Below are 57,017 nucleotides of genomic sequence, written 5' to 3' on the forward strand. Positions count from 1 at the left end.
GATCGTCCACGGGGCCGGGCGGACCGGAGTACGCCTGACGGTCGTCGACCACGGCCCCGGGATCGCGGAACTCGACCGGGCGTTCACGGACGGCTACACCACCGGGCCCGGCCTCGGTCACGGCCTGGGAGGCGCCCGTCGCCTCATGGACGAGTTCGACGTGGACACGGCTCCCGGGCTGGGCACCACCATCGTCGCGGTCCGGTGGAGCACGCGGCTGTGACGCCCCCTCCGTGGCAGCCTGCCGTCTCCGTGCCGATCGACCACCACAGCGCGGTGCCCGTCGCCGCCGCACGCGCCCGCGAGGTGGCCCGGGCATGCGGCCTGCCCGGCTTCCTGCCCGACCGGGCGGCGGTACTGGCCAGCGAACTGGCGAGCAATGCCGACAAGCACGCGCGCGGAGGGACGGTCTACGTCCAGCCCGCCGCGGCCGGCCACGGGATGGACCTCCTCGGTGTGGACCGGGGTCCGGGCATCCCGGACCTCGATCTGAGCTTCACCGACGGGTACACCACGACCAACACCCTCGGCGCCGGGCTCGGCGCGATACGGCGTATCGCCACCAGTTTCACGATCCGTTCCCAGGCCGCGTACGGCACCCTCGCACACGCCTGGCTCGCCGCCCCGCGCGCCGCGGAGCGGCCGGCGCCCCCGGTCAGCGCCCTGTGCCTGCCGGCTGCCGGGCAGTTGCTGTGTGGGGACGCCTACGCCGTCGTCCCGCACGCGGACACGTGCACCGCCCTCGTGCTCGACGGGCTGGGGCACGGTCCCGACGCCGCCGCGGCCGTGCAGCGGGCCGTGCGGGCGTTCCGTCCGCTCGCCGGCCACGACCTTCCCGGCATTCTGAACGGCCTGCACCGGGCGCTGCGGCACACCCGCGGTGCCGCGGCGGCGGTCGTGCGCCGCCGGGGCGACCGGGCGCAGTACTGCGGCGTCGGCAACATCCGCGCACTGGCGCTGTCACCCGGCGGTGTCCACCAGCAGCTCATCGGCCGGCCCGGCATCGTCGGCTACAACATGCCCGTGCCGCAGACGCAGGTGCTGGACCTGAGCGCCCCGGGTTCCGTCGCCCTCGTGCACACCGACGGCGTCGAGCACCGGTGGACACGCGACGCCACACCCTTCCAACTGCACCTGCCCCCGGCACTGCTGGCCGCCTCCCTGATCCACAACCACCGCCGGGACCGGGACGACGCCACCGTCCTCGTCCTCGGCCCCACGCCAGGACCGACATGTCACGTGACACCATCCGGACCCTGACGGCCCTGCGACGCGCTGCCCGCACCATCGCCGTCTCCCACCACCTCACGGCGGAGCACCGGGGCAGACTCGTCGTGTCCCTGGCCCACGTGGCCGCGGGCGCGCTGGAGCGAGGGAGACTCGTCCGGCTCACCGCCCGCAGCGAGGCCGCCGCGTCCGGCGCCGACCGGCTGGTCGTGACCCTCCGCCTGCCGCGGTCCGCCGCCCTCCCGCGGGCCGTGGACCCCGGACGGCTGCCCCTGCCCGGGCAGCGCGCCCCCGACGGCACCGTCGTGTGGACCCTGCCGGTCCAGCGGCCCGCCGTCCGGAACGCCACCGGGGCCGAAAGTCCTGCGGGCGCCGGTCCCCCCGGTGCGCGCCCGCCCGCCGCCTGCCGTCCGACCGCCTCACCCGCGACGGCCCCGGAGGCAGACCGCGCGCTGGCCGACGAGGAGCTCCGGGCCGCCCTGGGCCGGGCCGACGCCCTCGCCGCGGAGCACCGGCGGCTGGAGCACGAACTCGCGCAGACCAACAGCGGGGTGCTGGCGCTCTACGTCCAGCTCGACGAGCGCGACCAGCAGCTCAGACGGGCACACGGGCAGGCGCTGCGCGCCCTGGAGGACGCGCTGCGTCCCCGGCCGCTCCACGTCGACGGGCTCGAACTCGCCGTGCACTACGCGCCCGCCTACGAGGAGGACCCCACCGGCGGTGACCTGTACGACTGGTTCACCCTGCCCGACGGGAGCGTGCACATCACCGTCGTCGACGCGCTCGGCCACGGCGTCGCCGGGACCCGGACGGCGCTCGCCGTGATCCACGCCGTGCGCACCCTGGCCCTGGAGGGCCACAGCCTGGAGTCGATCGTGGAACGCACCGACCGGGTCCTCGCCCCCGTCGACCACGACGTCATGGCGACCGTCCTCCTCGCCCGGGTCGACCCGGCGACGCGGGAGCTGAGGCTGGCCAACGGCAGCCACCCGCCCGCCCTCCTCGTCCGAGCCGACGGCACCGGTGGGTTCCTGGAGGTCCGCGGCCGCGGTATCGGCTACCCGAAACCCGGCAGCGAGGGCGTCCTCAGCACCACTCTGGCCCCCGGAGACCTGCTGGTCCTCTACACCGACGGCCTCACGGAAAGCCGCCGCAGCCCCATCGAGGGCGAGCGGATCCTCCTGCGGGCGGCCCGGCGCCACCGCGGCGAACCGACCGCCGGCATCCCCCGGAACATCGCCACGGACATCCTCACGGACGTCCTGCACCCCGACGACACGCTGGCACTGGCGGTCCGTCTCACGGGATGACACCCCGGGTCCACCGCCGCCGGCTCACCCCGCCCCCGGGTCCTGGACCGCGTACGGGACGAAGGTGCTGCGGTTCTCGTCGACGGCGAGGGGGCGGCCGAGGGACGGGACCGAGCGCTGGGGGCAGTCGAGGCGTTCGCAGACGCGGCAGCCCATGCCGATCGGGGTCGCGGCGGCGGCGTTGTCCAGGTCGAGTCCGTCGGAGTAGACGAGGCGGGAGGCGTGGCGGATCTCGCAGCCGAGGCCGATGGCGAAGGTCTTGCCCGGCTCCCCCCAGCCGCCCCGGTGGCGGGTGACCGTGCGCGCGGTCCACAGGTAGCGGCGGCCGTCCGGCATGGCGGCGATCTGGACATGGATGCGGCCGGGTGAGGCGAAGGCCTCGTACACGTTCCACAGCGGGCAGGTGCCGCCGGCGCGGGAGAAGTGGAACGCGGTCGCGGACTGGCGCTTGGACATGTTGCCCGCGCGGTCGACGCGGACGAAGGAGAACGGAACCCCGCGCAGCCGGGGCCGCTGGAGGGTGCTCAGGCGGTGGCACACCGTCTCGTAGCCGAGGCCGAAGCGGTCGGTGAGGAGCTCGATGTCGTATCGGACCTCCTCCGCCGCCGCGTGGAAGTCCCGGTACGGGAGGATCAGCGCGGCGGCGAAGTAGTTGGCGATGCCGATGCGGGCCAGGGACCAGGCCGTCGAGCCCTCGTCGTAGTCCTCGGAGGCGAGGGCGGAGATGCCGTCGGCGTGTTCCAGCAGGGCGAGCTGGGTCGCCATCCGGAACGCCTGCTGCCCCGGGCGCAGTTGGCCGCCCAGGTGCAGGATGCGGTCGCCGGCGTCGTACTGGTGCAGGGCGTCGCCCCCGGTGGCGATGCGGACGCCGTGGCGGTCGGCCAGCCGGGCGGAGAGCGCCCGCAGGACCTCGCCGCGGCGCAGGCCGATCGCCCGGGCCAGCTCCTCGGCGGCGAGGTCGGTCTCGTGCAGGTAGTTCTGGCGGCGGTAGAAGAACTCGCGGATCTCCTCGTGCGGGGAGCGCGGCGCGTCGGGCGACGGGGCCGCGCCCCGGCCCTCGGCGGCTTCGGCGAGGCGTTCCGCCAGGGCATGGCCGCGGCGGCCCAGGTCGAGGAGGACGGCCGCGACCGCCGGCATCCGGGAGGCCAGCTCGGCGAGGTCGGCGGCGGAGACGCGGCCGGCCTCCACCTCCCCCGCGAGGGCCTCGCGGAGGTCGGCGACCATGCGCGTGGTGTCCCGTTCCGAGAAGAAGCCGGGGTCGACGCCGAACACCTCGGTCAGGCGCAGCAGCACCGGCACGGTCAGCGGGCGGGCGTCGTGCTCCATCTGGTTCAGATAGCTCGGGGAGATCGCCAGCATCCGGGCCAGCTCTGCCTGGGAGAGGCGGCGCTCCTCGCGGAGCCGGCGCAGCCGCGGTCCGGCGTAGGTCTTGCTCACGTCCGCCTCGTCTCCCTCGTGCCGGTCCCGGTCCGGCTACGGCTACGGCTATCCACGTTCCGTCCGGTCCGTCCGGTCCGGCCGTGTCCCGTCCGGCCCGGTCCGGCTCACTCGCGCGCGGGCCGGTTCCGGAGCCCCCGGGGCCCGCCGCCGGGTCCGTGCCGCGCCGATCCGATCCGATCCGATCGGATCGTAGGCCGGATCCAGCCACCGCGACCATTGGCAAAGTTGGCAAAACGCCGCCCCCGCGTTCACAGAAGTTGGCAGAGGTCCATGGTTGATGGCACTCAGTGCCAGTGCCAGAGTCGTACTGCGGCCCGCCGGACCCGGTTGCCGAGCCGGTCGGGAAGACAGCGATTTCATGCCCTGACGTCGCCTTCTCGACCTCTCCCAACGGACACCGGCGCACATTGCTCACCTCTCCGCACCTCGGGACCGGGGCCGGGGAGCCTCCCGGCGGGTCGCACTGACGACACACACAGCGGCACTGCACGGCACTCAGTGACACCAAGTGACACCCATCCGCTCCGTTCACAAACCGAGCGGTTCACACGACCCGGGAGACGGTCATGGCACAGGCAGACACGACGACGGCGGCCCAGGAGCTGGCACGGCGGTGGGCCGAGGACCCGCGCTGGAAGGGCATCGAGCGCACCTACGGCGCCGAGGACGTGATCCGGCTGTCCGGCAGCGTCCGCGAGGAGCACACCCTCGCCCGCCGCGGCGCCGAGCGCCTGTGGCGACAGCTCCACTCCCAGGACTACATCCACGCCCTCGGCGCGCTCACCGGCGGCCAGGCCGTGCAGATGGTCAAGGCGGGCCTCCAGGCCATCTACCTCTCCGGCTGGCAGGTCGCCGCCGACGCCAACCAGGCCGGCCACACCTACCCGGACCAGAGCCTCTACCCGGTCAACTCGGTGCCGCAGGTCGTCCGCCGGATCAACAACGCGCTGCTGCGCGCCGACCAGATCGCCACGGCCGAGGGCGGCACGGACACCACCGACTGGCTGGCGCCGATCGTCGCCGACGCCGAGGCCGGGTTCGGCGGCCCGCTGACGCGTACGCCCGGCACCTGGTGCGTCACGCCGGCCACCCGGGCGGCGCGCGATGACCGGGGCGGGGGCCGTCGCCACCCCGGGGGCGGGGGCCGGGGGCTCGTCGGGCGCGGGGGCCGTCGCCGCCCCGGGGGCGGGGGCCGGAGGCGCGTCCGGCGCGGGGGCCGTCGCCGCCCCGGGGGCAGGGACCGGAGGCGCGTCCGGCTCCGCGCCCGGACACGGGGCGTCGGACATCCGGCGGGTCGGGGTGGTCGGCGGCGGGCAGATGGGCGCCGGCATAGCGGAGGTGTGCGCCCGGGCCGGGCTGGACACCCTCGTCCGCGAGGCCGACACGGTGGCCGCCCGCACCGCGCGGGAGCGGACCGCGATGTCCCTGGAGCGTGCGGTGCAGCGCCGCAAGCTGGACCGCCTCTCGGCCGAGGACGCCCTCGCCCGGACCGTGTTCACCGCCGACATGGACGCGCTGGCGGATCGTCAGCTCGTCGTGGAGGCGGTCGTCGAGAACGCGGCGGCCAAGACCGAGGTCTTCGCCGCCCTCGACAAGATCGTGGCCGATCCGGAGGCGGTCCTCACCACCAACACCTCGTCCATCCCCGTGATGCGCCTCGGCATGGCGACCGGCCGTGCGGACCGGGTGGTGGGGCTGCACTTCTTCAACCCCGTACCGGTGCTGCCGCTGGTCGAGGTGGTCACCTCGCTGCACACCGCACCCGCCACGGCCGCCGCGGTGGAGGACTTCGCCACGCACACGCTGGGCAAGACGGTGGTGCGCGCGCAGGACCGGGCCGGTTTCGTGGTCAACGCGCTGCTGGTGCCCTACCTGCTGTCGGCGATCCGGATGGCCGAGTCCGGCTTCGCGACCGCGGCCGACGTGGACGCCGGGATGGAGCTGGGCTGCGCCCATCCGATGGGCCCGCTGAAACTCGCGGACCTGATCGGGCTCGACACGGTGGCCTCGATCGCGCAGTCTCTGTACGACGAGTTCAAGGAACCCCTGTACGCCCCTCCCCCGCTGCTCCGGCGGATGGTGGAGGCCGGCCTGCTGGGCCGCAAGAACGGGCGGGGGTTCCACACCTACGACCGGGGGTGACCCCGGGGCCTGCGACCGGGGGCGACCCCGGGCAGAGACGGCCGGGGTTGAGGGACCCCGGTGCGAGGCAGCCGGGACCTGAGGGGGTCCGTACGCTGCCGCTGTGGAGGCGGGCGCGGGGCGGTACGAGTGAGCCGCCCCGCGCCCGCCGTGCGTCCGGCCGTGCGTCCCGCCGCCCCGGCTCACGCGGCTGACACGGGAGCGCAGTCCCTGGGCCCGGCGGCCTCCGGGGCGGAGGGCGGGGCGGCCCGCCGCGAGCGCGGCCCGACCGGGCCGCGTGTCTCATTTCAACGTCCGTCTGGTGGACTTCCTCCCCGTGACCAGGTCCCCCGGTCTACGCTGGCCCGTGCAGCTGGTTCGCCCCGTCAGCCAGGCGGGAGGCGTCGCAAGAGGGAACCCGGTGGGAATCCGGGACTGCCCCGCAGCGGTGAGCGGGAACGACCGCCGTCACATGCACTGGGCCCGTACAAGGGGCCCGGGAAGCGACGGCCAGTAGGTGGCCTGACGTCGTCAGGACGTGCCCGCGAGTCCGAAGACCTGCCACTGCCCGTGCGCGACAGTCGCGCGCGGAGACCTCGGTGACCTCGCGGGTGGGTCGGCGGCAGCGGTGGCACGGGTGTCCGTGCGCCCGCTCCTTCGTGTACCCGTGGCGTGGCCGGGGTTGTTCACACAACTCGCGAAGGAGAGTTCCGTGACACCGAAGTCCGCAGCCGCGGCAGCAGGCGCCACCCTCTACGGCTACCCCCGCCAGGGGCGGAACCGGGAACTGAAGAAGGCGATCGAGGGGTACTGGAAGGGCCGGGTCACGGCCGAGGCCCTGCACGAGACCGCCGCCGGTCTGCGCCGCACCCACTGGCAGCGGCTCGCCGCCGCCGGCGTCCACGAGGTCCCCACCGGTGACTTCTCCTTCTACGACCACGTCCTGGACACCTCCGTCATGGTCGGCGCGATCCCCGGGCGGCACCGCGACGCGGTCGCGGCGGACGCCCTGGACGGCTACTTCGCCATGGCCCGCGGCACCCAGCAGGTCGCCCCGCTGGAGATGACCAAGTGGTTCGACACCAACTACCACTACCTGGTGCCCGAGCTGGGCCCGGACACCGTCTTCACGGCCGACCCGGCCAAGCAGGTCGCCGAACTCAAGGAAGCCCTCGCCCTGGGCCTCACGCCACGCCCGGTGCTCGTCGGACCCGTCACCTACCTCCTGCTCGCCAAGCCCGCCCCCGGGGTCGCCGCCGACTTCGACCCGCTGACCCTCCTGGACCGGCTGCTTCCGGTGTACGCGGAGGTGCTGGCCGACCTGCGGGCCGCCGGCGCCGAGTGGGCGCAGCTCGACGAGCCCGCCCTGGTGCAGGACCGCACCCCCGCCGAACTGAACGCCGCCGCCCGGGCCTACCGCGAGCTCGGCGGGCTCGCGGACCGGCCGAAGCTGCTGGTCGCCTCCTACTTCGACCGGCTCGGCGACGCCCTCCCGGTCCTCGCCAAGGCCCCCGTCGACGGTCTCGCCCTGGACTTCACCGGGCCCGCCGCCGCCAACCTGGACGCCCTCGCGGCGGCCGGCGGACTGCCCGGCAAGCGGCTGGTCGCCGGTGTCGTGGACGGCCGCAACATCTGGATCAACGACCTGGAGAAGTCACTCACCACCCTGGGCACCCTGCTCGGGCTGGCCGGCCGGGTCGACGTCGCGGCCTCCTGCTCCCTGCTGCACGTCCCGTTCGACGCGGCCGCCGAGCGGGACATCGACCCGCAGGTGCTGCGCTGGCTGGCCTTCGCCGAGCAGAAGACCGCCGAGATCGTCACCCTGGCCACCGGGCTCAGCCGGGGCACCGGCGCGATCGCCGCCGAACTCGCCGCCAACCGGGCCGACCTGGCCTCCCGCGCCGGCTCCCCCCTCACCCGGGACCCGGCCGTGCGCGCCCGTACCGCCGCGATCACCGACACCGACGGCCGCCGCTCCCAGCCGTACGCCGACCGCACCGCCGCCCAGCGGGCGCACCTGGGTCTGCCGCTGCTGCCGACCACCACCATCGGCTCCTTCCCGCAGACCGCGGAACTGCGCACCGCCCGCGCCGACCTGCGCGCCGGGCGGATCGACACCGCCGGGTACGAGGAGCGCATCAGGACCGAGATCCAGGAGGTGCTCTCCTTCCAGGAGAAGGCCGGGCTGGACGTCCTGGTGCACGGCGAACCCGAGCGCAACGACATGGTCCAGTACTTCGCCGAGCAGCTCACCGGCTATCTGGCCACCCAGCACGGCTGGGTCCAGTCGTACGGCACCCGTTACGTCCGGCCCCCGATCCTGGCGGGGGACATCTCCCGTCCCGAGGCGATGACGGTCCGCTGGACGACGTACGCGCAGTCGCTCACCGGACGGCCCGTCAAGGGCATGCTCACCGGCCCGGTGACCATGCTCGCCTGGTCCTTCGTCCGCGACGACCAGCCGCTGGGCGAGACCGCCCGCCAGGTGGCGCTGGCCCTGCGCGACGAGGTGGACGACCTGGAGGCCGCGGGCACCTCGGTGATCCAGGTCGACGAGCCGGCGCTGCGCGAGACCCTGCCGCTGCGGGCGGCCGACCACGCCGCGTACCTGGCGTGGGCGACCGAGGCGTTCCGCCTGACCACCAGCGGGGTGCGGCCGGAGACGCAGATCCACACGCACATGTGCTACGCGGAGTTCGGGGACATCGTCCAGGCGATCGACGACCTCGACGCGGACGTGATCAGCCTGGAGGCGGCCCGCTCGCACATGCAGGTCGCGCACGAACTGGCCGCCCACGGCTACCCGCGCGAGGCCGGGCCGGGTGTCTACGACATCCACTCGCCCCGGGTGCCGGACGCGGCTGAGGCCGCCGCACTGCTGCGCACCGGGCTGAAGGCGATCCCGGCCGAGCGGCTGTGGGTGAACCCGGACTGCGGTCTGAAGACCCGGGGCTGGCCGGAGACCCGGGCCTCCCTGGAGAACCTGGTCGCCGCCGCGCGCACGGTCCGCGAGGAGCTGTCCCGCGACGGCGGCTGAGCCGCGCGGCCCCGGGCCCGGGAAGCCCCCGGGCCCGGCCGTGCGGTCCGCGCACGGCCGGCCGTGATGCGCGGATCGCGCCGGCCGTGGTGCGCGAACCGCCGGCCGTGGTGCGCGAACCGCCGGCCGTGGTGCGCGAACCGCCGGCCGTGGTGCGCGAACCGCCGAGCGTGGTGCGCGCACCGCCCGGGCGTGGTGCGCGCACCGCCCGGCGGCCGTCCCTGGGCCGGCTACATGTTGATCATGTGCCCGGCCAGTCCGTGGACGGCCTCCTTCACGGCCTCGCCCAGGGTCGGATGGGCGTGCACGTTCCGGCCGACCTCGTGGACGGTGAGGTCCCACTGCTGGGCCAGGGTCAGTTCGGGCAGCAGTTCGGTCACCTCGGGCCCGATCAGGTGCGCGCCGAGGATCTCCCCGTACCGCCGGTCGCTGATGATCTTGACGAAGCCGGTGGGGTGACCGAGGCCGTGCGCCTTGCCGTTGGCGGTGAACGGGAACTTCACCACCTGCACGTCGAAGCCCTGCTCCTTCGCCTGTGCCTCGGTCCAGCCGAAGGAGGCGATCTGCGGCTGGCAGTAGGTGGCGCGCGGGATCATGGTGAAGTCCAGCTCCATGGTCTCCGCGTCCGCGATGGTCTCCACCGCGACCATGGCCATCGCCTCGGCGGCGTGCGCGAGCATCAGCTTGGCGGTGACGTCACCGATCGCGAAGATGTGCGGGACGCTGGTCCGCCCGCGGGCGTCCACGTCGATCGCGCCCCGGTCGGTGAGCTTCACACCGGTGTTCTCCAGGCCGTAGCCCTCCGTGCGCGGGGCGAAGCCGATCGCCTGGAGGACCTTGTCGGCCTCCAGCACCTCCTGCTTGCCGTCGCGCTCGACGGTGACGCGGACCTTGGCCGAGGGGTCGCCGTCGTCGATGGACACCACCCGGGTGGACGTGAGCACCTGGATGCCCAGCTTCCGGTACTGCCGGGCCAGTTCGGCCGACACGTCCGCGTCCTCCATCGGCACCAGCCGGTCCAGGAACTCGACGATCGTCACCTTCACGCCGTAGCTGCTCAGCACGTACGCGAACTCGACGCCGATGGCCCCCGCGCCCGCGATGACGATGTCCTCGGGCAGCTCCTCGGCGAGGATCTGCTCCTCGTAGGTGACCACCCGGTCGCTCAGGGTGGTGCCGGGCAGCAGCCGGGTGGCGGCGCCGGCCGCGATCACGCAGTGGTCGAAGGTCACCGTCTGCGAACCGCCGTCGGAGAGGGCCACCTCCAGGGTGTTCGGACCGGTGAAGGTGCCGCGGCCGTCGTACTCGGTGATGCCGTTCTTCTTCATCAGGTAGTGGACGCCCTTGACCCGGCCGTCCGCGACCTGCCGGCTGCGCCGGTACGCCTGGCCGTAGTCGAGGCTGACACTGCCGTCGACCGTGATCCCGAAGGTCTTCGCCTCGCGCGTGAAGATGTTCGCCAGCTCGGCGTTGCGCAGCAGCGCCTTGGACGGGATGCAGCCGACGTTGAGGCAGACACCGCCCCAGTACTTCTCCTCCACCACCGCGGCGCTCAGGCCGAGTTGGGTGGCCCGCACCGCCGCCGTGTACCCACCCGGCCCGGCGCCCAGAACAACGACATCGAAGTGTGAGGTCATGTTTTCGATCCTGCCACGGATGCGGCGCGGGGGCCGGGCGGGCGCGGGACGGTGCGGGAGCTGCTGGAGCGGCTGGTGCCCGGGATCGACGGGGTGGCCCATCCGCGCGACCCGTCCGAGGAACGGAAGCCGGCCCGCGTGCTCGCCGTCCAACTGGCCGCCGCCGATGAGGTCCTGCCGCTGGGCGTGCCGAGCCGGGGACGTGACTACCGGGCCAGGGCCCGGCTCGTGCGCACCGTCGACGCGCTCGCCGCCGAGGGCCGCGCGGTGGTGGTCACCGTTCACGACGTGGCGTGGGCCGCGCGGTGGTGGTCACCGTTCACGACGTGGAGTTCGTGGCACGCGCGGCGGACCGGGTGGTCGTCATGGGGGCGGGATGGTCGGCGACGTCGTGAGGGAGCCGACGAACCGGGCGGACCGCCCGGGACCTGCTGACCTGCCGGCCGGGCGGGCCGCCGGTGCGCCCGCCCGGCCTCCTCACGGGCTCAGCGCTGGTTCAGGGGCAGGGCGATGTCGACGACCTGGCGCGCGGCCGGGAAGGAGCCGACCAGGACGGTCTCGCCGTCGAGGACGTTCACCCGGTAGAAGCGCTGCTTGCCGCCGGTGGACAGGGCGGCGAAGCCGCGGTTCGAGCCGTCGGAGGCCCGGTAGTAGATGTCGAACCCGGCCGACGGATCCGCGTTCACGCCGAGGCTGCCGGTGGGCGCGAGGGTGCCCGCGTTGGCCGGGGACTGGAGGGAGACGCGGTCGTTCACGGTGTCGATGTCGAACAGGGTGGTCGCGGTCGCCGTGTTGAGGTCGTTGTTGGTGTAGGCGGCACCGGTGACGCCGAGGGCGGTCGACGGCGGGGTGGTCGGGTTGGTGAGGGTGCCGTCGGTGATCGTGGTGCGCGGGGCGGCCGGGTCGTCGATGTTGTGGCGCAGGTTCTGGCCGGTGTCGCTGATGACGCGCAGCCGGTTCGCGGCCGGGTTGAAGTCGACGCCGAAGTGCTTGCCGGCGAGCGCGACGGTGAGCTGGGAGACCTTGGCGGCCTTCGCCTCGCTGCTGACGGTGTAGATCCCGCCCTTGTCGCCCACGCCGTAGAGCTTGCCGTTCTGGACGCGGAAGTCGATGCCGACGAGCTTCTTGTCGCCCCTCAGCCCGGCGATGCTGCCGAACGACCAGGTGTCGGCCGGGTTCGCGACCGGGAAGCCGACCAGTCGCTGGTCGGAGGTGAGTCCGACGCCGATCAGCCCGCCGGTGGCGGCGGCCCGCCCGCGCGGCGCGAACGGGTCGGAACCGGCGGGGTCGGCCGAGGCGAGGGCGGGGGCGACGAGGGACAGCACGGCGGCGCCTGCGGCGGCGGTCGCGAGAAGACGGGTACGCACGGATGCACTCCGAGGGTCGGTGGCCCGTGCTCTCGACGGCGCGGGTCCGCGCGTGCTTCGCCGCGGGGCGCCCAGGGGATTGGCCCGGCTGTTCACTTCCCCCCGGACGGCGCACAAAAGTCCTACCGCCCGCCCCTCGTACGGCGGCAGGGGGCGGTCGTACGAGGCGCGGGGGGACGAGGGCCTACGGGCCGGCGAGCAGCACCGGCAGGTGGCGTGGTCCACCACGAACCGCGCCCCGGGTCCGGGGCTGCCCGGCCCGTGCCGGGAGCCTCCCCCCGTCACCTCGCGGATCCGGTCCCACGCGTCCGACACATGATCGAAAATGGCCCATGAGCACGACGGCACAGACCGCCCGTCCGGCATCCGCCGGCCCGGGACGGGCCCGTCCGACACAAGGAGTCCCCATGCCCACCACCGGTTCCGGCCCGGCCGGCTCCGCACACCGCCGCTCGGCCGCCGGCGTCCCGAACGGGGAGGCTCGGGCATGATCCTGGTGACCCCGCGCCCCGCCCCCGAGGCCCCGCACCGCCTGGTCGTCCTCCCGCACGCCGGCGGCGGGCCGACGTTCTACCGCGACTGGGGCGCGGCCGCCGGGCCGGACGTCGAGGTACGGATCGCCCAGTACCCGGGCCGTGAGCGGCGGCTGGCCGAGGCACCGGTGTCCGAGGCCCGCGTCCTGGTCGACGAGGTGTGCGCGGCGCTGCGCGCCTCGGACGACGGGCGGCCGACGGCCCTGTTCGGGCACAGCATGGGCGCGATCCTGGCCCACGAGACGGCGCACGCGCTGGCCGCCGGCGGGCCGGTCCGGCCGAGCGCCCTGTTCGTCTCGGGCCGCCCCGCGCCCGCCGCCGCCCCGCCGGGCCCGCCCCCGGGCGCGACGGCCCGGCCGCGCACGGACGCGGAGATCCTGGAGTCGCTCCGCCGCCACGGCGGCACCCCGATGGAGCTTTTCGACCATCCGGACATGCGCGAGCTGTTCTTCCCGGTGCTGCGGGCCGACTATCTGCTGGTCGACTCCTACCGCCCGGCACCGGACCGGGCGCCGCTCGACCTCCCGGTCACCGCGCTGTGGGGGACCCGGGACCCGGTGGCGGACGAGCGGACGATGCTGCCGTGGCGCTCCGTGACCATCGGCGCGTTCGGCGCGTACGGCTTCACGGGCGGCCACTTCTATCTGACGGAGCACCGCGACGCGGTCCTGGACCGGATCCGCGCGGGTCTCGGTCTGCCCGTCCGCCGGGGGTGACCCCGCCCCGGCGGGACCGCCAACCCACCCGAATGATGGTCCGTCAAGAACCTTGGTGTGTACGGGTGTTCATCAGGGGCGGCTACGATCCGTACGAGTGGGACACCGCCCGGGGGCCGCGCGAGCGGCAGGCGGCCCGCCACGAGTGGCCCGCCCCCGTTTCGCGTTCCTCCCGGAGGCCAGAAGGTGAACAGTCCGCAGTCCCACCCGCTCGGCGGCACACTCCCGGTCACCGACCGGACCCGCCTGCGCCGTATGAAGGAGAAGGCCCGCACGGAACGCGCGGAGCTGGACGAGATCCTGGCCGCCGGATTCGTCTGCCATCTGGGGGTCGTGGTGGACGGCACGCCGAGGGTGGTCCCCACGGTGTACGGCGCGACACACGACACCCTCTACTTCCACGGTTCCGTCGCCACGCCCAGCCTGGTGCGGGCACCGCAGGCGGAGGTCTGCGTGACCGTGACCCATGTGGACGGGGTGGTGCTCGCGCGCTCACTGTTCGAGCACAGCGTCAACTACCGCAGCGCGATGGTGTACGGGGTGCCCCGGCGGGTGGACGACGAGGAGGAGCGCCTGGTGGGTCTGCGGGTCGTCAGCGAGCAGGCCGCGCCAGGGCAGTGGGACTACGCCCGGCGCCCGAACCGCAGGGAGCTGGCCGCGACCTCCCTGCTGGCACTGGGGCTGGAGGAGGCATCGGTGAAGGTGCGCACCGGGCCGCCCGACGACGCGGACGGCCCGGACGCCGCACTCGGCCTCTGGGCCGGGGTGCTGCCGCTGCACACCGTCCGCGGGACCCCGGTCCCGGACCCCGCGCTGCCGGACGGCATCGCATTGCCCCCGCACCTGCGGCAGGTCTGAGCCGCCGCCCCGGCACGTCACCGGTGGAACGGTTCCGTCGACGAGTGGGGCAGCACCACCCGGACCCGGAATCCGCCCGTCGGCAGCGGACTCGCGTGGAGCGTGCCGTGCAGGGCGGACACTCTGCGTCGCAGTCCTGTCAGGCCGTGCCCGCCCGGCGGGATACCGGCGAGCGGCGCGCCGCGGGGGCTGTCGCTGTGCACGGTGAGTTCCAGTACGTCGGGGCTGGGCTCGACGACGACGCGGATCGGCGCGCCGGGTGCGTGCCGGCAGGCGTTGGCGATGGCTTCCTGGGCGACGCGGTAGGCCGCCTGCTGCACGGGCAGCGGACAGCGCGCCCAGGAAGCGGAACCCCTGTGCTCCAGCCGTGCGTGCGCACCCACGGCCTCGACCAGGCCGGGCAGGTCGGCCAGGCCCGGTGCCTCCAGGGCGGCGACGGTGCGCCGGACCTCGTTCAGCGCCTCGACGGCGTGGAGCCGCACGGGGTCGTCGGGCGCCAGTTTCAGGGCGATCAGGCTGAGGTGGTAGGCGAGGCTGTCGTGCATCTCACGGCCGATGCGCTCCCGCTCGGCCGCCACCGCGCCGATCGCCGCGAGCGTGCGCTCCCGTTCGCGCGTGAGGACCAGTTCGGCAGCCTTGTCCTTGAGCCGGCGGTGCGCGGCGGTCAGCGTGCCCAGGCACACGGGCGCGAGCACCAGGAGGGCGGCGGCGAGCGCGTGGAGCACGATGCCCTCCCAGGTCCAGTCGCAGGGCTTGACGTGCGGCCACGGGACACCCATCACGAGACCGGTGGACGCGGCCCAGAGCCAGAGCCGGCCGCGCGGGAGCGGGCTGAGGGCGAGGGCGTACAGCGGGAAGATGGCCGGCAGCCAGAGGTAGTTGCCGGCGAGAGCGGGCAGCGAGACGACGAGCACGGCCCGCGGGAACCGGTGCCGCAGCGGGAGGACGGCGGCCGCCGCCAGAGCCCAGGGGAGGACCCACCACGGTGCGAGCGTCCGGGTGGCGACGACCTCCAGCAGGGCCAGGGAGACGACCGCCGGTTCGGCCAGAAAGTGCCTCCTCGACAGGCCCCTCGAAATGCTCATGCCAATCCGGCCTTCTGTGCCACACGGGCGAGGGCCACCCTGTTGGATACCCCCAATTTGTTCTTGAGCACGCCTATGTGGGTCTTCACGGTAGTGACGCCGATATTCATGTGCCGGGCGATTTCGGAGTTCTGGAGCCCCAGGGCGAGAAGGGCGAGGACTTCTCGCTCACGCTCCGTGACAGAGTCGAGCGGAATGGAATCCTCCGCGTCGGCGCGCGGGGCGAGTTCACCGGCCACGCATCCGGCACTCGCAGAAGGCACGTATACCACGGCACCATCCGCCAGCGCACGGAGAGAATGCGCCAGAAATTCCGGGTGCATGTCTTTCAGAAGGAACCCGTTGGCCCCTGCATGCAGTGCGTCCGGTATCCGGTCCGGGGCGTCGGAGGCAGTGAGGACCGCCACCGCCGGCGGCGGGTCGAGCGCCCGCAGACCGGCGAGCAGATCCAGCCAGTCGTGGCCCGGCATCACCACGTCGAGCAGGACGACTTGGGCGCCTGACCGGCTCGCCTCGCCGACCGCCGAGGCGGGACGGGTCACCGTCACGGTGAAGCCGGGGAAGGAGGAGACCAGCACGCGCAGGGCTTCGCGCACCAGCGCTTCGTCGTCCACCACCAGGACACGGACCATCGGACGCCCCCCGAGCACACCGGCGGCTTCAAGTAGGAGGGCGAATCCTCCTTCGGTCGTACGCCGCATCCCGAGAAAAGTATCACCATTAAAGGAAAAGGTCACAAGCCTGGAATGGCCGTGCACAGGTGCGGCACCCGGAAGATATACCGCACGAGCGAGAGGAACCGCACATGGCGTCGTGGTGCTTCCCCGGAGGACCGGTGGGGCATTTCAGCCACTCGCCACCCCGGCTGCGCATTTAAGCAGGAAAGTTTCTGATTCCGGTAACCGGTGGGCAACCGCTTCCTCGCATTGCGTACCGCGTCGTCCGGCCTTCCAGGTACTGCTCGCCCCGTTCCCCCAGGAGCACTTCGTGACCATTCGTGTCGCCGTGGCCGACGCGCACGCGCCCGCCCGCTCCGGACTGCGCGTGATCGTCGAGTCGGCACCGGGCATGTCCGTCGTCGGCGACTTCGCCACGGCCGAGGAGATGCTCGAGCGGTCTGCCGCCCTGCGGCCCGACGTCGTGGTCATGGACGCCCGGAGACCGGGCACCGACAGCCCGGACACCGCGGCCGTGAGCCGTGTGCACGCCGAACTCGGCTGCGGCGTCGTGCTGCTCACCCTGCACGACGACGACACCCAGCTCTTCCGGGCGCTCGCCGCCGGGGCACGGGGCTTCCTCTCCGCGGAGGCCGACCCCCAGTGCCTGCTGGCCGCCGTCCGGGCCGTCGCCTCGGGCGGCTCGTGGCTCTCGCCACGGCACACGCGCAGCCTGATCGAGGAGTACGGGCGGCTGGCGGGCCGGGGGCAGGAGACGCGCCGGGGCGCGTCCCCCGGCGAAAGCATCGACGCCGGCCGGCTCAGTGACCGCGAGCACCAGGTACTCGCGCTGGTCGGCGAGGGGCAGACCAACCAGGAGATAGCCGAACACCTGACGCTGAGCCCGCACACCGCCAAGACGTACGTCAGCCGGATCATGACGAAACTGGGCGCCCGGGACCGGGTGCAGCTCGCCCTGGTGGCCGCGGGCCACCAGGTCCGGCCGTCCCCGGACCCGGAGCAGGCGACCGGCCCCGGTGAGAGTCGCGCGCCGCTGTCCCGGCGGGCGGCGCCCCTCCCCCGCCTGCGTGAGGCGGTGCGCCTGCCCGAAGCGGTCCAGGCGGCGGGCGGCCGCCCGCCGCGCACCCGCGCCGCCGCCTCGGCCTGAGCCGGCGGGTGACCACGGGAGCCAGGGGCGCCACCGGGTCACGGCACGGCGGACCACGGACGAACGGCCCGACGGACGAGCGGACTACCGGACCACGGACGAACGGGCCACGGACCACCCGAGCCGATCACACCCGCCGTGGGCCGGGCCGCCCCGCGCCCGGCGCGGGGCGGGCGCGCATCACCGCTGCCCGCCCCGCTCCTGGTCCAGGCGGTCCCGCAGGTCCCGCAGGACCTCCAGGATCAGCTCCGCGTCCCGCGGCGAGGTGCGCCAGTTCGCGAAGACCGGGCGCAGGGCCGCCCTGCCGTCGAAGGTGGTCGCGCCCAGGTGCACGCGTCCGTCGAGGAGCAACTCCTCGGCCAGCCGGCGGTTCAGTGCGTCGAGACCGCTCTCGGGCGCACCCCGCGGGCGTACCCGGAAGCAGACCGCGTTGAGTTGCGCGGGAGCCAGGAGTTCCAGGTCCGGGTCCTGCCGGACCCGCTCGGCGAAACCGGCGGCCACGCTCACACCCCGGGAGACCAGTTGCCGGTAGCCGTCCCGGCCGTAGGCGGCGAGGGAGGCCCAGACGGCGAGGCCCCGCGCCCGCCGCGAGTTGTCCGGCCCCAGGTTGGCGTAGTTGAGATGCGGGTCGTCCACGTCGACGAGGTAGGCGGCCTGGTTGGTGAAGACCGGGCGGAGCAGGGTGGCGTCCCGCACGAAACTGAACCCGGTGTCGAACGGGACGTTGAGCCACTTGTGTCCGTCGACGGTGACCGAGTCCGCGCGTTCGACGCCCTCGACCAGGTGCGCGGTGCGCTCGTCCAGTGCCGCGAACAGGCCGAAAGCGCCGTCCACGTGCAGCCAGGCCCCGAACTCGGCGGCCAAATCGGCGAGTTCCGCGATCGGGTCGAACCGCCCCGCGTCGGGTTCACCGGCGGTGGCCACCAGGACCGCGGGGGCGTGGTCGAGTTCCTCCAGCGCGGCGCGCAGGGCGGGAAGGTCGATGCGGCCCGTGCCGTCGGCGGTGAAGCGGGTGAGTGCCGAGCGGCCGAGCCCCAGCATGCCGAGCGACTTGCCGATGCTGGCGTGCGCGAACCCGCCGGCGAACACCGGCATGGCGGGCAGCCCGGTGAGCCCGTCGGTGTCGACGTCCACGCCGTGCCGCCGGGCCCACCAGCGGCGGGCGGCGGCCAGTCCCGTGAAGTTCGCCATCGTCCCGCCGGTGGTGGTCACCGCGCCCCACTGCGGCGGCAGCCCGAACAGCTCCTTCAGCCAGCTCAGCGCGACCGTCTCCACCTCCGTGGCGAGCGGCGAGCAGACCCAGGCCGCGGCGTTCTGGTCCAGGGTGGACGTCAGCCAGTCGGCGCCGAGGGCGGCGGGCGTGGTGCCGCCGGTCACGAAGTGGAAGTAGCGGGGACCTGAGGAACGGATCGCCTCCGGCAGCGCGTGCTCGGCGATTTCGCGTACCGCGGCGAGGGCGCCGACGCCCCGCCGGGGCAGCGGCCCCCCGAACCGGGCCAGGGCGGCGGACCACTCGTCCTCGTCGCTCCGGCGGGGGGCGGCGGGTTCCTCGGCGAGCGCGCCGACGTAGGCGGCCGCGGCCTTGCCGGCCAGTTCGAGGACCGCCGTGGTGTCGTCGGGGAGAAGGGCCGGGAGGTCGCCGGCGGGGTGCGGTGCCGGGTCGGCGGCGGGGGTGGACGTCATGGTGTGCCTCCTGGGGCGAGGGCGGCGGCCGGTCACGGGTCCGGCCGCCGCCGGTCTGCGAAGCAGCGCCCGCGGACGGGGCGCCGGGAGCCCGGGCGGGCGGCGCGGGCGGTCCGGGCCGGGACGGCTCCGGGACGGAGGACCGCCCGCCCGGCAACTCTCAGGCGGGACGGCGCAGTTCGAGTGTGCAGCACTTCACACTGCCGCCCGCCTTGAGCAGTTCGGACAGGTCGGTTCCGACGGGTTCGAAGCCGCGCTCGGCGAGTTGTGCGGCAAGCCCGGTGGCGGCCTGCGGCAGGACGACGTGGCGCCCGTCGCTGAACGCGTTGAGCCCGAACACCTCGGCGTCCGCGTCGGAGGCGAGCACCGCGTCCGGGTACAGCTCGCGCAGGACGGCCCGGCTGCCGGGGCTGAACGCGCCCGGGTAGTACATGATCTCGTCGTCGGAGAGGACGGACAGCGCCGTGTCCAGGTGGTAGAAGCGGGGGTCGACCAGGGTCAGCCCGGTGACCGGCACGCCGAAGAACTCCTGGGCCTCCGCGTGCGAACGCGGGTCGGTGCGGAAGCCCGTGCCGGCCAGCAGACGGCGTCCGACGGGGAGGTAGTCGCCCTCGCCCTCGTTGATGTACTCGGGCCACAGCGTGTCGGTCCAGCCGTGCCGCCGGAACCAGCGCAGGTAGGCCGGTCCCTCCGCGGTGCGCTCGGCGTGCCGGAAGCGGGCGCCCAGCACCTTGCCGTCCAGCACGGTGGCACCGTTGGCGGCGAACACCATGTCCGGCAGCCCCGGCTCCGGCTCCACGGTGTGCACGGTGTGGCCCAGCTCCGTGTACAGGGATCGCAGTTGCTCCCACTGCGCCAGGGCGAGCGCGGTGTCGACCGGCTTCTCGGGGTGCATCCAGGGGTTGATGGAGTAGGTGACGTCGTAGTGGGCGGGCCGGCACATCAGCAGTTCACGGGGGCGGGCGGTGCGCGCGCCAGGGGTGGCGGCGGGCGTGACGGGGGAGGCGGTCTGCACGGGATCGCTGGCGGACACGTCTGGCTCCTTCGTTCTGACGGGGGGCGGGACGGGGGCGGCGCGTCAGGCGGTGGCGAGACGGAAGACGCCCCGGCGGTGCCGGTGCTGGTAGTACTCGATGTCCGAGTGGACCGTGTACGCGTCGGGATGCCGCAGCAGCAGGGTGAGCTGCGCACTCTCGTTGGCGCCGGGCTCCAGCAGGTCACCCGGCTGGGGAATCAGCTCGTCCGCCGCGTAGGACGGGCGGGCCCGCAGTCCCGGCAGGTCGTCGAGGGCCACGAGCCTGCCCGCGTGCGGGACGCGGAAGGAGTAGTCCCCGGCGAAGCCGGTGTCCCCGTACGTCGCGTAGGGGCGGTCGCCCGACTGCCCCTCGATGCCGAGCAGCCGGCACAGGTCGGGCAGGGGGTAGGCGGCGACCCGGGGAAGGAACTTGACCACGGACACCGCGTCGGCGTCCACGACGACCTCCAGGTGCAGGGGGCCGTCGGGGAGCCCGATCGCTCCCGGCAGCCGGCGCAGTCTCCGGGCGAGCAGCCGCACGGTGGGCGACGCGGGTGCCGGGTTGACCACGCTGGTCAGGGCCCAGTGCTCGCGCTCCGGCAGGGTGAAGCACCGCCAGCAGTCGGTGAGGACGAACTCCCCGTCCTCGACCTGCCCGTTGGCGAAGTGCGGTACTCCGGGCCGGAAGGGGTGCGACACCACCCGGCCGGCCGCCCACAGCTCCGCGGCGACGTCCGGCGCGAGCGCGGTGCCCGGCCGGTGGAAGACCGCGGACCCCATGTCGGCGGAGAACTCCGGCCGCAGCACGGTGGTGACCTCGGACCGTGCCAGCAGCGCGGCCAGGGCCTCGGGGTCGTCGTGCACCCGGACGCCGAGCGCGAGGGAGGGGTCGGCGTGGGCCACGGCCTCGGCCTGGCGCGCCTTCCCCGCCCACTCCCCCACGTGAGCGGCGGGAGCCGTGCCCCCGGCGCTCACTCCGCGGGTCCCACGGGATCGGGCTCCTGCACCTGCTCGAAGTGGAACGAGCGGATGAAGCAGTCCCTCGGCTGGCTGACGGCGAAGAGCACGCACTCGCTCAGCGACTGCGCGGTGAGCTGCGCCGAAGCGGTCCGGTCGGCCGTGTTCCAGGCGTCGCCGAGCGGGTCGTGGTTGTCGAAGTCCGGCGGGTAGAGACCGATCACGCGGACTCCGCGGGGGCGGAGCCGGGCCGACAGCACGTCCAGGAAGCCCGCCTGCGCGCTCTTGGCCGCGTAGAAGGCGGCGTGCGCCTCGGAGCGGTGGTTGCCGGGGACACCGCACACCGAGACCATGCCGACGATGTCGGGCTGTTCGGACTTGAGCAGCAGCGGCAGGAAGGACTTGGTGACCAGCGCGGTTCCGGTGGCGCCGGAGGCGATGGTGTCCACCACGTCGTCGTCCGTGACGGAGAGCAGGTCGGTGCCCTCCAGCCAGCGGGCGCCGTTGTGGACGAGGATGTCGACGGCCGGGGTCACGGCGCCCACGGCCTCGGCGAAGGCCCGTACGCCCGCCGGGTCGGTCAGATCGCAGGCGAACGCGTGTGCGGGGCCGAGGCCGAGCCCGCGGATCTCCTGCGCGACGGCCTCAGCGCCCTTCTCGGAACGGGCCGAGAGGAAGACCTCGGCACCCTGCTGCGCGAAGCGGATGGCGAGGGTTCGGCCGAAGTCGCGGGATGCTCCGGTGATCACGACCCGGCGGCCGGCGAGGCCGGGCGGGGTTCCTGCGCTCTGTGCGGTGGACTGGGACATGGGCGTGGTCGTTCCTTCGGTCGTGGGTGGTTGGCAGTGGGCCGGCCCGGTGGTGGTGTGGTGTGCGGGTCAGCGGGTGCGTGCGGTGGGCGGGCCGGAAGAGGCCGCGGCCGTCGGATCCGGCCCCTGTTCCGGGGCCGGATCCGGGAAGCTGAGCCCGGTGGCGCCGCCGGGCACGCCGGCGAGGCCGTGCAGCAGGTAGTCCACCGCCGGGACGGCCCACCGCTCGGGCGGCGGGTAGCCGCCGTGCTCGGCGGGCAGGCAGGTGGCGAGCCCCTCCGTGTCCACGGCGCCGGCGGGAGCGACCGCGACCACCTTCACGCCCTCCGGGACCTCCTCGGCCACCGCGCGGACGAACCCCTCCACCGCGAACTTGGAGGCGGTGTACGCGGCGAGGTGGTGCCGCGGCGAACGCCCCCACCCTGAGGACACCGCCACGAAGGTGCCCCCGTCACCGGCCAGTTGCGGCAGCAGTGCGCGGGCCATCGTGTAGACGCCGGTGACGTTGGTGCGCAGGATCTCGTCGAACTCGGCGGGCGGCACCTCCCAGACGGGGCGCTGGGGGTGCACCACACCGGCGTTGGCGACGACGAGTCCGGGGGATCCGAACCGGGCTCGCGCCGCCTCCGCCCAGTGCAGCACCGCGTCCGCCTCGGTCACGTCCACGCTGTCCACCAGGTGCCCGGGCCCCAGTCGGTCGGCGAGCCGGCGCACCGAGTCCGGGTCCCGGCCGCAGCCGGCGACCGGATGGCCCAGCGCCGCGAAGCGCAGAGCCAGGGCCCGCCCCATCCCCCGGGTCGCCCCGGAGATCACCACGGGTCTGCGGTCGGCTGATCGGATCATGCTCCACCTGACGCTTCCTGTTCGACGGCGTGTCCCGGCGGACCGGGGACCGCGGTGGAGACGGAGCCCTCGGGTCGGAGGTCGACCGCCCAGCGGGCGCCTTCCGCCTCGGTTCCGGTCAGTACCCGATCATGCCCGAAGAAGGCGTAGCGGGTGACCAGTTGGAAGGAGACCCCGGCCCGGTGGGCGGCCAGCAGATCCTGTCGCGAGTCGCCGACGAGCACCGCCGAGGAGGCGGGCGTCCGCGCGTCGGCGAGGATCTCGCCGAGCCGCGCCCACTTGGGCCGCTCGCCGCCGAGGACGGCGCGGAAGGCGTCCAGCAGTCCATGGCCCTCCAGGACGCGGCGGGCCTCACCGGTGAGGGTGCCGGTGGCCACGTACAGCGGCACGCCGCGCGTGGTCAGTTCCTTCACCAGGAGGTCGGCGTGGGCGCAGAGCGGGGCCTGGGGGTAGCGGTCCTTCAGCAGGGTGGCGTAGGCCCCCGCGTACTGCTCGTAGAACCGCTCGAACTCCTCGCCCTCGGCGGGGCGGCGCAGGTAGTCGCGGTGGAACGCCGCGAAGTGCTCGCGCCGGGACCGGCCGAAGGTGCTGCGGAACTCCTCCAGGAAGCCCTCGGCGAGTTCGGCCCCCAGCGGGGCGAGGGCCTCGGCCATGCACGCGGCCTTGAGCTCGTTGGAGTCGACCAGCACACCGTCCAGATCGAACACGACCGTCCGGTACCGCACGAGGAGGTCCAGCAGCCGTTCAGCCCCGGGCATGGTCCTCCGCGCCCTCCAGCAGTGCGGCGGTGAACGACGCGGACGGCACCCTGGCCAGGAAGTGCATGGCGCGGATCTCGGCCTCCCGGTCCCGTCCCAGCCGTTCCTCCAGGAGCTGCACGTAGGTGGGGTGCACATGGTGGAGTCCGGCGAGGCCGTACAGGCCGTTGGCTCCCCAGCGATGGCGCTCCATGAGCGGGTGGAAGTGACGCACGATCAACTCGTGCAGGGGCTGGAGGGTTTCGGCCCCGGTACCCAGTGCGGCCAGCAGCTGCTCGGTGCGGGTGTTGCCGGCACCGCGTCCCATCCCGTGCACGGTGCCGTCCAGCCAGGTCGCCCCCGCTCCCGCGGCCACCAGGGTGTTGTGCAGCGCGAATCCCTGGTTCTCGTGGGCGTGGATGCCCACGGGGGCACCGACGCCCGTGGCGAAGCGGCGGACCAGTCGCGCCGTGCGGTCGGGGTGCAGGGACCCCAGGGAGTCGGCGATGTAGAGCGCCTCCAGCGGTCCCATCCGCTGGGCGGCTCCCACACAGGCGTCGATCTCCTCCTCGGTCGCCAGGTCGATCTGCATGAGGTTGAGGCAGACGCCGAAACCGGCCTCGCGCAGGGAGCGGACGGCCTCCACACACCCCGCGGTGCGGTTGTAGCGCACCGCGACGCGGACCAGGTCGACCGGTATCGCGCTGTCCACGAGCTTGTCGGTGAGCAGCTGGCCGACCTTCCCCGGCGGCAGTCCGGCGAAGTCGGCGGCGTCCACCATCACGGCGAAACGCAGCCGGTGGCCGGCGGGCAGGGCCGCCGCCAGTTCCGCGGTGAGCGGTCCGGGCAGGTTCCCGTAGGGCCCCCAGTTCCCTTCGCCGAAGCGGACGTAGCCGAGTTCGACCACGTCGACGCCCAGCCGCGGGCAGAGCGCCAGGTAGTCGCGGACGAGGGCGTCGTCGAACTCCCAGTTGGTGTAGTAGCCGCCGTCGCGCAGGGTGCAGTCGAGTACGACCCGCTCCCCGGCCGGCACCGCCTCCGTCGTGTTCACTTGTCCTCCAGGTCGGGGAGGGTGTTGGTGAAGTCGACGTGGTGGATGCGCCGCATCGGGGCCCAGTTGAGTTCGCCGTCGTTGCCGGGGTGCCGCTCCAGGAGGCCGCCGTCGGTGTGCATCATGTCGTCCCACTCCTGGACCCGGGGGTGCAGGTGGTTGGCGCGCAGGAAGTCCCGGACCGGCTCGAAGTGGTCCTCCGCCTCGACGTACATGAAGAGGGTGAGGGGGTCGATGTAGAAGATCTGGAGCTTGCGCACGCCGATGGTGTCCAGCGCTCCGCCCGGGCCGACGATCTCCGGCCAGACCTCGCGGTGCAGGGCGATGTACTTCTCGGCGGCGGCCTCGTCCTTCAGGCGGATGGTGAAGGCGTGGTTCTTCATCGGGACAGCTCCTTGGAGAGGTGGAGGAGGTGGGTGTAGAGCCGGTCGACCTCGGACCAGGACTCGTCGTCCAGCACATGCCTGCTCGGGCCGCGGACGAGGGTGTTCTTGACGATCCCGCGCTCCTTCAGGAAGCGCTTGGCGATCGAGAGGTAGTAGTCGGTGCTGTTCATCATGTGGCACATGAGGTACGAGAGCGGATAGCCGATCCGTTCGGCCGACTCCCGGTCGCCGCTCTCCAGCAGCCGCCAGAGCGTGCCGACGATCTCGGCGGTCTCCGTGGCCGGGATGGTGCCCGCCAGGCCCCTGCGGTGGCAGTCGAGCAGCATCATGCCGCCGTCGCCCTCGAAGATGCGGGCCCGGCCGCCGGTGGCGTCCCGCAGCAGGCTGACCCGGGGCGGGGTGGGCTGCGCCTCCGGTTTGAACATGACCCGGTCGTCACCGTAGCGGCGGAGCAGCCGGGCCTGTGCCTCGATGGAGAGGGGGGTCTTCGCCAGGCTCTTGGCGTGGTGGACGATGACCGGGACGGTGACGGCCTCCACGACGCGGCTGTAGTAGTCGACCATCTCCTCGTCGCCGAGTGCCATGGTGGCCGGGTGCATCACCAGCAGGGCGTCGACACCGGCCGCCTCGGCGTGGCGCGAGTACTCGACGGCCGCCTCGGCGGTCTCGGCACCGGTGCTCATCACGGAGATCCCGCGCCCCTGGACGGACTTGGCGCACAGTTCGGCGACGCGCAGGCGCTCGGCGTGGGTCAGGCGGAGCAGTTCGGACATCTGGCCGACGACGAGACCGTCGCAGCCGGCCCCGAAGATGTGGTCGGCCTGGGAGAGGAAGTCCTCCTCGTCGATCTCCCCGGTGTCCGTGTAGGGCATCAGGACGACCGGGAGGACTCCCCGTATCTGCTTGCTCATGGACATCCCATCTGTACTGGGTTCACGGTGGAGTGGCGTCGGCGCGCCGCGCACGGCGGGCACGCGGGGCGGGGTTCGCAGGCGACGCCGTACGCCGGCGGGCGGCGGGTGAGGGGCGGTGAAGGTGCGATGAGGGGATGAGGGGCGGGGGCGGTCGGCCGGGGTGCCGGGGCGGTGCGGTCCGGGTGGTCGCGGTCCGTCCGCCACGGCCCCGGATCAGGGGGCGCGGGCGACCTGGCGGGCGATCTCGCCGGCGGCCCACGGCGCCATCTTGAAGCCGCCGCCGTTGAAGCCGGTCGCGAGGAGCAGGTTCTCCGGACCGCCGGGCAGCGGGCCCACGGCAGCCGCCTCGCCGGGGGCGTGGCACTCGGCGGCACGCAGCCCGCCCGCGGCGAGGCTGCCGGGCACCCAGGAGAGCCGCCGTGCGGCGGCCTGCCCGGCCCTGCGGGTGCAGTGCGGATCGAGGTCCCCCGCGTGCTCGTCCGAGGGGCGCTGTCCGGTCGGATGGCCGGTGTAGATGCCACCCGAGTCCGGGTCGGGACGGCCGTTGGTCTCGTGCAGATGGTCGGTGAAGGCCGGGTGGCCGGTGACCGGCACGGTGGGGCGGCGCAGGTCGACCTGGATCGCCTGGAGCCACAGTTCGTGCCCGATGCCCCAGTCGGTCAGCAGGCCCGGGGTGGCCGGCCCGGTGGCCAGGACCACGACGTCGCACCGCAGTTCGGCGTGGCCCGCCAGGACGCCGGTGACACGGCCTCCCGTTCTGACCAGACCGTGGGCCCTGGTGCCCGCCAGCAGTGTCCCGCCCTCGCGCTGTCCCGCGCGTACCCACCCGCGTACCACGTCGGCCGGATCGAGGTACCCCGCCTCCGGCTCCCACACCGCGCCGCCGGCGGTGTCGCGCAGCAGGGGGCCGAAGCGCCCGGCCAGTTCGGCAGGCTCCAGCCACCGGACGGGGGCGTGCTCCGCGATCCGGCCGGCCTCCCGGCGGGCGTCCGCCGCCTGCTCCGGTCCGAGGAGGGAGAGGAACCCGCTGGTCGTGAAGGGGGCCCGGAATCCGGTTCGCCGTTCGAAGTCGCGGTAGTAGCGCCACCCTTCCAGGGCCCGGTCGCCGAGCTCCGGCTCCCGGTGGAAGACGCGGACGATGCCGCCGCTCCAGGCGGTGGCCCCGAGGCCCGGGCGGTGCCGTTCCACCAGCGTCACGGAGTCGCCGCGCCGGGCCAGCGCGTGGAAGACCGCCGCGCCGATCACACCGCCGCCGACGACGACGGTGTCAGTCACGGCCGGTCACGCCGCTCGTCGCCGGGCGCGCGGCAGCGCCCGCCGTGTCGCCCGCGAGGGCACCCGCGGCACCGCTCGCCGGGGCGGACGTCCCGGAGTCCACCGCGCCCGGTGCGGCCGGGGCGGACGTGCCCGAGTCCACCGCGCTCGCTTCGACGCCCCGCCCGAGTCGCGCGAGCAGCGAGTCCATGATCTCCCCGGCCCTTACCGCCGCCATCGACAGCAGGGAGGAGGTGATGCCGTGGGTGTGCTCGGTACCGCCCTGGAGGTAGATCCCGGCGGTCAGGGACTCGTCCGTCACGAGGCGGTAGTCCCGTGCGACGCGCAGCCGGCCCGCGGTGTCCCGCGCGCAGTACGGCTCCGCCTTGCCGAGCAGGGGCCCGGGGTCCGGCGCGGTGTATCCGGTCGCGAACACCACCGCGTCGGCGTCGAGTTGCGTGGTCGTCCCGTCGAGCCGCCTCAGCAGTTCGACCGTCACCGGCCCGCCGCCGCTGCCGGCGGGCGGCTCGGTCAGCCCGAGGACCGTGGTGGCCGGCATCATGCGCAGCCGCTCCCGGCCCCGCACCTTCTCCTGGTACGAGCGCCGGTACAGCTCCTCGATGAGGTCGAGGTCCACGACGGCGTAGTTGGTGTTGCGGTGGTACTCCATCAGCCGGTCCCGCACGTCCTGCCCGGCGCCGTAGTAGTCGTCGACGGCGCCCGGGTCGAAGATGCGGTTGGCGTAGGGGCTGTCGTCGGCCGGACTGTAGCCGTAGCGGTTGAAGACCGAGCAGACCTCTGCCTCCGGAAAGGTCCGGTGGAGGTGGTCGGTGGCCTCGGCTGCGCTCTGCCCGGCCCCCACCACGACGAACCGCCGGGCCGGCGGACCGGGCAGGACGGCCAGGCCCGGCAGCAGGGAACTGCTGTGCCACACACGGGCCGAGGGCGTCACCCCCGCCGGAAGGTGTGGCTTCAGTCCGGTGGCGACGACGAGGTTCCGCGTCCGGCAGAGCACCTCGTCCGCGGTGGCGCCCGGACCGCGCCCCACGAGTTCGAGGACGTCCGTCACACCGTCGACCGTGACCGGCCGCACCTCGGTGACCTCCGTGCCGTAGCGGACCAGGCCGTCGGCCGCCGAGGCGCACCATTCCAGGTAGTCGTGGAACTCGGCTCGGCTCGGAAAGAGCACCTTGTGATTGATGAAATCGACGAGACGCCCCCTGGCATGCAAATAGGAGACGAAGCTCAGGCGACTCGCCGGATTCCGCAGAGTTACCAGATCCTTGAGAAAGGAGACCTGCATGGTGGCATCGTCCAACAGCATTCCGCGGTGCCAGCCGAACGCCTCCTTCCGCTCCAGGAACACCGCCCGGGGCGTGGCGTCGGACCCATGGCTCTCGCGTCTCTCCAGCAGTGCCGCGGCCAGCGCCAGGTTGGCCGGCCCGAAGCCGATGCCCACCACGTCGTACAGCGGTGACGCGGCGTTCTTGGTCTGCGCCATGCTTGATGCCCCCCTCGTGACGTGCGAGAACGCCCCACTGCGACCTGCGGGCCGTGGAGCGGTGCGGCCAACATAGGCAGCGCCGCGGCGCCGCGACTACCTCCGACGGTGGACATCGCCGTGTCGCCCCGGGGAGACCTCCCAAGCACCGCTGTCACCCCTGGGGGACATCCGCCGAAGAAGGGTGGGAAATGACAGCGTCACCTGCCTACCATTCCCCCGGGCAGCCGGTGGACGAGCAACCGGATTCGCCCGACCGACGGCTTTCTGCCCGTCCGGGCCGGCCACCCGGTGACATTCCGGGGAACCGCCCGCCCGACCTCTCGGAACGTTTCCCGATTTTCCGACGCCCTCGTGAACGAGGAATGATGATCACGAAATTCCGTATCGAAGAGGCCGCCGCGACGCCCGAGTTCGGCATGGCCTGTCAGCGACTCGTCCCGTGGCGGGACGCCTCCCCGGAACCTCCGGTCGGTGCGATGGCGTGCTTCCTGCCGGCCAAGGGCGCCTCCGACCCCGACCGCCACGACCAGGACGAGGTGATGATCGTGCTCTCGGGCGGCGGTGTCGTCGAACTCGACGGCGAGACGGCGGAGTTCGGCGCGGGCGAGGTGATCGTGCTGCCGCGCAACAAGGAGCACGTCGTACGCAACCCGCTCGACGTGCCCTGCACCTGGGTCTCCCTCTACTGGCCGCTGCACGAGCCCCGTCCCGCCGCCGCGCCCGGGGCGACCGCGTGAGCGCCCCGTCGGGACGGCCGGGGCACGCCGCGGCAGCGGCCTGGATCACCGCGACCCCGCCGACGCCCAACGGCGACCTGCACCTGGGGCACATGGCAGGCCCCTACATCGCCGGTGACGTGCTGCGGCGGTTCCTGACCGCGGACGGCGTCGCGGCCCGCTACACCTCGGGCCTGGACGACCACCAGAGCTACGTCCCGGTGCGCGGCCTCACGGACGGCCCCCGCACCGCGGAGGAGGTCGCGGACGGCTACGGCGCCTCGATCACCGGGGTGTGGCGGCGCGCCGGGGTCGACTTCGACACCCTGAGCAGGCCGCGCACGGACCAGGGATACGCCGGGTACGTGCAGGACTTCGTGCGTGAGCTGTACGAGCAGGGCGACATCGTCGCCCGGACCAGGCCGCTGCCGTGGTGCGCGTCCTGCGAACGGTGGCTGTACGAGGCGTACGTCGCCGGCGGGTGCCCGCACTGCGGTGCGCGCTCCAACGGCAACGCCTGCGAGCCCTGCGGCCGGCCCAACGACTGCGCCGATCTCCTCGGCCCCGTGTGCGTGCCCTGCGGCCGGCCGGCCGAGCTGCGCGACTGCGAGCGCCTCTACTTCCCGCTCGGCCCGTTCGCGGACCGCCTCGCCGCCTTCTGGCAGCGCGTCACCATGCCGCCCCATCTGCGGGCGCTGTGCGAGACGATGCTGTCCGCCGGGCTGCCGGAGATCGCGGTCAGCCACCCCGGCGACTGGGGGCTGCCCACCACGGTGCCCGGCTTCGAACAGCAGCGGATCTACGTCTGGTTCGAGATGGGGCCGGGCTATCTGTGGCAGTACGGCCCGGGGGCACTGCCCACGGCGGGCCCGGTCCAGTTCTTCGGCTTCGACAACGGCTATTTCCACGCACTGCTCTTCCCCGCCCAGTTCCTGGCGCACCGCTCGCGCCCGCCGCTGCCGGAGGCGTTCGTGGTCAACGAGTTCTACCGCCTGGAGGGGCTGAAGTTCTCCACCAGCAGGCGGCACGCGGTCTGGGCCCATGACGAGCTGGCACGCACTCCGGCGGACGTGCTGCGCTACCACGTCCTGGCCGACCGGCCCGAGGGACGTCAGACGAGCTTCAGCGCGGGCGCCCTCGAACGCACGCGCCGTCATCTGGCCGACCGCTGGGACGGCTGGCTGGCCCGGCTGTTCGAGCAGCTGGCCAAGGACTGCGACGGCCGCGCACCGGACCGTATGCCCACCGGACCCGCGTGGGAGCGGCTGCGTGAGCGGCTGGGCCGCAGCGCCACGGAGCTGCGGGACGCCTATGGCGTGGACGGCTTCGCCCCCCGCCGCGCGACCGCCCTGCTCGACGAGGTGGTCGCGTGCGCCGACGACTTCGCCCACGTCCACGCGTACGAGCAGGACCGCCCGGACGGCGCGGACGCCCACCGGTCCGCCCTGGCGGCACAACTCACCGTGGCGGCGGCCCTCTCGGCCTGGGCGGCACCCGTCATGCCCCACGGCGCCGCCAGGCTGGCGGCGGTGCTCGGCCTGCCGGACGGCCGGCCGGTGGACCGGGACGCGCTGGTCCCGCTGCCCGCCGGGCAGCCCCTCGGCCCACTCACCGGTCCCGTCTTCAGCGGCTTCGGGGACGTCGGCCGTGGCTGAGCCGGAGCGGGCGGGGCGGACGGGGGGCGACCGGGCACGGGGACGCCCGCCGGCCGCCACCGCACGCACGGAGGCCGCCCCGCCCGGCCACCCGGCCGCGCGCGTCGCCGTCGTCGGGCCGTTCAGCGGACCGCGCGCAGCGTGGGGCGAGTTGCTGCGCGAAGCCGCGGCGGCGACGTACCGGGCCCGCGTCTCCTGGGAGTTCCACGACGACCGGGGCGACGCCGCCACGGCACGCGAGGTCGGGCGGCGGGTCGCCCTCGACCCGGGTGTCGTCGCCGTCGTCGGCCACTTCAACAGTCTCGGCGCCCGGGAATCACTGCCGCGCTACCGGGAGGCGGGGGTCCCGGTGCTGCTGCCGCTGTCCACCCTGCCCGGCCTGCTGGACACCGCGGAGGGCTGGGCGCTGCGGTGGTGCCCGGACGACACCGGCCAGCTCGCGGCACTGTGGGCGGCGGTCGCGGGGGACGGGCACCCCGCGCTGGACGTCACCGACGACGGCAGCGACTACGGCAGGAGGCTGGCCCGCGCGATGACGGGGCGGGCGGCCGCCGGCCCCGTCGTCCGCCGGGCGAACTCGCCCGGGGCCGGGCACACCCCTCTGCTGGTCTGCGGAACGCACGCGGGCGCCGCCCGCACCGCCCGGCGGTTCGTGGCCGCCGGGCGGACGGGGCCGCTGCTGTTCCCCGACGACTGCGCCGTCGGGGAGTTCGCCGAACTGCTCGGTGCGCCGGCCGGCCGGGCGCGGGTCGCCCGGCTGACAGGCGGCCCCAGGAGCCTCGTCGAGGACGCCGTCCGGGCGCTCGACGCGGCGCTCGCGGCGCAGCCCGGCGCCCGGGGGCGGGAACTCCTCTCCGCCGTGCGCGCGCACACCGCCCGGCGGTTCACCGCCGCGGGCGACCCGCTGGACCCGGGCCCGGACGGCGGCTGGGAGGTCGTGCCGGTGGCAGCGCTCGCGTCGGGAGCGGTCGGCGACGGGCGCCACCGCCGGGGCGGTACGGGGGTCGGGGGTGACGACCCGCCGGACGCGGCACCCCCGCCGCGTCGGCCGCCCCCGCAGGCCGCACCCCCGACCGTGCGGCCACCTTCACCCACACCACCGGCACCACCGGCACCACCGGCAGGGACCCCACCCGCCGGGCCATCCGCGCCACTCGCGTCCACCCCACCCGACGGGCCCGCACCGGCACGGACGCCCCCACCCGTCACGGCCGCACCAGCCACGGCCCCACCGGTCACGCCTCCACGGGTCATGCCCGCACCGCTGCCCGGGGCGGGCGCTCCCCGGCGCACCCACGACCTGGACGCCGTCGTGGTCGGCTGCGGGGCCGTCGGTTCCGCGGTCGCCGCGCTGCTCGCGGAAGCGGGCGTGGCCGTGGGGACCACCGAGCCCGAGGCGGGCGGCCCGTCCGCCACCCGCTACTCCGGTGGCCTGGTCCGCGCCTACGAACCGGACCGCGCCATGCGGGCGCTGGCCGTCCGCAGCCACGGTCTGCTGTGGGGCAGGGAGGGCGACGAACGCCGGGAGGCGGGCTTCCGCCGTACCGGCTCCCTGGTGCTGCTCGGCCCGGACGACCTGCCCCAGGCGCGGGAGGGAGTCGCCGAACTGCTTGCGGGCGGGGTCCCCGCCCGGCTCCTCACCCCTGCCCAACTGCGGTCCCGGCACCCGGAGATGCACGCCCCCGGTCTGGCCGGCGCGGTGTGGGAGCCGGACGGCGGCTACGCCGACCCGCGCGCGTTCGCCGCCGCGAGGCGCCGAAGCGCCCTGCGGCGGGGCGCCGTGGTGCTGCCCGGGGGCGCGGTCCTCGACATCGTCCCGGGCCCCTCCGGCGTCGTGGTGCGGACGGCCGCCGGCGCCGTCACGGCGGCGGCCGTGGTCCTGGCCGCGGGCGGCGGCACACCGGCGCTGCTTCCCGCGGGGCACCGGCTCGGCGCGGGTGGACTGCGGACCAAGGTCGTCCGGTACGCGTTCTTCGACCGCGCCGGACGCACGCTTCCGACCGTCAGCGACCTGGTCACCGGTGTATGGGGCCGGCCCCAGCTCGACGGCGAGTTCGGGGCAGGCTTCCTCGCCGGCCGGCCGGTGGACGAGTGGGACGCCGTGCCGCACGGCGCCGACACTCTCGCGGAACGGGAGTACGCGTACATCAGGGCGGGCGCGTCCGAGCGCTGGCCCTGGCTGACGACCGCACCCGTTCTCGGCGGACGCTGCGGGGTGGACCTCTACGCGGCCGGGGGGCCGCTGCTCGGGCCGCTCCGCCGCGCTCCCCGGCTGGTGCTCGCCGCGGGCTGGTCCGGGGCGGGCTTCAAGACGGCCCCGGCCGCCGCCGAGCACGCGGCCGGCGCGGTGCTGCGCCTCCTCGGCGGTGCCGCCGCCTGACGCCGTCTCCCCTTCCGCCGTCTCCCCTCCCGTCGGACGGCCCGGACACCCGGGCCTCCCGGCGGCGGGCAGCCCGGGGCGCGTCAGGCCCGCCGCCGCTTCCACTCAGTACCCGCTCCCACCGCGCCCCGGCCCGGCACAGACCCGGGCGACCAGCAGTGCCACGTCGTCATGGTCCCCGGGGTGCCGCAGGGTGTGCAGCAGCAGGTCGCAGGTCTCGTCCAGCGGCCGGCCGGGGTCGTCCAGGGCCGCGACGAGGGCGTCCAGGCGCGCGTCGATCGGCTGGTCGCGGGTCTCCACCAGACCGTCCGTGTAGAGGACCAGCTGGTCGCCCGGGCCGAGGGCCCGGTCGGTGGTGCGGAACGCGACACCGCAGCCGCCCAGCGGGGCGCCGGTGGGCAGGTCGAGCAGCTCACGGGTGCCGTCCCGGCGCAGCAGGACCGGCGGCAGGTGCCCGGCCAGCGAGATCCGGCACCGCCCGGCGCCCGGGTCGTACACGGCGTAGACGCAGGTCGCGATCGTGCCCAGACCGTCCGTCACATGGTCGAGGTGGTGCAGCACCTCCGCCGGGTCCAGGTCCAGGTCGGCCAGGGTCCGGGTGGCGGTGCGCAACTGCCCCATGGTCGCCGCCGCGCCGACCCCGCTGCCCATGACGTCCCCGACGACCAGGGCCGTCTTGTCGTCCTGGAGCGCAATGACGTCGAACCAGTCGCCGCCGATCTCCATGGTGGCCTGCGCGGGCCGGTAGCGGTGGGCGACGTCGAGCCCGGGCCGCGCGGGCGGAGGGCGGGGCAGCAGGCTGCGCTGGAGGGTGAGGACGGCATGGCGCTGCTCCTCGACGGCCCGGTGCCGGTCGGTGACGTCCACGCTGGAGGTGGCGACGCCCAGCACCTTCCCGTTGGGCGCTTCGAGCCGGTAGAAGGAGATCGACCAGGCGTGGTCGTGGTCCGGGTCGGCGGCCGTGCGGCCCACGGTGTACTGGTCGATGATCGGGACCCCGGTGGCCAGGACCTCGCGCATGGCGTCCTCGAAGGAACGGTCCAGGTAGGGCAGCACCTCGCTGACGTGCCGGCCGACGTGTTCGGCCGCGGGCACGCCGTTCATCCGCTCCTCCGCGGGGTTGACGGAGATGTACCGGAGCTCGGTGTCCAGCATGCCGAGGCCGATGGGTGACTGGGAGACCAGCCGCGCGGAGAGGGAGAGATCCCGCTCCATCCGCCGCAGGGTCGGCTGGTCGGTGGCCAGACCGAGCGCGTAGTAGTCGCGCTGCTCGTCCTGGAGGCGCATGTTCCGGAACTCGACGAGGCGGGTGCCGCCGTCCTTGTGCCGGACGGGGAAGACCCCGGCCCAGCTCTCCCCGTCCCGCATGACCTGGGCGAACAGTTCGAGGACACCGTCCAGGTGCACCTCGTCGATCAGCAGGTGCCCGGCGTACTGCCCGAGCGCCTCGTCGGCGGTGTAGCCGAAGAGGCTCTCGGCCTGCGGGCTCCAGAGGTCGATACGGCCTTCGGCGTCGAGGAGGATGGCGGCGACGTTCAGTACGTCCATCAGGCCGCCGGGTCCGGAGGGGCCGCTCATGGCCACCCCGGCCGCGACCCCCTCCGCCCCGGCCCGCCCCTCGCCGACGGGCCCGCCCGCCTCCCGCGTCCCGGCCCCGGTCACCCCGGAGGTCCCGGCCCTGGTCCGTCCGTCCGGCCCGGTACACCCGTCCTCGGCGGGCACCGTGGCGCCGGCCTCGTCCCCCGGGGACCCGCTCCCACCCATACCCAGGCTCCTTCCGCCGCCGGCCACACTCCGCCGCCGACCGGACCGGCCCCGCCCGGGGGCCGTACTCCGCCTTCCATCCTCCCCCGTGCCCGCCGCCACGGCCCGGCGGTGGAGCGGCCTCACCGGAAGCCTCACCGGAAGTGCCGGCGGTAGCGGCTGTGGAACAGCAGGGCGTACAGGGCGGCGAAGGCCGTCCAGGCCAGGTACATGCCCGGGAGGGCGTATCCCAGGTGCACGCCGAGGAGCCAGGCGAACGGGATGAGGAGCACGTAGTCCGCGGTGACGGAGGCGATCATCACGGACCGGGTGTCGCCATGCTCAGCAGGGCCAGGGGGTTGCGTCCCAGGCACGTTCGGCCACGGCCGGGTCTCCGGTGGCCAGGGCGATCAGGGGGCGAGGGCGACGGCCCCGGTGAGCGCCTTGCCCACCGCGGCGACGGGGCCGCCCGGGGGCCGGATGAGCCAGGAGCTGAGAACCCCCGGACCCGCGGGTCAGCCGTGCCGCTTGGCGAGCTCCACGAGACCGGCGAACGCCGCCCGGGTCAGGGCCAGGTGCGGGCCGTACGGGGCCTTGCTGTCGCGGACCAGGAACTCACCCGTCGCGCGGGCGTGGCCGGGCGCCCACTCGATGCACTGGCCCTCGCCACCGCTGTAGGTGCTCTTGACCCACTGAACGGACCGAGGGCCCGGCGTGCTGCTCATTTGGCGTGATCCTCCATGATCCTGCGAACCAGAGTCAGCGACTCGTCCTCGGACAGCGCCGCCATACGCAGCCGGTCGAACATGCTGACGGCTGCCGCCACCACGGTAGACGTCTCGTCCACTTGGCCGCCATGGGTGGGCGTTTCGGCGTAGACCGCGTGTGGTGCGCCGTTCAGCGAGAGCAGTGTGAAAGGCAGGTTGCTTGGTGCAGCACCAGCTCCGTAGGGCAACACCTGGATCGTGATGTGCGGTGACGCCATCTGCACGACCAGATGCTCCAGCTGTTCGATCATGACGGAGCGTCCACCCACGCACGTTCGCAGAACTGACTCGTGAATCACGACCCACAGGAGCGGTGGCTCGTGACGATGCATGACCGCTTGCCGCCTCATGCGCAGTTCCACACGCTCCTTGATCTGCTCGCCGTTCTCACGCGGAAAGGCGGCCCGCATGACGGCCGCCGCGTACTCCGGCGTCTGGAGCAACCCCATCAGAAACGTGCACGAGTAGTCCGTGACACCGCTGGCGGACTCCTCCAGCGCGACGTACGGCACGAACCACTCCGGGTGCCCCTGCTTGCTCAGCTTCGCCCGCAGCCGCGCGTACACCCCCGGTGTGCCCGCCACGCGGTCCATCGCCTCCGCGAAGGCCGCCGAGGCCAGCACCGTGCCGCCCTCGACCTTGCTGACCTGCGCCTGCTGGTAGTGCAGCTGGTCCGCGAACTGCCGCTGCGACAGCCCCAGCGACTCCCGCAGCGTCCGCGTCTCCGCACCGAAGTAGGCGGCCCCGTTCGCCGGCTCCTGGCTCGCCTGCTCGGCTCCCTCGTTCATCTGTTCAACTCCCCGGCATTCCGCTCGCGTTGGAATGGCTGCAGACCTGTCGAGCGTAGGCGCCGCCGGGCCACCCTGTGAGTGGATCGTCACGCAGAGCACGCGGACGAGCGACGCACAGGCGAGGAGTGGATGAGCATGACGACGGCAGGCAGGCCCCGGTCGGACGGCGGGGGCACCGGAAGGGTCGAGGAGGCCGAGCGGGCCTGCGACGAGCTGCGGGGGGCGCTCGGGGCGGCGGGGGTGCGGCTGCCGTCCCTCGGGCTGGACGTCGTCTCCTGCGTCGGACCCGCCCCGCTCGCGCTGATCGAACTCGGGCGCTGCAACATCGAGACGGCCCGCGCCCTCGCCGCCGCCCTGCGGGCGACCGGTCGGGCGCGCACGCCCGGCGGGGAGACGGGCGCGTGACCAGGCGCGTCTTCCGGTACGTCCCGTTCACCGTCGAGCAGGACCCCACGGCGGAACCCGAGTACACGACGCGCTGCGTGTCCGGCGACGAGTCCGAGTGCGGCGCACGCTCCGGCACCCACGCCGGGCCGGGGCCGGTCGAGGAGTGGCAGCGCCGGCACACCCAGGAGACCGGGCACCGGCGCTACCGCCGCGACTTCGGCGACTACGCGGTCCTGCGGCCCCCGGCCGAGGTCACCGGGATCTCCCGGGCGACGGGGCGCACACCGTGACCTTCACCCCGTCCGCCCTGCGGCCCTGGCGTGACGCCTGGCCACCGGTCGCGCAGGCCGGGGACGGCAACGCGTGGGCCACCGGCACCTGCTGGCTGTACTGCCGCCGCGAGGGCGTGGCCGTGCTGTGGGTGGGTTCCGTGCGCACACCGGGTGCCACGGGTGATGCGTACGCCTGCGGCGTGTGCCTCGCCGAACTCGACCGCATGGTCCGCGTCCAGGCGCACGCCCGGGACCGGGTCACCGGACACCCCCCGCACCTCGCCCCGCGGGCCCCGCACTCCCCCACGCCCCCGACCCAGCCGTGCGAGCACCGGCACACCGAGCAACGCGCGGGCAAGACCCACTGCCGCCACTGCGCCCGCCAGCTCTACCTCTGAGCCGGGGCCGCCCGGTGCACGAGGGACCAGCCGGTCGAGAAGCTCTCGAACCCTGCGGAGGTCACGGCGGCGCCGCGAGGCGTTCCGCACCAAGCGCCCCAGAACGCGGCTTCCGCCCCCTTTGCTCGTGCTGTGAATCGGCTCACTGCGGCCCGTCGACCCCCGGTCCCCCAGCCCGGTCGCCTCCGGCCAACGCCCTCTCGCATGAACGGGCCTGACGGTATGTGAGCTTTCGCGGACTCCGGTACCGACGCTGTCCGACCCCTGGGCGCACCCACCCCGCGCGGCTACCTTGTGGCCGTGCGCGGACCCGGGAACTGGCTGAGGCGGACCCGGCAGGGTCTGCCCGCTGCCCTGGCATGCCTGCTGCTGGGCTCCGCCGGGCACGTCACCGCCGGCGGCCGGCTGCCCGGCGCGACGGGCCTCGCGGGGATCCTCGCCGTGCTGGTGGTCGCCTTCGGCGCGCTGTCGGGGCTGCGCCGACACCGCTTCGCGGCGACCGTCCTGGCCGCCGGTGCCGTCCAGAGCGTCCTCCACCTCGCCTTCCACTCGATGACGGGCGGCCACGAGGCCATGGCCGGGCACCACGCCGACGGCGAGAACCCGTCCCCGCACGCGGGGCACCACGGGCGGCCCGCGTCGCTCCCCGACGCGTCCGAGGCCGCCTCCGGGCACATCGTGGACCCCGCGATGACGGTGGCGCACACCCTCGCGGGGCTCGGCACCGCTCTCTGCCTGATCCACGGCGAACGCCTCCTGCGGCGCCTGGTGGGACTGCTCACACGCCGGCTTCTGCGCAGGCCCGTCCCGCACCCGGTCGTCGTGCCCTCCGGGCGGCCCCAGCCGGTGCCCGGGGACGACCTGCCCCTTCCGCACGGGACCCTCCTGTCCCGCGTCCACCCCCGGCGCGGCCCGCCCTCCGCGACGTACGCCTGAGCACCACACCGCCCCGCCGGGCGGTTGTCCTCCCGCGCCCGCGGCGCCCCGAAGCGCCCCGGCGCGGTTCCGTACGTCGTCCTGGAGAACACCCATGTCTTCCCCCACCGAACCGGCCGAGCGAAGAGACCTTCCCGTGCCCGAACCGGCCCCTGCGGGCCGGTCCCGGCAGGCCGTGCGCGCCCTCCTCGTCCGGCTTCACTTCTACGCCGGGGTGTTCGTCGCCCCGTTCCTGCTCGTCGCCGCGCTCACCGGCCTCGCCTACACCGTCACCCCACAGCTCGACCAGTTCCTCTACGGCGACCAGCTGCGGGTGGACGAGGTCGGCGAGCGTGTCCTGCCGCTGTCCGAGCAGGTGGCCGCGGCGCGGGCCGCGCATCCCGAGGGCACGCTGGACTCCGTCGTCACGCCGGCCGGGCCCGAGGAGACCACCCGGGTCGTGCTGACGCTGCCCGAGCTCGGAGAGAACCAGCGCACCGTCTTCGTCGATCCCTACACGGCGGAGGTGAAGGGCGAGCTGACCACCTGGTTCGGTTCGACCCCGGTCACCACCTGGCTGGACGATCTGCACCGCAACCTGCACCTGGGCGAGTTCGGACGGTTGTACTCCGAGGTCGCCGCGAGCTGGCTGTGGGTCATCGTGGCGGGCGGCCTCGTGCTGTGGATCGGCCGCAGCCGCGGGCAGCGCTCCGCGTCGGTGCGCGGCGTCCTGCTGCCCGACCGCAAGGCCCGCGGGGTGCGCCGTACGCGCGGCCTCCACGCCGCGACGGGCGTGTGGCTCGCGCTCGGTCTGTTCTTCCTCAGCGCGACGGGGCTGACCTGGTCCCACTACGCGGGCGAGCGGTTCGGCCATGCGCTGGACGCCGCCAAGGCGCACGCGCCGGAGCTGGACACCCTGCTTCCGGGGGCCGAACCGCCGGCCGAGGAGGCGGGCGGCGACGCACACGCCGGGCACGGTGGCCACGGCGCCACCGACGAGGCGCCGAAGGCGGACCCGGCGGACTTCGACTCCGCGCTGGCGGCGGCCCGCGAGACCGGGCTGGGCGGCCCCGTCACGGTGTACCCCGCGGCCGATGCCACCAGCACCTGGGTGGTGGCCCAGTCCGACAACGTCTGGCCGGTCCACTACGACCGGGTGGCCGTCGACCCAGCGAAGGGCGAGGTCACCTCACACGTGCGGTGGGCCGACTACCCGCTCCTGGCCAAGCTGAGCAAGCTGGGCGTCCAGGGTCACATGGGCGTGCTCTTCGGCGTCCTCAACCAGATCGTGCTCGCCCTCGTCGCGATCGGGCTGACCGTGCTGATCCTGTGGGGCTACCGCATGTGGTGGCAGCGCCGTCCCACGCGCGGCGACGGCACCGCGCTCGTCGGCCGGGCTCCTGCCCGGGGTGTGTGGCGGCGGTTGCCGCTGCCCGTGCTGATCGTGGGCGTCCCGGCGGTGGCCGCGCTCGGCTGGGCGCTGCCGGTGCTCGGTGTCACGCTCGCGGCGTTCCTCGTCGTCGACGTGACGGTCGGGCTGATACGCCGCACCCGAGCGGTGTAGTTCCGGCCCTGCTCCCCTGCGGACAGGGCCACCGACCCGGTCGGTGGCCCTGTCCGTATCGGAGTCGTCAACGGCGCCCGGGCCCGGTGGTGGGAGCGGGGGCGGGATCACGTCCCGGGCCGGCCCGAGGGCGGGAGCGGTGGGACGACGTCAACTTCACGCAAGCGGTGTTACCCGTGTTGTTCCTTTTGTCCCTCCCCCTTCGCTGACATGCTGCCTGCCGAGGGCGGCCTGCGAAGGGCTGGGCGCCGGGAAGGGACCACGTGCAAGCCTCCGCCTGGACCCCGGTCGCCGTACTGCTGGCGGTCGTCGTCGTGGGCGTGCTTCTCCTCCAGGGTCTCGGGGCCGCCGTCCGCGCGGTCCGCGAGCCACTGGCCGCCGGTCCGTTCAGCGGAGGATGCGAGCCCCTGGAGCATCCGGTCTCGCGCTTCCATGTGCGCTGGTACCCGGTGACGATGATCTTCCTCGCCTTCGACATGGAGATGCTCTTCATGTACCCGTGGACGAAGGTCGTCCCGCGGGTCGGCGCCCCGGCCGTGGTCGAGATGTTCCTCTTCCTCGGCATCCTGCTCGCCGGCGTCGGTTACGCCTGGCGCGAGGGGGCGTTCCGGTGGACCTGAGGACCCGCCTGCGCAGAGTGGCCCTGAAGAACCCTGCCGTGCTGCTCGTGACCGCACCCGGTGCGACGCGCGAGCGCCTCGCCGTGGAGGCCGAACTCGCGTCGCGGGGCTGGCCGCAGGCGTCCGGGCCCGCGGCGGCCGATCTGGTGGCCTTCGCGGGTGCTCCCGTGCCGCGAGGGGGGGACGACTGGGCCGAGCGCGTGTGGAACGACGTCCCGGCACCGAAGGCACGTGTGCGGGTGACCGATCCCCGCCAGGCGGCGGACGCCCTGGAGCACGGACGGCGAACACTCCTCGACCAGACCGGCGGACAGGGCCTGGTGCCGCCGGAGCCCCCCGAGCACGAGCGCCACGCGGCACCCGGGCGGCGGGACGCGCACGGCGCACATGACGGCCACCGTACGGGCGGCACCGTCGCCGGGCTTCCGACGGCCGAACGGGCCGACGACCGCGACGGGTTGCGTCTCGACCGGCTGCACGTCCCCCTGGGGCCGGTGCTGCCGGACTGGCCCGCCGGGCTCGTCGTCCACACGGAGCTCCAGGGGGACGTCGTGCAGCACGCCTCCGTCGAGACGCTGCTCCCTGCGAGCTCGTCCCGGCCTGGCTTCTGGAGCGAGCCGTGGCTCAGGGCGGCGGCGGGGGAACCGGTGACGGTCGGCGAGGCAGCTCGACGCCGGTGCGCGGCGCACCTGGACAGTGTCGGCAGGTTCCTCGCCGTGGCCGGGTGGCGCGATCCGGCCACCGCGGCACGTCGGGCGCGTGACACGGTGATCGGCGGTGCTCCGGTCGTGGAGCTGCGGCCCCGGCTCCACAGGCTGACTCGCCGAGTGCGCACGTCGTGGACACTGCGCCGGCTGATCTCCGGGGTGGGCGCTCTGCCGTCCGGGCAAGCTCACCGGTACGGGATCACCGGACCGGCGCTGACCGCCGACGGCGACGCGTACCGCCGGCTCGTCGTCTGGCTGGAGGAGATCGACCGTGCCCTCGGCGCCTGCGACGACCGCTCCCCGCTCGGCACCCGCGCACTGAGCGGCCCCAGGGGGCTCGTCGACACCAAGGCTCCGGCCTCGCGGGCACTCGTGGACGTGCTGCCGGCGCTCCTCGAAGGAACCGAGTTCGCGTGCGCGCGGCTCGTCGTGGCGAGCCTGGACCCCGACCTGGACGAACTGGTGCCGCGGCACGTGCGCGGCGGGCCCGCGCATGGCTGAGGCGGCACCGCTCTGGGCGGCCGCCGCGCTGCCCGTCACCCTGGCGCTGGTGGCGTGGGCCGTGGCGAGCGTCGACGCGCGGTCCGGCGCCCCGGGCCGCGCGGTGCTGCGGCTGCTGGTGCAGCAGCGCCGGGTGACGCGGGCGTCCGACGTCCTGCTCGTACGGGTGGGGACGACGCTTCTTCCGGTCGCGGCCGTGCTCGCCGCGGCCGTACTTCCCCTCGGTTTCCGGTCCCTGTCCGATCTTCCCGACGGGATCGTCTGGTTCAACGCCATGGAGGCCCTGGCGTGGGCGGCGGTCTGGCTCACGGGCTGGGGCCCGAACTCCGCGCTCTCGCTGATCGGCGGCTACCGCTTCCTCGCCCAGGGTCTCGCGTACGAGCTGCCGCACATGCTGGCCATCACCACGGCGGCGCTCGGCGCGGAGTCGCTGCGCGTGGGTGCGGTCGTCGACGCGCAGGCAGGGCTGTGGTTCGCGGCCTGGATGCCGGTCGCCTTCGGGATCTATCTCCTGAGCACGCTGGCCATGGCCTTCTGGGGGCCGTTCGACCAACCGGTCGGGGCCGACGTGGCCGGCGGAGCGGCGAGCGAGCTGGCCGCCGTGGACCGGTTGCTGTTCCTCGGGGGACGGTGGCTGCTGCTGGTCGTGGCCGCCGCGTTCTCCGTGCCCCTGTTCCTCGGCGGCGGACACGGGCCGCTCCTGCCGTCCTGGGTGTGGACCGTGCTGAAGACCGCCGCGGTTCTGGGCCTCCTCGTGTGGGTGCGGCGGCGGGTGCCGACCGTTCGGATGGAGCGCTACATGGAGCTGGCGTGGGTGGTGCTGACGCCGCTCGCGGTGGTGCAGGCCCTGGTGGTGGCCGTGGTGGTGCTCGGGCGATGACGACGGCGGCGTTCTGGATCCTGGCCGTGGCGGCGGTGGTGAGCGGCGCGATGGTCTTCCGATTCGACTCCATGGCGCGTGCGACGTTCTCGCTGCTCGCCTCGCTGCTGTGCGTGGGCGGGGAGCTGATCGTGCTGGGCCTGGACTACCTGGGGATCGTGACGGTCCTCATGATGACGATCGAGATGGCCGTCATGGCCGTCTTCATGATCATGTTCATGATGAACCCGGCCGGGCTCGTGCCGATGGCGATGACGCACAACAAGCGTGGCGCCGCCGCGATCTGCGCCACGGCGTTCGCCCTCCTCGTCACCGGCGTTCTGCTGGCGCCGTGGCCGCGACGCCGCGGCCGGGCTCCGGCGGATCCGACCCTGGACCTCGGGATGTCCCTGATGGGGCCGCAGATGCTCACCATGATGACGCTGGGCATGGCCCTGTTCGCGACGATCCTCGCGACCGTGGTGCTCGCGACCCGCCGGGGCCGGTACGAGCGCTACGGCGACGACCTCCGGGCGGCCCGGCCCGACGACCCGGTACGGGGCGGGGTGGGCCGGTGAACCTCGAGGTGTTCCTGATCCTCGCAGCCGCCCTGTTCTCGATCGGCCTGTTCGGCGCGCTGACGCAGCAGTCGATCGTGATGCTGATGATGGGCCTGGAGCTGATGCTGGGCGGGGTGATCCTCGCGGCCGGAGCGTTCTGGCACCACATCGCCCCGGGCACGGCCGACGGGCAGGTCCTGGTCGTCGTCGCCATCACGGCGATGGCGGTGGAGATGGCCGTCGGGTTCGCCGTGGTCACCGCGCTGTTCCGGTCGCGGGAGGTCGACACGACCGACATGGCGGCGGAGCTGAGGGAATGAGCACCCTCCTGTGGGCGCTGGTGGCCCTGCCCCTGACGACGGGCGCACTGCTGGTGACGGCGGGGCGGCGCGCGGACCGCACCGCGCCGGTGGCAGCTGTCACCGTGGCCTGCGTGTGCCTCGGGCTCGCCGTCCTGTCCGCCCTGCGGCGCCCGACCGCCGAAGCCCCCCTGCTCGCCGGCCTCCCGGTCCGGCTCGGGGTGGACGGCCTCTCCGGGATCCTCGTCGTGACCGTCACCGCGGTCACACTCGCCGTCCTCCTCTTCGGCGCGGCGGAGTTCGGCGCGGCCGAGGCGAGAGCCCGGTTCTTCGGGCTGATGCTCATGTTCGCGGGCAGCATGCTCGTCACGGTGACCGCGACGACGCTCCCCGTCCTGCTCATGGGCTGGGAGGTCATGGGCGCGACCTCGTGGGCCCTGATCGGTCACTGGTGGCGCGAGCCCGCGCGTACCGCCGCGGCGACGACCGCCTTCCTCGTCACCCGAACCGCCGACCTGGGCCTCTATATCGCCGCCGGCGCGGCCCTCGCCGCCGCGCCCGGCCCCCTGTCCCTCGACGCGCTGGACACCGCGGACGAACCGTGGCTGTCGATCACGACGGCGGGCATCCTGGTGGCGGCCTTCGGCAAGTCCGCCCAGCTCCCGTTCAGCTTCTGGCTGTCCCGGGCCATGCAGGGTCCGAGCCCGGTGTCCGCGCTGCTGCACTCGGCGGCGATGGTGGTGGCCGGTGCCTACCTCCTGATGCGGACCGGCCCGCTGCTCGGCGCGTCGGGCTGGGGAGCGGACACCGCCGCCTGGGTCGGAGCGGCGACGGCGGTCGCCCTCGGGCTCGTCGCCGTGGCGCAGACCGACCTCAAGCAGCTGCTCGCCGCGTCGACCTGCGCCCAGATCGGCTTCATGGTGCTCGCCGCCGGGGCGGGCGCGACCACTGGCGGGACCCTGCAGCTGATGGCCCATGCCGCCGCGAAGAGCCTGCTGTTCCTGGTGGCGGGTGCGTGGCTGACGGCCTGGGGAACGAAGCGGCTGAGCGAACTGAGCGGGGTGGCTCGCTCCCGGCGGTCGGTCGGCGTGATCTGCACGGTGGGTGCCCTGTCGCTCGCCGGGCTCCCGCCGCTCTCCCTGTGGGCGGCGAAGGACGTCCTCCTCGCCGGGGCTCTGGAGGACGGCGGCCCGCTGTACGCGGCGGGACTGGCCGCGGCCGTCCTGTCGGCCGTCTACAGCGTCAAGATCCTCTGGTACGTGTGGCGTCCGACGGCACCGGAGGCGAGCCTGCGGCGCCGTATCCCCGCGGGCGCGATCCGGCCGCTCGCACCGCTTGCCCTCGCCTGTGCCGCGCTCACCCCCCTGGCGTTCGAGCCGGTGCGGGACGCGCTCACCGACTACCTCGGCCGAGGACCACAACCCGGTCCGCACGCCTGGGAGTTCGCAGTCTCGGGCGGGGTCGCGGTGGCCGCGGCGGCCCTGGCCTGGGCCTGGCAGTGGGGCAGGAAGTCCGTGGGCCCGCCGTGGGCGCGGCGGCTGTGCCGCCAGTGGCTGCACCTGGAACGCGCCGCCCACGTCCTCCTCGTCTCCCCCGCCCTGGGTCTCGCCCGGCTCGTCGCCGCGTTCGACGACCGGGTCCTCGACCGCGCCGTCGACGCTTCGGCGACGGGCACCCTGAGCCTGGCGCGGTGGACGAACCGGTTCGCCGAAAGGGCGGTCGACGGAGCGGTCGAGGGCCTCGCGAAGGCGACCCGGCGCCTCGGCGAATGGGCCCGCCGCCCGCAGACCGGGCAGCTGCACCAGTACCTCGCCCAGGCCGTGGCCGCCTTCTCCGTCATCGCCGTCGTGCTCGTCCTCGTGAGGTAGCCGTTGCTCACCGTCCTCGTCTTCGCCCCGACCGCGGTCGCCCTGCTGCTCCTGTCCTTGCCCGCGCGTACCTCCCTGCGGGCGGTGCGGGGCGCCTGGCTGGCGACGACGGCCGCCGAACTCGGCCTGGTCGCCGCCGTGTGGGCGGGGTACGACGCGGGCGGCGGCATGCAGTACGAGGCGCGGGCCCGCTGGATCCCCAACGCCGGAGTCGGCTACCACGTCGGCGTGGACGGCCTGTCCCTCCCCCTGCTCGCCCTCACCTGTGTCCTCTTCCTGGCCTGCGCGGTGTTCGCGCTGCGCGACCGGCACCGCCTCCGCGAGTTCGCCGCGCTCTTCCTCTTCCTCCAGACCACGTGTCTGGGGCTGTTCGTCTCCCTCGACCTGATTCTGTTCTTCGTCTTCTTCGACCTGTCGATCGTGGCGATGTACTTCGTCATCGCGGGGTGGGGACACAGTGACGCCGAACGGGCCGCGCTGAAGTTCTTCCTCTACACCTTCATCGGCTCGCTCGCGCTGCTGCTCGGTTTCATCGCCCTGTACCTGGCGGCCACCCCGCACACCTTCGACATCGTGGACCTCACCCGGCAGAACCCCCTGGCGGGCGGGGGCACCTACGCGGGTCTCGTCCTGCTCGCCATCGGCCTCGGACTGGCCGTCAAGACCCCCACGGTCCCCTTCCACACGTGGCTGCCACCCGCCCACACCGAGGCCCCGGCCGCCGGATCGGCCATCCTCGCCGGCGTCCTCCTGAAAATGGGCACCTACGGGTTCCTGCGCATCGCCATGCCCCTGCTGCCGGACGCGTGGCGGCGCTACGCGGTCGTCTTCGTCGTCGTCGGTGTCGTCTCCGTTCTTTACGGCGTCCTCGTGGCACTGGCCCAGACCGACTTCAAGCGCATGATCGCGTACACCTCGGTGAACCACATGGGCTACATCGTCCTGGCCGTCGGCGCCGCCGCCGCGACCGCCGGCACCTCGGCGCAGGCACGCTCGCTCGCCGTCACCGGCGCGGTCACCCAGATGGTCAGCCACGGCCTCATCACGGGCGCGCTGTTCCTGCTCGCCGGAGTCCTCCACGACCGGGGGCGGACCTACGACATGCGCGCGTACGGCGGCCTCGCCGGGCCCGCGCCCGCGTTCGCGGCGCTGACGGGCGCAGCCGCCTTCGCGTCCCTCGGGCTCCCCGGCTTCTCCGGCTTCATCGCCGAGTTCCAGATCTTCACCGGCGCCCTCGGGCCGCGGCCGCTGGCCACCGCCCTGTCCGTGCTCGGCATCCTCCTCACGGCCGGACTGTTCCTGCGCGCCCTGGGGCAGCTCCTGATGGGCCCGCTGCGCATGCCCGACGCCCCCGGCACCCCCCGCGCCTTCGCCGACCTGCGGGCGCACGAGGGCGCCGCCGTCGTCCCGCTCCTCGCGCTCGCCGTCGCCGTGGGCGTCGCCCCGCGCTTCCTCCTCGACGTCATCGAGCCTGCCTCGCGCACGGTACTGGAGCTCCTCACCCGATGAGCGACATGAACGAGAACCCGCTCGACATCCTCCCCGAAGTGCTCCTCGCCGCCTCGGCCGTCCTCGGGCTGCTGCTCGGCGCCTGGCTGCCGCGCCGCCGCCAGTGGGCCGTCGGGATCCTGGCCTGCGGTGCTTCGGTAGCGGGCATCGCGGCGGCGTCCGTCGCCGCGGCGGGACGGGATCTCACCGCGTTCGGCGGGGCGTTCGCCGTCGACGCCGTCACCAGCACGTCCCGCGTCGTCGTACTGGGGGCCCTTCTCCTGGTGATCGGCCTGTGCGCCGGGCCGTTCCGCGCCCACTCCCGCGAGAGCGAACTCTACGTACTGCTCCAGCTCTCCGCCCTCGGCGCCCTCGTCATGGCCGGCGCCCAGGACCTGCTGCTGCTCGCCGCCGGCTACCTCCTGGCGAGCATCCCCGCGTACGCGCTCGCCGGTTTCCGCAAGGACGGCCCGGGCACGGAGGCGGCCCTCAAGTACTACGTTACCGGCGCACTGCTCGGCGTCGTCATGCTCGCCGGCGTCACCGTGCTGTACGCGGCCGGGCGCGCCACCGGTTACCCGCTGCTCGGCCCCGCGCTGACCCAGGCACCGGGCGCGCTGGTCGCGGCCGGGGCCGTCGGCCTGCTCGGCGGCGTGCTGTTCAAGGCGGGTGCCGTCCCCGCCCACTTCTGGGTACCCGACGCCGTCCAGGGAAGCACCGCTCCGGTCGCCGCCTTCCTGACCACGGTCCCGAAGATCGGGGCCCTTGCCGCCCTGCTGCGCCTCGGCGGATCCGCCCTCGCCGACAGCGGCATGCCGTGGGCGCCGCTCCTCTCCGTCATCGCCGCCGCCTCCATGACCCTGGGCAACCTCGCCGCCTTCTTCCAGACGGACGTGAAGAGACTCCTCGCCTATTCGACCGTCAGCCAGGTCGGGTACCTGCTCCTGCCCGTCGCCGTCGTCGGCCGCTCCGGCCTGGCCCAGCCGGCGCTCCTCTACTACCTGGCCGCCTACACCGTCACGAACCTCGGCGCCTTCGCCGTGGTCTGCGCCCTCCCCCACGCGACCCGCGTGGACGCCTACCGCGGCCTCGCCCGGCGGCGTCCGCTGCTCGCCGCAAGCCTCGTCGTCTGCCTGCTCGGCCTCGTCGGCACACCGCCCACCGCGGTCTTCGTCGGCAAGCTGGAGGTGTTCGGCGCGGCGATCGACGGGGGCTACGCCTGGCTCGCCGTACTGGCCGCCGTGAACACCGTCGCCTCGCTGTTCTACTACCTGCGCTGGGTCCTGCCCGCCGTGTCGGGACGCCCGGGCGTCGAGCTCACCGACGGCGGCCGGCCGTCACGGGGCGTCGCCTACACCGCCGCCACCGTGTCGGTGGGCCTCGGGGTGGCCGCCGGCCCGGTCCTTCCGCTTCTGGGCGGCCCGCTCGGCACCTGAGGGCGGTGCGGGCGCGGCCGTGAAGGCGCGGACCGCGCGACGGCGGGCGCCGGTGTCACTCCTGGGTGCACGTCACGCCCAGGGACGCTCCGCCGAACCCGTTGCAGCTGGGCAGGGAGTCCGCTCCGGCGGCCCGGCGATTCTGCGGCACTTCGGACTCACAGTGCCGCCCGGCCGCTGGGCCGCCCACTTGGACCTGAAGGTGGGCGTGAGCATGGCGAGTTCGACCGCCGACGTCGTGGCGACCCAGCGCTGTCGGTTCCGGTCTTCTCGCTGCCGTACGACGCGGACGTGGTCCTCGGCGTCCTGGAGCTATCGAGCGCGCCGACAGTGCGTTCCCGGACGAGTTCGCGTTGCACCTCAGCGGCCGGCACCGGGGGCCAAGGCTGGGCACGGAAATCGGGCTCAGCACCGCTTAGCTTGACGTTTAACCTCGCAGGTCACTCGACCTGCTGATCTGTGGTTCTTCCCGGGACAGCGGAGACGGCCGTTCTCCACGCTTCGAGATGTCGAGTCACGAAGAACCAGAGAACGGCCGCTGCGTATGAGTCTCCCAGTCGATGGGCCCGCAGGCGCGACGCTTGAGGTGTTGTCCCGCTTTCGGGTCGAGTTCTACGAGTGCCTTTACGCCCGCGCGGACGCACTCTTCGAGCTCACGGACGCGGTGCTGTGTGCGGACGGGCCGGTGAAGACCCTGGTCGAGCTGTCGCTCGCGGTCGAGCACCGGCGCGGGCACGGCGCCCTGTACGCCGCGCTGGACCGTGGCTGGGCCGAGCCGGCGCGTCTTCGCCGGGCCCTGGCCGCGCTGCCGCTGCCGAGGGCCGCCGACGGGCGGATCGTGCTGGCCGTGGACGTGAGCAACTGACTCCGCCCCGATGCCCCGACCAGCGACGACCGGCTGTTCTGTCACGTCTACGGACGAGGCGACCGCAGCACGGACCAGTTCGTGCCGGGCTGGCCATACTCCTTCGTCGCCGCCCTGGAAACGGGCCGCACCTCCTGGGTCGCGCTGCTGGACGCCGTGCACCTGGGGCCGACCGACGACGCAACCGCCGTTACCGCTGCCCAACTGCGCGGCGTCGTAGAGCGGTCGACGCAGGCGGGGCACTGGCAACCGGGCGACCCGGAGATCCTGATCATGATGGACTCCGGCTACGACGCGACCTACCTCTCCTACGCACTCGCGGACCTTCCGCCCGTGCTGGTCGGCCGCGTGCGCTCAGACCGCGTCATGCTCCGCGACGCGGCCCCCGCCCGCTGCGGGCCCAGGGGCGGGCGCCCGCGTCGGCACGGCGACGTCCTCACCTTCGCCAAGCCCGAGAGCTGGCATCAGCCCGAGGTCACCACGGTCACGGACTCCACCCGCTACGGCACCGCGGAGGCGATCGCGTGGGACCGAATGCACCCCAGGCTCACCCACCGCGGCCCCTGGCTGGACCACGCCGAGGAAGAACTTCCCATCTGCACGGGACGTTGGTCCGGTTGAAGGTCGAGCGCTTGCCGGGCGACCGCGACCCGAAGCCGGTCTGGCTGTGGTGCTCGGCCACCGCCGCCACCGACGCGGATGTGAACCGCTGGTGGCAGTCATTCCTCCGCAGATTCGACCTGGAGCACACCTTCAGGCTCATGAAGCAGACGCTCGGCTGGACCGCCCCGAAGATCCGCCACGCCGACAGCGCCGACCTGTGGACCTGGCTCATCATCGCCGCCCACGCGCAACTCCGCCTCGCCCGACCCCTGGCCGAGGACCTCCGCCGCCCCTGGGAACGGCCCGCCGAGCCCCGCCGCCTCACCCCCGCCCGGGTTCGACGGGGGTTTCGCAACATCCGCCCGACCACCGCTCGCCCCGCAGCGGCACCGAAACCGTCCAAGCCGGGCCCGGGACGGCCTCCCGGCTCGAAGAACAAGCAGCGGGCCACACGCCACAACGTCGGGAAGACGGTCAAACGCGCCGCAACGATCAAGAAACACCAAGCCCAGCGAGGATAAATTCCAAGCTCAGAGCCCGTTCGCCCCTACTCTCCAGGGGGCCGTGCGTCAAACGAGCTTCAGACGTGACTGGAGTTCCAACTTTGAGAGGATGCTGCCGGTGTGGGCGCGTATCGTCCGCTCCGTCACCACCAGTTCGTCGGCGATCTCGGCGTTGCTGGCCCCGTCGGCCAGTAGCCGGAACACCTGGAGCTCTCTGCTGCTGAGCCGGCTGACGCGGTGCAGAGCCGGCACCCACTCGGGCATCGTTGATCTCGGTTGCATGACGACGTGCCTCCCCCTGTGCCTGAGGACGGAAAGAACCACTGGCGAGCGACTCGTACGGTCCCCGGCTGCCACAACTCAGGTGAAGACCCAGTGAGCGGAGGGTCTGCACACCAGTGGAACTTGCGTGCGGAACATAACTTGACGGCCCACCCCCTTCAACTCATGTCACGGAACTGGCACGATCGTTGTTGACACAGGTGGAAACCGGTGAGGGCCGGAGGGGACATGAGCGACAAGGCAGGGCAGAGCCTGGCCGACAGGCTGAACCAGCTCTTCGCAACGGTCCGCCCCGATCCGCATCGCGAGTACAGCAACGAGCACGTCGCGGCCGCGATCCGGCAGTCGACTGCAGATGTCTCGATCTCCCAGAGCTACATCTGGCAGCTCCGCAACGGGCGAAAGAACAACCCGACACTCAAGCACCTTCAGGCATTGGCTGGGTTCTTCGGCGTGCCGACCGCTTACTTCGTCGAGGACGAGGCGGCAGACCGGATTACGGAACAGCTGGAAGCGCTCGTCTCCGAGCAAGCCCGCCTCCACGAGGCAACCAAGGGCAGCGAGGTCAAACTGATGGCCATGCGAGCCGGCCAGTTGTCGCCCGAGCACCGGAAGCAGGTGATGGACCTGCTCGAGGTGGTCTATCGTCTGGAGCAGGTGGAACGGGAAATACCTCCTCGTGATTGACTGATTCTCTGCTGGCCGCATGCAGATCCGCACTGTTGGATGGGGTCGCACCCTGGCAACGCGAGCGGAGAGAGGCCTTGAAAGAGCGAGAGCTGAGACGCCAATGCAGGCGCACTCTCCAGTCCCTTGAAATCCAGCCACCACTTCATGTGCCAGCCTTCTGCCAGGCGTTGGGAGAGAACAGACGACGCCCCATCCGCTTGATCGACTACCCCCTGCCAGTTCCCGGGCCGTACGGCGTGTGGATCGCCAGCAAATCAGCGGATTACATCTTTTACCAGAGGGAAACCAGCAAGGCCCATCAGGATCACATCATCCTGCACGAGGTCGGGCACATCCTGGCAGGCCACCAGAGTGACGAAATGGATGACGAGTTCTGGCAGTCGCTAGCCCCGGAGCTGTCCGTCGACGTCATCAAGCGAGCGCTCCGACGAACCTCGTACGACGATGACCGGGAACGGGAAGCCGAACTGGTCGCCACCATCATCCTGGAATGGGCCTCCGTACTGAACCGCGTGACCCCGAATACAGGGGGAGACCAATCGGCTCGGCGCATCGATTCCGCACTGGGTGACAGACTGGGGTGGTTATAGCCGTGGTGCTGTCCTCACTACTCGGAGGAATCCTCCTCCTGGCGTTATCCTGGAAGGCCAGCCAGCTGGCCAAGGCACCCTCCGACAGGGTCCTCCGCTCGGTAACGCTGTGCATCCTCTGTTCCGCACTGTCGTTCCCTCTGGGACTTACGTCTGTTGCGCGGTACGTCGACTCACTAACCGGTGACGGTATCTCGAAGCTGCTGCAGAACGCACTGCTGCTCGTCCTGGTCTACTTCCTGCAATGTGTCTTCCTCTATTCGGCGTCGGATCGCACAGCGGGCAACAACCGCGCACGGTGGGAACTGATACCCCTGGCCTCCGCCATAGGAATCGCCACATGGGCCATGGCCATCACACCAGGGCCGGAGCGCGCCCACACGTACGCAACGGCGAACATGCGCGAACCGGGAGTTGCTCTCTTCTACCTCGCGGCAGGTCTGTACCTCGTCTACGGGCTGGCCCTGGCACTGTGGTGGACATCGCGCTACATACGGCTGTCGAACGGGCCGTTGCGCACCGGATTGCGGCTGGTGGCGGCCGCGTTGACCGCCATGGTGCTGATGGGGTCGCTTCGCGAGACGCTCACCATGACGCGCTGGACCGGCGCATCAGTACCGGCAGCCCTCACAGTGGGAGCGAAGCTGCTCCTGGACATCGCGATCCCGCTATTCGTCGCGGGGATTCTCTATCCTGCGGCCGCCACGCGGTGGATGACCATCCACTTGTGGGCGCATCGGCGTCGGATGTACCGGCGCCTGACACCTCTGTGGACGGCTCTGCACGAGGCTTTTCCGGAGGACTCCCTCCACCGCACGCCTGCAGGAGGCTGGCTCGACGCGCTGCGCGTCCGTGGGATTCACCGCCGGTACTACCGGCGAGCCATCGAGTGCCGGGACGGTCTCGTACGGATCAGCCCCTATCTCGCAGAGATGGAGGCTCCCGTGGAACCCTCGGCCCCGCTCTCACCAGGACGGGCAGCGGTACACCTTCGCGAGGCGCTGGCCGCGTACACGGCGGGAGTTCCGGTACCCGGACGAGCCGTTGCCGTGGCCCTGCCCGGAGGAAACGACCTCGACGACGACGTGAGGCAGCTTGTCGCGCTCTCGGACGCGCTGCGGACTCAACAGGAAGGCGCATGATGCACACCGTGATTTCGGCGGGACGGATGGTCGCCGGCCCCGGTGGGAGGGTGGTCTTCGACGGGGCCGTGCATGTCCGGCGGGGCGTGATCGTGGCCGCCGGACCACGCACGGAGGTCGACGCACGCGTCGAACCCGCGGTTTCCCGCCTCCACTTTCCCGACGCTACGCTGCTGCCCGGGCTCATCGACGCCCACGTCCACCTAGCACTCGACGCCGGGTCAGATCCCGTGGAGACCCTGCACACCGCTTCCGACGCCGAGCTCTACGCGGGAATGGCGATGCGTGCTGAGCAGCTCCTCGCCACAGGGGTGACGACCGTACGCGACCTCGGCGACCGGGGAGGGCTGGCGGTCCGGCTGCGGGACGAGATCGCGTCCGGCCGGATGCCCGGCCCGCGCGTCCTCGCCGCCGGAACGCCGCTGACCGCGCCCGGCGGGCACTGCTGGTTCCTCGGCGGGGAGGTCGAAGGCGAAGCCGAGATCCGCGCCGCCGTCCGCCGCAACGCGGCAAGCGGCGTCGACCTCGTCAAGGTGATGGCCACCGGAGGCGGCATCACCAAGGGCGGACCACCTGTCTGGCAGGCCCAGTTCACCCCGCAGGAGATGAACGTTGTTGTGGAGGAGGCCCGCAGGGCCGGTCTGCCGGTGGCCGCCCACGCCCACGGCACGCAGGGCATCGCGGCCGCCGTGGCAGCCGGGGTCGACAGCATCGAGCACTGCACCTGGATGGCGAAGGACGGGTTCGACGTACGCGAGGACCTGGTGACCGCCATCGCCGACCAGGGCATATCCGTCTGCCCCGCGGCCAGTCCCGACTGGCGGGGCTTCGCGGAACGCTTCGGCCCGGAACGGGCCGAAGAGATGTTCGGCCGGATCCGGTGGATGGCGCAGAGCGGGGTACGACTCCTGCCCGGGACCGACGCCGGCGTACCCCGTGCCGTCTTCGACGGCTTCGTCTCCAGTCTGGAGTTCTTCGAACACATCGGAATGACACCGGCCGAGATTATCGACCTGGCCACGGCAGGAGCGGCCGAGGCGCTGGGCGTCGCCCACGACACCGGCCGACTCACCCCCGGCCACCGCGCCGACCTCCTCGTCGTCGACGGCGACCCACTGACCGACCTGAACGCCCTGCGCGCGGTCCGCCTGGTCCTGGCCCACGGCCGCCAACCGGCTGGGCCCGTCGCCAGGGAGAAACTCTCCGTCATCAGCCATGAGGCACTTCTGGCCTTACGAATGCCAGAATCGCGACCCGCTCTGACCGCCCCGCGTAGCAGCCCTGCCGTGTCCGGGCACCTGCGCGACGCAGTTGACGCCCCTTCAGGACGTGCGTCATTCGCGCGTCGCGAGACGCCGCCGCCCGTCCTGCCGGGTGCACAGCGCCTCGAGACCCGAACCCCCGCAGGTCGGACGGGTTTCCCCGCTTCCAACCGTTGCAGGAGGTGCAACAGGTCGAACTGACCGGACAAGTCCATAAAAGACCAGGTCAGAGGCTCTCGCGGACCGGTTCCAGAATGGCGACGCACTCCACGTGGTGCGTCATCGGAAAGATGTCGGCCTGGACGCGGACGGTAAATCGCCAGGTCAGAGACTTTGTTCAGGCTCGCTGTGCGACATGCGGACGCCCAGAGCGTCACGGCAATCGATCCATCCATCCCCTTCAGGCAAAAAGGGGCCGGCCTGCCCAGCGCACCCATAGGAGCCCGCTCCCGCTGGGTCCGGACGCAGCGGGCACGACACGACCTTCATCGCTTCTCGCGCCGCCCGGCCCTCGGCGTCGTGAATCTGCCGCGGCACATGGCCGAGCCAGCTACCGCGCGCTTTTGCTACTGGTCGTCGAGGTCCGCGTCGCGGCGTGCGCCTCGTCCGGCACCGGGCCAAAGGGCCGGCTGTTCCTCCACACACGCGTAAACACCACTCCCGGCTCCGGCCCGCCATTCCTCTTCGAGGATGCTGAACACCAGGCTGTCCCGCCAGCCGTCCCGGATCCACGCCGTGTGCCGATGGTGCCCCTCGTACGTCATGCCGAGCTTCTCCAACGCGCGGGAAGATCCCCGGTTCCGGGGGTCGCACGTCGCGTGGATCCGGTGGAGTCCCCACCGGTCGAAGCCCAGCGAGAGCAGCGAGCGCCCGATCTCCGTGCCGACGCCCTGCCCCCACACCTCCGGATGCACGATGCAGGAGACCTCACCCTGGCGCTGGGTGTGGCTGCGGAGGTGCAGCACGCCCATACCGACAACGGCGTTCCCGAGGCGCGCCACGTGGGCCAGTCTCCGCAGCGGTTCGTGTGTCCAGGCTTCGGCCGCCGCCCTCACGAAATCGCGGGTCTGCTCCTCGGTGTTCGGCCCCCAGGGCTGGAACCGGCAGGCGTCGGGCCGGCCGGCCCACGAGTGGACCGCCTGCCAGTCGGTGAACACGATCCTGTGCAGAGTCACCGGTACTCGGCTCATGGGCTGATCGTCTCAGCGGGAGCCGAGCCGGTGGACGGTTTCACGGGCATCCGCTCATCGCAGGACGTCCCCGGTGGTCAGGAAGCTCGCCAGTTCACCGCGGGTCGGGAGCAGTTCGCAGTCACCGGGGACGGACACGGCGTAGGCGCCCACGGCGCAGGCTGTCCGGAGCCGTTGGACGGGGCCGGCTCCGCTCAGGCGTTCCGCCAGGTATCCGGCGACGAAGGCGTCGCCGGCCCCGACGGTGTCGACGACGGGGACGGACAGCGCCGGTTCCTCGTGGATCGCGCCGTCGATGTGGGCCGTGCAGCCCCTGGCGCCGGTCTTCACGACCGCCTCCCGCGGCCCGGACGCCGCCAGGTCCACGGCCAGACGCTCCGGAACCTCCGTCTTGGAATCGAGCACGAGTTGGGCTTCCTCGATCCCGGCGAAGACGATGTCCGCCTGCGCGACGAGCCGTCGCAGCTCGCGCCGGGCGGTGTCCGCGTCCCAGAGCTTGCTGCGGTGGTTCACGTCGATGCTGACGAGTACACCGTTCGCCTTCGCCGCGGCGACCGCGTTCCGGGCGGCCTGGCGGGCGGAGGCGCTGAGGGCGGGGGTGATGCCGGTGAGATGCAGGATCGCGGCCCGCCGGACCGCATCGACGGGGATGTCGCGGGAGGTGAGGCGGGAGCCGGCCGATCCGGCCCGGTGGTAGTCGACATGGACAACGGTGGCGGCACGGTGGTGGCGGACCATGAGGCCCGTGAAGGAGTCGTCCCGGAGCGCCATGGTGTGAATGCCTTCCGCCCTCAGGCGGCGTCCGACGAGATCTCCGGCCGCGTCGCGCCCCACCCGGCCGATCCAGGTGACCTGGGCCCCGAGGCGCGCGGCGCCGATGGCCACGTTGCTCTCGGCACCGCCGATACCGAAGGTGACATCGCGTGCGTATTCCAGGGTGCCGATCGTGGTCGCGGTGATCAGGCCCATCGTCTCGCCGAAGGTGAGCAGACCGCCGTCGTTTCGCGGTGCGGGCATGGCTGGGGAGTGTGTCACCGGGCGGCCCTGCCTTCCGAGATGGCCGTGAGGGCCTGGCGGCAGCGGCCCGCGAGGCGGTCGTCGGCGCCCTCCGTCGCCGCCGTGCCGATCAGGGGCGTGCCCAGGCCCACGGCAGCGACCCCTGCCGCGATCCATGCCGGGATGTCAGTCAGGGAGATACCCCCGGTGGGGATGAGAGGAATGCCGGGAAGCGGGCCGCGCAGGTCCGAGACGTACCGGGGCGAAACCGCCGAGGCGGGAAAGAGTTTCACGGCGGGTGCGCCTGTACCGGCGGCGGCATGGATCTCGGTGGGGGTGAGCGCGCCGGGGTAGGCGGTCACGCCCGCAGCGCGGGCCGTTCGGACGACGTCGGGCGCCGCGACGGGCGAGACGAGGAAGCGGGCACCGGCATCGACGCAGGTCTGCGCCTGGTCGGCGGTCAGGACCGTGCCCGCTCCGATGACCGCCTCCCGGCCGTAGGCGGCCGTGAGTTCACGGATGCACCGTAGGGCGCCGCGAGTGGTGAGGGTGATCTCGATCGCATGGATCCCGGCGTCGAACAGCGTGTCGGCGATCGCGGGGAAGTGCTCGGCGGTGGGGGCGCGCAGAATCGCGATCAAACCTCGGGAGCTGATCTCC

General features: G+C 73.2%; 52 protein-coding genes, 3 pseudogenes and 1 riboswitch (2 of these 56 running past the window's edge). Of the genes and pseudogenes, 31 read left to right on the forward strand and 24 right to left on the reverse strand.

Annotation, left to right across the window (positions count from 1 at the left end; all coding sequences use genetic code 11):
• The 3 genes in view from C593_RS0114570 to C593_RS0114580 are tightly spaced (each overlapping or abutting the next) and all read left to right on the forward strand, a layout consistent with a single transcriptional unit that may run on beyond the window.
• A protein-coding gene (locus C593_RS0114570; protein WP_020610312.1) for an ATP-binding protein crosses the window boundary here: on the forward strand, positions 1-223 show its end. The gene continues 254 nt to the left of window position 1, outside the view; only the last 223 of its 477 coding nucleotides appear in the window; its start codon lies beyond the left edge, outside the window; the stop codon is at positions 221-223.
• Positions 220-1,260: a SpoIIE family protein phosphatase gene (locus tag C593_RS0114575; protein WP_018848035.1), complete on the forward strand. Its 1,041-nt coding sequence runs from the start codon at positions 220-222 to the stop codon at positions 1,258-1,260. The genes C593_RS0114570 and C593_RS0114575 overlap by 4 nt, the downstream gene beginning before the upstream one ends.
• Positions 1,233-2,537, forward strand: coding sequence for a PP2C family protein-serine/threonine phosphatase (locus tag C593_RS0114580; RefSeq protein WP_018848036.1), 1,305 nt, complete (start codon positions 1,233-1,235; stop codon positions 2,535-2,537). The genes C593_RS0114575 and C593_RS0114580 overlap by 28 nt, the downstream gene beginning before the upstream one ends.
• Positions 2,538-2,561: 24 nt before the next feature.
• On the opposite strand, the gene C593_RS0114585 is transcribed toward C593_RS0114580, so the two are convergent.
• On the reverse strand, positions 2,562-3,974 hold the full coding sequence (locus C593_RS0114585) for an XRE family transcriptional regulator (protein WP_018848037.1): 1,413 nt from the start codon (positions 3,972-3,974) through the stop codon (positions 2,562-2,564).
• Between the two features lie 605 nt (positions 3,975-4,579).
• Here C593_RS0114585 and C593_RS31715 point away from each other — a divergent pair.
• The 3 genes and pseudogenes from C593_RS31715 to metE all read left to right on the forward strand — a co-directional run.
• A pseudogene (locus C593_RS31715) lies at positions 4,580-5,029 on the forward strand (beta/alpha barrel domain-containing protein); the annotation flags it as partial.
• Positions 5,030-5,081: 52 nt separating this feature from the next.
• Entirely contained in the window at positions 5,082-6,119 is a 1,038-nt protein-coding gene (locus tag C593_RS0114595; protein ID WP_018848039.1) for a 3-hydroxybutyryl-CoA dehydrogenase, read from the forward strand.
• A gap of 335 nt (positions 6,120-6,454) precedes the next feature.
• A riboswitch (cobalamin riboswitch) is annotated at positions 6,455-6,678 on the forward strand.
• Between the two features lie 132 nt (positions 6,679-6,810).
• On the forward strand, positions 6,811-9,135 hold the full coding sequence (gene metE, locus C593_RS0114600) for a 5-methyltetrahydropteroyltriglutamate--homocysteine S-methyltransferase (RefSeq protein ID WP_018848040.1): 2,325 nt from the start codon (positions 6,811-6,813) through the stop codon (positions 9,133-9,135).
• Positions 9,136-9,365: 230 nt separating this feature from the next.
• On the opposite strand, the gene lpdA is transcribed toward metE, so the two are convergent.
• Positions 9,366-10,772 carry a dihydrolipoyl dehydrogenase gene (lpdA, locus tag C593_RS0114605; RefSeq protein WP_018848041.1) on the reverse strand — a complete coding sequence of 469 codons (1,407 nt, stop codon included), beginning with the start codon at positions 10,770-10,772 and terminating at the stop codon, positions 9,366-9,368.
• 36 nt (positions 10,773-10,808) lie between these two features.
• Here lpdA and C593_RS0114610 point away from each other — a divergent pair.
• Positions 10,809-11,149, forward strand: a pseudogene (locus tag C593_RS0114610) (ATP-binding cassette domain-containing protein); the annotation flags it as partial.
• A 108-nt stretch (positions 11,150-11,257) separates the two neighbouring features.
• Here the strand turns inward: C593_RS0114610 and C593_RS0114615 are convergent.
• Positions 11,258-12,139 (reverse strand): DUF4394 domain-containing protein, encoded by an 882-nt coding sequence (locus tag C593_RS0114615; protein ID WP_018848042.1) that lies wholly within the window; start codon positions 12,137-12,139, stop codon positions 11,258-11,260.
• A 487-nt stretch (positions 12,140-12,626) separates the two neighbouring features.
• On the opposite strand from C593_RS0114615, the gene C593_RS0114620 reads away from it, so the two are divergent.
• Positions 12,627-13,388, forward strand: coding sequence for an alpha/beta fold hydrolase (locus C593_RS0114620; RefSeq protein ID WP_018848043.1), 762 nt, complete (start codon positions 12,627-12,629; stop codon positions 13,386-13,388).
• A 255-nt stretch (positions 13,389-13,643) separates the two neighbouring features.
• Positions 13,644-14,246, forward strand: a complete 603-nt coding sequence (locus C593_RS0114625) for a pyridoxamine 5'-phosphate oxidase family protein (protein WP_078521546.1) — start codon at positions 13,644-13,646, stop codon at positions 14,244-14,246.
• Between the two features lie 17 nt (positions 14,247-14,263).
• Here C593_RS0114625 and C593_RS0114630 read toward each other — a convergent pair whose 3' ends face one another.
• Entirely contained in the window at positions 14,264-15,331 is a 1,068-nt protein-coding gene (locus C593_RS0114630) for a histidine kinase (protein ID WP_018848045.1), read from the reverse strand.
• Positions 15,328-16,032: a response regulator gene (locus C593_RS0114635; RefSeq protein ID WP_486591130.1), complete on the reverse strand. Its 705-nt coding sequence runs from the start codon at positions 16,030-16,032 to the stop codon at positions 15,328-15,330. The genes C593_RS0114630 and C593_RS0114635 overlap by 4 nt, the downstream gene beginning before the upstream one ends.
• Positions 16,033-16,318: 286 nt before the next feature.
• On the opposite strand from C593_RS0114635, the gene C593_RS29695 reads away from it, so the two are divergent.
• Positions 16,319-17,155 carry a response regulator transcription factor gene (locus C593_RS29695; RefSeq protein ID WP_199790031.1) on the forward strand — a complete coding sequence of 279 codons (837 nt, stop codon included), beginning with the start codon at positions 16,319-16,321 and terminating at the stop codon, positions 17,153-17,155.
• A gap of 180 nt (positions 17,156-17,335) precedes the next feature.
• Here C593_RS29695 and C593_RS0114645 read toward each other — a convergent pair whose 3' ends face one another.
• From C593_RS0114645 to C593_RS0114695, 11 genes are all read right to left on the reverse strand, one after another.
• Positions 17,336-18,838, reverse strand: a complete 1,503-nt coding sequence (locus C593_RS0114645; RefSeq protein ID WP_018848048.1) for a pyridoxal-dependent decarboxylase — start codon at positions 18,836-18,838, stop codon at positions 17,336-17,338.
• A gap of 160 nt (positions 18,839-18,998) precedes the next feature.
• Positions 18,999-19,853 (reverse strand): dimethylargininase, encoded by an 855-nt coding sequence (gene ddaH, locus C593_RS0114650; protein WP_051093702.1) that lies wholly within the window; start codon positions 19,851-19,853, stop codon positions 18,999-19,001.
• 63 nt (positions 19,854-19,916) lie between these two features.
• Positions 19,917-20,828: a hypothetical protein gene (locus C593_RS0114655; protein WP_158686847.1), complete on the reverse strand. Its 912-nt coding sequence runs from the start codon at positions 20,826-20,828 to the stop codon at positions 19,917-19,919.
• A complete protein-coding gene (locus tag C593_RS0114660; protein WP_018848051.1) occupies positions 20,825-21,619 on the reverse strand; it encodes an SDR family oxidoreductase in 795 nt (264 codons plus the stop codon). The genes C593_RS0114655 and C593_RS0114660 overlap by 4 nt, the downstream gene beginning before the upstream one ends.
• A 69-nt stretch (positions 21,620-21,688) precedes the next feature.
• Positions 21,689-22,462 carry an SDR family oxidoreductase gene (locus tag C593_RS29700; RefSeq protein ID WP_078521508.1) on the reverse strand — a complete coding sequence of 258 codons (774 nt, stop codon included), beginning with the start codon at positions 22,460-22,462 and terminating at the stop codon, positions 21,689-21,691.
• Positions 22,459-23,220, reverse strand: coding sequence for an HAD family hydrolase (locus tag C593_RS31025; RefSeq protein ID WP_018848053.1), 762 nt, complete (start codon positions 23,218-23,220; stop codon positions 22,459-22,461). Before C593_RS31025 ends, C593_RS29700 begins: the two co-directional genes overlap by 4 nt.
• On the reverse strand, positions 23,207-24,250 hold the full coding sequence (locus C593_RS29710) for a beta/alpha barrel domain-containing protein (RefSeq protein ID WP_018848054.1): 1,044 nt from the start codon (positions 24,248-24,250) through the stop codon (positions 23,207-23,209). The genes C593_RS31025 and C593_RS29710 overlap by 14 nt, the downstream gene beginning before the upstream one ends.
• Positions 24,247-24,633 (reverse strand): L-rhamnose mutarotase, encoded by a 387-nt coding sequence (locus C593_RS0114680; RefSeq protein ID WP_018848055.1) that lies wholly within the window; start codon positions 24,631-24,633, stop codon positions 24,247-24,249. Before C593_RS0114680 ends, C593_RS29710 begins: the two co-directional genes overlap by 4 nt.
• Positions 24,630-25,547 (reverse strand): dihydrodipicolinate synthase family protein, encoded by a 918-nt coding sequence (locus C593_RS0114685; RefSeq protein ID WP_020610314.1) that lies wholly within the window; start codon positions 25,545-25,547, stop codon positions 24,630-24,632. The genes C593_RS0114680 and C593_RS0114685 overlap by 4 nt, the downstream gene beginning before the upstream one ends.
• Before the next feature lie 216 nt (positions 25,548-25,763).
• Entirely contained in the window at positions 25,764-26,825 is a 1,062-nt protein-coding gene (locus tag C593_RS0114690) for an FAD-dependent oxidoreductase (protein ID WP_018848057.1), read from the reverse strand.
• Positions 26,818-28,305, reverse strand: coding sequence for a lysine N(6)-hydroxylase/L-ornithine N(5)-oxygenase family protein (locus C593_RS0114695; protein WP_018848058.1), 1,488 nt, complete (start codon positions 28,303-28,305; stop codon positions 26,818-26,820). The genes C593_RS0114690 and C593_RS0114695 overlap by 8 nt, the downstream gene beginning before the upstream one ends.
• Positions 28,306-28,670: 365 nt before the next feature.
• On the opposite strand from C593_RS0114695, the gene C593_RS0114700 reads away from it, so the two are divergent.
• The 3 genes from C593_RS0114700 to C593_RS0114710 are packed head-to-tail and all read left to right on the forward strand — an operon-like array spanning position 28,671 to position 33,059.
• A complete protein-coding gene (locus C593_RS0114700) occupies positions 28,671-29,045 on the forward strand; it encodes a cupin domain-containing protein (protein WP_018848059.1) in 375 nt (124 codons plus the stop codon).
• Positions 29,042-30,679 (forward strand): class I tRNA ligase family protein, encoded by a 1,638-nt coding sequence (locus tag C593_RS0114705; RefSeq protein ID WP_018848060.1) that lies wholly within the window; start codon positions 29,042-29,044, stop codon positions 30,677-30,679. Before C593_RS0114700 ends, C593_RS0114705 begins: the two co-directional genes overlap by 4 nt.
• The gene (locus tag C593_RS0114710) at positions 30,672-33,059 is read left to right on the forward strand and encodes an FAD-dependent oxidoreductase (RefSeq protein ID WP_018848061.1); all 2,388 of its coding nucleotides are present in this window, start codon (positions 30,672-30,674) and stop codon (positions 33,057-33,059) included. Before C593_RS0114705 ends, C593_RS0114710 begins: the two co-directional genes overlap by 8 nt.
• A gap of 105 nt (positions 33,060-33,164) precedes the next feature.
• On the opposite strand, the gene C593_RS0114715 is transcribed toward C593_RS0114710, so the two are convergent.
• The 4 genes from C593_RS0114715 to C593_RS0114730 all read right to left on the reverse strand — a co-directional run bounded on the left by C593_RS0114715 (position 33,165) and on the right by C593_RS0114730 (position 36,357).
• Positions 33,165-34,823 (reverse strand): SpoIIE family protein phosphatase, encoded by a 1,659-nt coding sequence (locus C593_RS0114715; protein WP_018848062.1) that lies wholly within the window; start codon positions 34,821-34,823, stop codon positions 33,165-33,167.
• 134 nt (positions 34,824-34,957) lie between these two features.
• The gene (locus C593_RS33030; protein WP_158686848.1) at positions 34,958-35,125 is read right to left on the reverse strand and encodes a hypothetical protein; all 168 of its coding nucleotides are present in this window, start codon (positions 35,123-35,125) and stop codon (positions 34,958-34,960) included.
• Positions 35,126-35,317: 192 nt separating this feature from the next.
• Positions 35,318-35,527, reverse strand: a complete 210-nt coding sequence (locus tag C593_RS0114725; protein ID WP_018848064.1) for a DUF397 domain-containing protein — start codon at positions 35,525-35,527, stop codon at positions 35,318-35,320.
• Entirely contained in the window at positions 35,524-36,357 is an 834-nt protein-coding gene (locus tag C593_RS0114730; protein WP_018848065.1) for a Scr1 family TA system antitoxin-like transcriptional regulator, read from the reverse strand. Before C593_RS0114730 ends, C593_RS0114725 begins: the two co-directional genes overlap by 4 nt.
• 138 nt (positions 36,358-36,495) lie before the next feature.
• Between C593_RS0114730 and C593_RS0114735 the strand changes: the two genes are divergently transcribed.
• The 14 genes and pseudogenes from C593_RS0114735 to C593_RS31030 all read left to right on the forward strand — a co-directional run bounded on the left by C593_RS0114735 (position 36,496) and on the right by C593_RS31030 (position 50,223).
• Positions 36,496-36,765 carry a hypothetical protein gene (locus C593_RS0114735; protein WP_018848066.1) on the forward strand — a complete coding sequence of 90 codons (270 nt, stop codon included), beginning with the start codon at positions 36,496-36,498 and terminating at the stop codon, positions 36,763-36,765.
• A complete protein-coding gene (locus C593_RS29715; RefSeq protein ID WP_018848067.1) occupies positions 36,762-37,037 on the forward strand; it encodes a DUF7848 domain-containing protein in 276 nt (91 codons plus the stop codon). The genes C593_RS0114735 and C593_RS29715 overlap by 4 nt, the downstream gene beginning before the upstream one ends.
• Positions 37,034-37,417, forward strand: coding sequence for a hypothetical protein (locus C593_RS0114745; RefSeq protein ID WP_018848068.1), 384 nt, complete (start codon positions 37,034-37,036; stop codon positions 37,415-37,417). Before C593_RS29715 ends, C593_RS0114745 begins: the two co-directional genes overlap by 4 nt.
• 300 nt (positions 37,418-37,717) lie before the next feature.
• Positions 37,718-38,353, forward strand: coding sequence for a hypothetical protein (locus C593_RS29720; RefSeq protein WP_486591131.1), 636 nt, complete (start codon positions 37,718-37,720; stop codon positions 38,351-38,353).
• A gap of 94 nt (positions 38,354-38,447) precedes the next feature.
• Positions 38,448-39,896: a PepSY-associated TM helix domain-containing protein gene (locus C593_RS0114755; RefSeq protein WP_051093686.1), complete on the forward strand. Its 1,449-nt coding sequence runs from the start codon at positions 38,448-38,450 to the stop codon at positions 39,894-39,896.
• Positions 39,897-40,159: 263 nt separating this feature from the next.
• Complete coding sequence (locus C593_RS0114760; RefSeq protein WP_018848071.1) at positions 40,160-40,516, forward strand: NADH-quinone oxidoreductase subunit A; 357 nt, start codon at positions 40,160-40,162, stop codon at positions 40,514-40,516.
• Positions 40,507-41,724, forward strand: coding sequence for a hypothetical protein (locus C593_RS0114765; RefSeq protein ID WP_026277699.1), 1,218 nt, complete (start codon positions 40,507-40,509; stop codon positions 41,722-41,724). Before C593_RS0114760 ends, C593_RS0114765 begins: the two co-directional genes overlap by 10 nt.
• Positions 41,717-42,604: a complex I subunit 1 family protein gene (locus tag C593_RS0114770; protein ID WP_018848073.1), complete on the forward strand. Its 888-nt coding sequence runs from the start codon at positions 41,717-41,719 to the stop codon at positions 42,602-42,604. The genes C593_RS0114765 and C593_RS0114770 overlap by 8 nt, the downstream gene beginning before the upstream one ends.
• On the forward strand, positions 42,601-43,161 hold the full coding sequence (locus tag C593_RS0114775; protein ID WP_018848074.1) for an NADH-quinone oxidoreductase subunit J: 561 nt from the start codon (positions 42,601-42,603) through the stop codon (positions 43,159-43,161). Before C593_RS0114770 ends, C593_RS0114775 begins: the two co-directional genes overlap by 4 nt.
• Positions 43,158-43,463 carry an NADH-quinone oxidoreductase subunit NuoK gene (gene nuoK / locus C593_RS0114780; RefSeq protein ID WP_018848075.1) on the forward strand — a complete coding sequence of 102 codons (306 nt, stop codon included), beginning with the start codon at positions 43,158-43,160 and terminating at the stop codon, positions 43,461-43,463. The genes C593_RS0114775 and nuoK overlap by 4 nt, the downstream gene beginning before the upstream one ends.
• Positions 43,460-45,310 (forward strand): proton-conducting transporter transmembrane domain-containing protein, encoded by a 1,851-nt coding sequence (locus C593_RS0114785; RefSeq protein ID WP_018848076.1) that lies wholly within the window; start codon positions 43,460-43,462, stop codon positions 45,308-45,310. The genes nuoK and C593_RS0114785 overlap by 4 nt, the downstream gene beginning before the upstream one ends.
• 3 nt (positions 45,311-45,313) lie before the next feature.
• A complete protein-coding gene (locus C593_RS0114790; protein ID WP_018848077.1) occupies positions 45,314-46,819 on the forward strand; it encodes an NADH-quinone oxidoreductase subunit M in 1,506 nt (501 codons plus the stop codon).
• Positions 46,816-48,234: an NADH-quinone oxidoreductase subunit N gene (locus C593_RS0114795; protein ID WP_018848078.1), complete on the forward strand. Its 1,419-nt coding sequence runs from the start codon at positions 46,816-46,818 to the stop codon at positions 48,232-48,234. Before C593_RS0114790 ends, C593_RS0114795 begins: the two co-directional genes overlap by 4 nt.
• Positions 48,235-48,778: 544 nt before the next feature.
• A pseudogene (locus C593_RS31030) lies at positions 48,779-50,223 on the forward strand (NF041680 family putative transposase).
• 48 nt (positions 50,224-50,271) lie between these two features.
• On the opposite strand, the gene C593_RS29730 reads toward C593_RS31030, so the two are convergent.
• The gene (locus C593_RS29730) at positions 50,272-50,487 is read right to left on the reverse strand and encodes a helix-turn-helix domain-containing protein (RefSeq protein ID WP_078521555.1); all 216 of its coding nucleotides are present in this window, start codon (positions 50,485-50,487) and stop codon (positions 50,272-50,274) included.
• A 228-nt stretch (positions 50,488-50,715) separates the two neighbouring features.
• Here C593_RS29730 and C593_RS0114815 point away from each other — a divergent pair, with 228 nt between their 5' ends.
• From C593_RS0114815 to C593_RS29735, 4 genes are all read left to right on the forward strand, one after another.
• A complete protein-coding gene (locus tag C593_RS0114815; protein ID WP_018848081.1) occupies positions 50,716-51,174 on the forward strand; it encodes a helix-turn-helix domain-containing protein in 459 nt (152 codons plus the stop codon).
• Positions 51,175-51,374: 200 nt separating this feature from the next.
• Positions 51,375-51,767 carry a hypothetical protein gene (locus C593_RS0114820; RefSeq protein WP_018848082.1) on the forward strand — a complete coding sequence of 131 codons (393 nt, stop codon included), beginning with the start codon at positions 51,375-51,377 and terminating at the stop codon, positions 51,765-51,767.
• 2 nt (positions 51,768-51,769) lie between these two features.
• Positions 51,770-52,909, forward strand: a complete 1,140-nt coding sequence (locus C593_RS0114825) for an MAB_1171c family putative transporter (RefSeq protein WP_018848083.1) — start codon at positions 51,770-51,772, stop codon at positions 52,907-52,909.
• Positions 52,906-54,372: an amidohydrolase family protein gene (locus C593_RS29735; RefSeq protein WP_018848084.1), complete on the forward strand. Its 1,467-nt coding sequence runs from the start codon at positions 52,906-52,908 to the stop codon at positions 54,370-54,372. Before C593_RS0114825 ends, C593_RS29735 begins: the two co-directional genes overlap by 4 nt.
• A 365-nt stretch (positions 54,373-54,737) precedes the next feature.
• Here the strand turns inward: C593_RS29735 and C593_RS0114835 are convergent, their stop codons facing one another.
• The 3 genes in view from C593_RS0114835 to C593_RS0114845 are tightly spaced (at most 54 nt apart) and all read right to left on the reverse strand, a layout consistent with a single transcriptional unit that may run on beyond the window.
• The gene (locus tag C593_RS0114835) at positions 54,738-55,361 is read right to left on the reverse strand and encodes a GNAT family N-acetyltransferase (RefSeq protein ID WP_051093687.1); all 624 of its coding nucleotides are present in this window, start codon (positions 55,359-55,361) and stop codon (positions 54,738-54,740) included.
• A gap of 54 nt (positions 55,362-55,415) precedes the next feature.
• On the reverse strand, positions 55,416-56,378 hold the full coding sequence (locus C593_RS0114840) for a sugar kinase (RefSeq protein WP_018848086.1): 963 nt from the start codon (positions 56,376-56,378) through the stop codon (positions 55,416-55,418).
• 14 nt (positions 56,379-56,392) lie between these two features.
• Positions 56,393-57,017 carry the 3' portion of a bifunctional 4-hydroxy-2-oxoglutarate aldolase/2-dehydro-3-deoxy-phosphogluconate aldolase gene (locus C593_RS0114845; protein ID WP_018848087.1) on the reverse strand. It continues 53 nt past the right edge of the window, so only the last 625 of its 678 coding nucleotides appear in the window; the start codon falls outside the window, past its right edge — the gene reads right to left on this strand; the stop codon is at positions 56,393-56,395.

It is taken from the genome of Streptomyces sp. CNT372 (assembly GCF_000377145.1).

Coding starts and splice junctions, on each gene's coding strand:
- C593_RS0114580 (WP_018848036.1), top strand. CDS start 1,233: ATGTCACGTGACACCATCCGGACCCTGACGGCCCTGCGACGCGCTGCC.
- C593_RS0114595 (WP_018848039.1), top strand. CDS start 5,082: ATGACCGGGGCGGGGGCCGTCGCCACCCCGGGGGCGGGGGCCGGGGGC.
- lpdA (WP_018848041.1), bottom strand. CDS start 10,772: ATGACCTCACACTTCGATGTCGTTGTTCTGGGCGCCGGGCCGGGTGGG.
- C593_RS0114620 (WP_018848043.1), top strand. CDS start 12,627: ATGATCCTGGTGACCCCGCGCCCCGCCCCCGAGGCCCCGCACCGCCTG.
- C593_RS0114625 (WP_078521546.1), top strand. CDS start 13,644: ATGAAGGAGAAGGCCCGCACGGAACGCGCGGAGCTGGACGAGATCCTG.
- C593_RS0114630 (WP_018848045.1), bottom strand. CDS start 15,331: ATGAGCATTTCGAGGGGCCTGTCGAGGAGGCACTTTCTGGCCGAACCG.
- C593_RS0114635 (WP_486591130.1), bottom strand. CDS start 16,032: ATGCGGCGTACGACCGAAGGAGGATTCGCCCTCCTACTTGAAGCCGCC.
- C593_RS0114645 (WP_018848048.1), bottom strand. CDS start 18,838: ATGACGTCCACCCCCGCCGCCGACCCGGCACCGCACCCCGCCGGCGAC.
- C593_RS0114660 (WP_018848051.1), bottom strand. CDS start 21,619: ATGTCCCAGTCCACCGCACAGAGCGCAGGAACCCCGCCCGGCCTCGCC.
- C593_RS29700 (WP_078521508.1), bottom strand. CDS start 22,462: ATGATCCGATCAGCCGACCGCAGACCCGTGGTGATCTCCGGGGCGACC.
- C593_RS31025 (WP_018848053.1), bottom strand. CDS start 23,220: ATGCCCGGGGCTGAACGGCTGCTGGACCTCCTCGTGCGGTACCGGACG.
- C593_RS0114680 (WP_018848055.1), bottom strand. CDS start 24,633: ATGAAGAACCACGCCTTCACCATCCGCCTGAAGGACGAGGCCGCCGCC.
- C593_RS0114685 (WP_020610314.1), bottom strand. CDS start 25,547: ATGAGCAAGCAGATACGGGGAGTCCTCCCGGTCGTCCTGATGCCCTAC.
- C593_RS0114695 (WP_018848058.1), bottom strand. CDS start 28,305: ATGGCGCAGACCAAGAACGCCGCGTCACCGCTGTACGACGTGGTGGGC.
- C593_RS0114700 (WP_018848059.1), top strand. CDS start 28,671: ATGATGATCACGAAATTCCGTATCGAAGAGGCCGCCGCGACGCCCGAG.
- C593_RS0114715 (WP_018848062.1), bottom strand. CDS start 34,823: ATGGGTGGGAGCGGGTCCCCGGGGGACGAGGCCGGCGCCACGGTGCCC.
- C593_RS0114725 (WP_018848064.1), bottom strand. CDS start 35,527: ATGAGCAGCACGCCGGGCCCTCGGTCCGTTCAGTGGGTCAAGAGCACC.
- C593_RS0114730 (WP_018848065.1), bottom strand. CDS start 36,357: ATGAACGAGGGAGCCGAGCAGGCGAGCCAGGAGCCGGCGAACGGGGCC.
- C593_RS0114735 (WP_018848066.1), top strand. CDS start 36,496: ATGACGACGGCAGGCAGGCCCCGGTCGGACGGCGGGGGCACCGGAAGG.
- C593_RS0114755 (WP_051093686.1), top strand. CDS start 38,448: ATGTCTTCCCCCACCGAACCGGCCGAGCGAAGAGACCTTCCCGTGCCC.
- C593_RS0114770 (WP_018848073.1), top strand. CDS start 41,717: ATGGCTGAGGCGGCACCGCTCTGGGCGGCCGCCGCGCTGCCCGTCACC.
- C593_RS0114775 (WP_018848074.1), top strand. CDS start 42,601: ATGACGACGGCGGCGTTCTGGATCCTGGCCGTGGCGGCGGTGGTGAGC.
- C593_RS0114785 (WP_018848076.1), top strand. CDS start 43,460: ATGAGCACCCTCCTGTGGGCGCTGGTGGCCCTGCCCCTGACGACGGGC.
- C593_RS0114795 (WP_018848078.1), top strand. CDS start 46,816: ATGAGCGACATGAACGAGAACCCGCTCGACATCCTCCCCGAAGTGCTC.
- C593_RS29730 (WP_078521555.1), bottom strand. CDS start 50,487: ATGCAACCGAGATCAACGATGCCCGAGTGGGTGCCGGCTCTGCACCGC.
- C593_RS0114815 (WP_018848081.1), top strand. CDS start 50,716: ATGAGCGACAAGGCAGGGCAGAGCCTGGCCGACAGGCTGAACCAGCTC.
- C593_RS29735 (WP_018848084.1), top strand. CDS start 52,906: ATGATGCACACCGTGATTTCGGCGGGACGGATGGTCGCCGGCCCCGGT.
- C593_RS0114835 (WP_051093687.1), bottom strand. CDS start 55,361: ATGAGCCGAGTACCGGTGACTCTGCACAGGATCGTGTTCACCGACTGG.
- C593_RS0114840 (WP_018848086.1), bottom strand. CDS start 56,378: ATGCCCGCACCGCGAAACGACGGCGGTCTGCTCACCTTCGGCGAGACG.